The organism is Mycobacterium parascrofulaceum ATCC BAA-614, assembly GCF_000164135.1.
In the GTDB taxonomy this organism is placed as follows: Bacteria; Actinomycetota; Actinomycetes; order Mycobacteriales; family Mycobacteriaceae; genus Mycobacterium; species Mycobacterium parascrofulaceum.
The window spans coordinates 1,205,558-1,255,670 of record NZ_GG770554.1 but is presented as its reverse complement, the minus strand read 5'-3'; the positions used below and the strand labels follow the sequence as shown (position 1 = coordinate 1,255,670).

Genomic DNA, 50,113 nt, shown 5'->3' with positions numbered 1-50,113 from the left:
ACGCGATCGCCGCGACCTCGGCGCCGGCGCCGGCCCCGCCCAGGAAGGCCAGGATCGCGCGGGCGTCGTGACGGATCAGCTCTTCGTCGTGGGCGGACAGCAGCACGGGCAACCGGCCGTCGGGCAGCGGGGAGGTCAGCATCAGGCGACCTCGGGGAGGGAGACGATGACGTGCGCGTTGGTGCCGGCGATGCCGAACGCCGACGCCGCGGCGATCCGCTGCCCGCCGGCCGCGGGCCATGGGGTCAGGGTTTTCGCCAGGCGCAATCCTTGGTTTTCCCAGTCGATTTCGGGGCTCGGGTCCGCCGCGTGCAGGGTCGGCGGGATGGCGCCGTGCTCGGCGGCCACCATCACCTTGGCCAGCCCGAGCGCCCCGCTGGCGGCCAGCGCGTGCCCCACGTTCGACTTCACCGAGCCCAGCAGCGCGCCGGCGCCGGGCGCCGTGTCGCCGTAGGTCTGCCCCAGCGACCGCAGCTCGGTGCGGTCGCCGAGCCGGGTACCGGTCCCGTGGCCCTCGACCATCCCGACGTCCTCCGGCCGGATCCCGGCTTGCGTCATGGCACGACGGAACAGGCGCACCTGCGCGTCGCCGCTCGGGGCGCTCAGCCCGGCGCTGCGGCCGTCCTGGTTGACGGCCGTGGCGCGTACCTCGGCGAGCACCCGCCGGCCGGCGCGCAGCGCGGCGGATTTGCGCTGCAACACAAACATTGCGGCTCCCTCGGCCCACACCGTTCCGCTGGCCTGCGCGCTGTAGGGGCGGCAATGGCCGTCGTCGGAGAGGGCGTGCTGCTTGGAGAACTCGACGAAGAACCCCGGTGAGCCCAGCACGTTGACCCCGCCGGCCAGCGCCAGATCACAGTCGCCGTTCTGCACCGACCGGACGGCCACGTGGAACGCCGCCAGCGCCGACGCGCACGACGAGTCCACCGTCAGCGCCGGACCGGCCAACCCCAGCGTGTAGGCGACCCGCCCGGAGATCACGCTCAGCGCCGTCCCGGCGAGCAGGTGGCCGCTGTGCGGGGAGAACGTGGCCATGTGCGGCCCGTATCCGGTGGCCGAGGCCCCGACGAAACACCCGGCGTCGTGGCCGGCCAGGTCGTCGGGGTTGATCCCGCTGTTCTCCAGCGCACGCCAGGACACCCGCAGCACGACGCGTTGCTGGGGGTCCATCGCGACGGCCTCGCGCGGCGAGATGCCGAAGAACTCAGGGTCGAACATCGTTGCGCCGGAAAGGAATCCACCGCGGTCATGGATTTCCTTGAACCCGCTACGCCGCGACCCGGCGAGCAGCTCGCGGACCTGCCAGCCCCGGTCGGTCGGGAACGGACCGAGCGCCTCACGGCCGCCCACCAACAGCTCCCAATACTTCTCAGCGGTGTCGATGCCGCCGGGCGCTTCCACGGCCATCCCGACGATCGCGACCGGGTCGCCGGCACGGTCGAACCCGTCCTCAGACATCGCCGTTCACCCGCTCGGCGACGGCGTCGATGTGCTCGTCGAGGTAGAAATGGCCGCCGTCGTAGAGGAACAGCTCGAAGCCGCCCGCGGTGTGGCTTTCCCAGAGCCGCAACGCGGACTCCTCGACGCGGTGGTCGTCGCGCGCCCCGAGCACGCGGATGTCGGCGCGGATGCGGACGTCGGGGCCGCACTCGTAGCGGTTGACCGCCTGGTAGTCGGCCCGCACGGCCGCGGTCAGCAGCTCGGCGAACTCTTCGTCGGCGAGCAGTTCGGGGTCGGTGCCGCCGAGATCGGCGATGTCGGCGAGCAATCCGTCATCGGTGGTGGGGAGTTCGGGCATCGCGGCGACCGCGGACGGCGCCGGGCCGGCCGAGACCCACAGGCGGCGCACGGCGACGTCGTGAGATTCGGCGATCCTGGCGAACTCGAACGCGACGACGGCCCCCATGCTGTGGCCGAACAGCCGCAGCGGCGCCACCCGATTCCACGGCCCGGCGTCGAACAGGCCCCGGGCGAGGTCGTGCACGGTGTCGGGGGCCGGGTGGCCCAGCCGCTCCGCGCGCTGCGGGTACTGCACGATGTAGGTGTCCCCGCCCGCGGACAGCGCGGTCGCCAGCGCGCGGTAGCTTGCCGCGGCCGCCCCGGCGTGCGGGAAGACGACGGTCGCGCCGGCGCGCGGATTCCCGCCCCCGGCGGGCACCCGCTTGACCCAGGGCGCGAACTCGGTGGGCGCACTCAGCAGGCGATCGGATGTCATTGCGCCGAACCCGCTTTGCCCGCCGGCCGCGAAGCCGAGAGCACCGTGTCGGCGTCCATCTCGATGACCTCCAGGTACAGCTCGGCCACCTGGTCCAGGCGGGCGCCGCCCCCCTCCCGGTCGACGAGCAAGGCGGCGAGCGCCGCAACCGTTCGGGTGGCGAAGACGTCGGCGACGGCGACGTGGGGGGCGTCCAGCCAGGTGCGGATGCGACCCACGGCCTGGGTGGCCAGCACCGAATCCCCGCCGAGGGCGAAGAAGTCGTCGTCGCGGCCGACGGTATCCGCGCCCAGCAGGCCGCCGAGGAGCGCGGCGAGGGCGGATTCCAGCGGCGTCGCCGGGGACCGGGGAGCGGGCCGCTCGGACGCCGCAACGGCGGCGGCCAGGTCCCGGGCGACGGCGCGGCGGTCGATCTTGCCGGCGTCGGTGAACGGGATACGCCGCACCAGCGCGACGTGGCGCGGGATCATGTGCGCCGGAAGGAGTTCGGCCATCAGCTCCCGCACCCGCTCGGCGGCCAGGTCGGCGCCGGAGCTCTCCGGGCAGACCGCGGCGGCGAGCATTTCGGATCCACCCGGTCCGGGCAGGAGGGCGGCAACCGCGATCGCCACCCCCGGCAGCCGCCGCATCGCGGCCTCGACCTCGCCGAGTTCGACGCGGTAGCCGCTGATCTTGACCCGGTGATCGGCGCGGCCGACGAATTCGAGCGTGCCGTCGGGCCAATACCGGGCCAGGTCGCCGGTGCGGTACCACCTGCGTCCCGCGCGCTCGACGAAGCGGTCGGCGGTGAGATCCGGTCGGCCGCGATAGCCCCGCGCGATGCCGCGGCCGGACACCCACAGCTCGCCGGCGACCCAGTCCGGGCAGTCGTCGCCCGCGTCGTCGACGACGCGGCAGGCGTTGTTGGGCAGTGGCACGCCGTAGGGCAGCGCGGTCGAGTCCGCGGGCAGCCCCTCGGGATCGATCACCTCGAAAATGGTGTTGTGGACCGGGGTTTCGGTCGCGCCGCCCAGACCGGCGAACCGCAGGTTGGGCGCCTCGGCCCGTAGCCGGCGGGCCAGTTCGGGGCGCACCCAGTCGCCCCCGGTGGGAATCACCCGCACCGACGACAGCCGCCCGTGTCCGACTTCGATCAGCATCTCCAGCCAGCCCGGCATGAAGTGCAGCACGGTGACCCGGTGGGTGTCGATGAGCCGGGCCCAGGCGTCGGGGTCGCGGCGCTGCGCCTCGTCGACCACCACGATCGACCCGCCCGTCCGCAAGGTGACGAAGACGTCCATCACCGAGATGTCACCTTCGAGCGTGGACAGGGCCAGGCAGCGGTCCCCGGGGCCGATCTCGAAGTGCCGGGCGATGAATTCCACGGTGTTCATCGCGGCGTCGTGGGTCACCTCGACGCCCTTGGGCTCACCGGTCGAGCCGGACGTGAACAACACGTAGGCCAGCTGGGCGGGTTCGACTCTTACCGAAGGGATCTCGGTGGTGATGGCCGCGCCGCGCAGCACCTCGGCAAGGGTCAGCTCGGGCACCGGCAGATCCAGGCGCTGCCCGCCGCACACCAGGGCCAGGCGGACGCCGCCGGTCTGCAGGATGCGGTCCGCGCGGTCGCGGGGCTGGTCGACGCCGATCGGCAGGTAGACCGCGCCGATGCTCAGGATGCCCAGCAGCGCCGGCACCTGTTCGGCGGTTTTGGGGCCCATCACAGCGACCGTGTCGCCGGCGCCCACCCCGGCGCCCCGCAGAGCGGCGGCCACCGCCAGCGCCCGGTCGCGCAGCTGCGCGTAGCTGAGGTCACCGGAACCGGCGAGTACGGCGGGTGCGTCGGGCCGTAGCTCGGCCTGCCGAAAGAACCCGTCGTGCAACGCTTCCCCGCTGGGCTCGGCGGTGCGGCCGTTGACCCTGTCCCGCACCGCGCGCTGCGCCGCCGGTAGCGGCGACGGCCCGGGCGCGTCCCAGTCCTCGTCGGCCGAGGCGAGCCGGAGCAGTTCGTCGATGTGGTAGGCGAACATCGCGTCGATGACACCGGGGGCGAAAACCCCTTCGCGCACATCCCAATTCACCAGTACGCCACCGTCGAGCTCGGTGACCTGGGCGTCGAGCAGAACCTGGGGACCCTGGGAGATGATCCACGCGGGTGTGCCGAATTGCGCGGTGACCTCGTCGCCGAACAGTGGGCCGAGCCCCAGCGCACTGGTGAAGACGACCGGCGCCAGCACCTGGGTGCCGCGATGCCGGCTGAGGTCGCGCAGCACCGACAGCCCGGGATAGGCGGCGTGCGCGGCGGCGGTCCGCATCGCGTCCTGCACGGCCGCCGCCCGTTCCGCCGCGGTCGGCAAGCCGGTGAGGTCGACGTCGAGCAGCAGCGAGGAGGTGAAGTCGCCGACGAGCGAGTCGACGTCGGGGTGCAGCGGTTGCCGACCGAACAGCGGCACGTTCAGCAGGAAGCGGGAGCTGGTCGACCAGCGGGCCAGGGCGTGGGAGAACGACGCGGCCAGGGTCATCGCCGGGGTGAGCCCGCGGGCCCGGGCGCGGGAAAACAGGGCGTCGCGGGTCTCGGGGTCCAGCCAATGCCAGAGCCGGACGCTGCGCCGCGAGCCGCGGTCGCCGGTGGTGGGCAGGCTCGGTGGGTCGGGCAGCTGCGGGATGCGTTGCGCCCACCAGTTTCGGGCGGTGTCGCGGGCCGGTTGCGGACGCGCCTCGTCCGCCTCAACGGCGCGGCGGTACTGGCGGTAGCTGTAGTCCAACGCGGGCAGGTGGTGGCCGCGGTAGAGGGTGGCGAGGTCGGCCATCAGCGTGCGGTAGCTCATTGCGTCGGCGGCCTGCATGTCGAGGTCGACGTGCAGGCGGGAACGTTCGCCGGGCAGCCGGGTCAGGGCGAGCTCGAACACCGCCCCGTCGAGCTGCTGGTGGGATCTGGTCTCCCGGAGGGCCGCGAGCCGCCGGTCGACTTCGTCGGCGCCGAGGTGGCGCAGGTCCTCGACCGCGACCGGGAACGCGTCGCCGCGTGCCGCGATCCGCTGTGTGCCGTCGGGCAGGAATTCCACCCGCAGCATGGGGTGGCGCCGGGCCAGCGCCGTGGCGGCCGCGCGCAGCCGACCGGGATCGATCGGGCCGCCGTCGAATTCGACGTAGAGGTGCCCGGCGACCCCGCCGAGCTGCTGGTTGTCCTGGCGGCCGACCCACATGGCGTGCTGCATCGGGGCCAGGGGAAAGGGCTCGGCCGCCGCGTCGTCGCCCGCTCCGGCGGGCGGCCGCTCGGTGTCCTCGGCCGGGGCGTCGGCGGCGGTGACGAGGCCGGACCAGGCCTCGATCGTCGGGGTGGCGGCCAGCGTGGCGAAATCGACGGGGATGCCGCGCCGGCGCCAGCGGCCGGCCAGGGTCATCATCCGGATGGAGTCCAGGCCCTGGCCGATCAGGTTGGTGTCGGGGTGGACGTCGTCGACCTCGACGCCGAGCAGTTCGGCCACCTCTGCCCGGACGTCTTCCGAGCGCGCCGAGGCACGCACCACGAACCCTCCCTGAATTAGCACAGGCTGCCCTAAGTTGTGGGGGTTACCCTATCCTTACTCACGGATCGCCGCTACCACGCCCCCTGTCTGAGGACCTCGATGACCGCGAACACACGGCAACCCCGGGCCGGGGCCCTCGACGGGTTCGTGCCCTTCCCCGCTGATCGGGCCGCCGCCTACCGGGCGGCCGGCTACTGGGCGGGACGACCCCTGGACACCATCCTGGGCGATGCGGCGCGGCGCTGGCCGGAGCGGACGGCCGTGCTCGACGCCGCGGACGGTGCCGGCCTGAGCTACGCCGAGCTCGACGAACACGCCGACCGCGCCGCCGCGGGACTGCACCGCCTGGGCATCGCCCCGGGCGACCGGGTGCTGTTGCAGCTGCCGAACGGCCGCCGGTTCGCGGTGGCGCTGTTCGGGCTGCTGCGCGCGGGCGCCGTGCCGGTGATGTGCCTGCCGGGCCACCGGGCGGCCGAACTGGGGCACTTCGCCGCCGTCAGCCAGGCCAGCGCGCTGGTGATCGCCGATGCGGCAAGCGGTTTCGACTACCGCGCCATGGCGGACGAACTCCTCAGGGCCAACGCGGGGCTCGAGCACGTCGTCGTCGACGGGGACCCGGGCCCGTTCACGTCGTGGACGCGGCTGTGCGATCAGCCCGGCGGCCGTCCGCGGGTGCCGGCGCCGGATCCGGGATCGCCTGCCCTGCTGCTGGTTTCGGGTGGCACCACCGGCACCCCCAAACTCATCCCCCGCACCCACGACGATTACGTGTTCAACGCGACGGCCAGCGCGCAGGTGTGCGGGCTCACCGCCGACGACGTCTACCTGGTGCTGCTCTCGGCCGGGCACAATTTCCCGCTGGCCTGCCCCGGCCTGCTCGGCGCGATGACCGTCGGCGCCACCACCGTCTTCGGCACCGACCCCAGCCCCGAGGCCGCCTTCGCCGCGATCGAGCGCCACGGCGTGACGGCCACCGCCCTGGTGCCGGCGCTGGCAAAGCTGTGGGCGCAAGCCTGCGAATGGGAGCCGGTGACACCGAAGTCCCTGCGGCTGTTGCAAGTTGGCGGGGCGAAGCTGGAGCCCGACGACGCCCGTCTCATCCGGTCCGCGTTGACGCCGGGTCTGCAACAGGTGTTCGGGATGGCCGAGGGGCTGCTGAACTACACCCGCCCGGGCGATCCACCCGAGCTCGTCGACCACACCCAGGGACGGCCGCTGTGCCCGGCCGACGAATTGCGCGTCGTCGATGCCGAGGGCGCACCGGTGGCGCCGGGCGAGGAAGGTGAGCTGCTGGTGCGCGGACCGTACACCCTCAACGGCTACTACCGCGCCGAGCGCGACAACGAACGCTGCTTCGATCCCGATGGCTTCTTCCGCAGCGGTGATTTGGTCCGGCTGCGGCCCGACGGCTATCTGACCGTCACCGGGCGGGTCAAGGACGTCATCTGCCGGGCCGGTGAAACCGTCTCCGCGGCCGACCTCGAGGAGCAGCTGCTGCACCACCCGTCGATTTTCTCGGCGGCGGCGGTCGCGCTACCCGACCCCTATCTCGGCGAAAAAATCTGCGCAGCGGTGGTTTTCACCGGGCCCGCGGTGACGCTGGCGGAGCTGAACGCCCACCTCGATCGGCGGGGCGTCGCCGCCCATGCCCGGCCCGACGTGCTGGTCCCGATGGCGGCGCTGCCGACCACGCCGATCGGCAAGGTCGACAAAAAGGCGATCGCCGGCCAGCTTTCGGCCGACGCGACCGGTCACGGACGCTAGTGGACAACGCGTCCGGCGCATCGCCACAAGCTCCATCGGTGCAGAACCATTCCCCGCGGCGCACTCATGGGCTAATGTTTAGACACGTCGAATTGTAAAAACCCAGAAGGGTGCTGACCCTTTGGCTGCCGAGTCTGTCGCGGCCGCAATTCACCGCTGGTCCCGACGGACTTCGCTACCTGAGCGTGAACCAGAGATGGGACATCCTGCCCCCATAGGCGAGGACGCGATGGTAACTGAAGTCGAGCCCCGGACCGCCGATGCCGACCCGGGCAAAACCATGACCGGACGGAGGATTCGATGACCTACAACGGGATCATCCGGGTGTGGCGCGGCGACGAGCAGGGTGGCGAACTCCGTGACTTCACCGTCGCGGTGAACGAGGGTGAGGTCGTGCTGGACGTGATCCACCGGCTGCAGGCCACGCAAGTGCCCGACCTGGCGGTGCGGTGGAACTGCAAGGCGGGCAAATGCGGTTCCTGCTCGGCGGAGATCAACGGCTACCCGAAGTTGATGTGCATGACTCGCATGTCGACCTTCGCCGAAGACGAGGTTGTCACGGTCACCCCGATGCGAGCCTTCCCGGTGCTTCGCGATCTCGTGACCGACGTCTCGTTCAACTATGAAAAAGCCAGAGAAATACCGTCTTTCGCGCCACCCAAAGATCTTCGGCCCGGCGACTACCGGATGGCTCAAGCCGACGTCCAGCGCTCGCAGGAGTTCCGCAAGTGCATCGAGTGCTTCCTGTGCCAAGACGTCTGCCACGTGATCCGTGACCACGAAGACAACAAGCGAGCGTATGCCGGGCCGCGCATGTTCATTCGCCTCGCGGAACTGGAGATGCACCCCCTCGATACCGCCGACCGTCGAGACCTCGCCCAGAACCAGCAGGGCCTGGGATTGTGCAACATCACCAAGTGCTGCACCGAGGTCTGCCCGGAACACATCAAGATCACCGACAACGCCATCATCCCCATGAAGGAACGCGTCGCGGGTCGCAAGTATGACCCCGCGGTCCGGCTGGCCCGCAGGCTCTTCCGCCGGTAGCCCGCACGCGAGAGCGTTCAGCGCGCGACCGAGGCGTCGAGTTCCGGTGCGTCCGAGCCCGTCAGCCGTCGGTGCATGGCCCAGGCGATCCGGGCACCCTGGATCTTCGCGCGCTCGGCGATGGGTCCCCGGAACATCTCATCGACCGTGTCGTTCCACACGGTTAGCCAGCGGACAAAGTGACTGCTACTCAACGGGGTTCGTTGATGGACGACACGGTGCGCCTGCAAGGCGCTGCCGCGGTACAGCCCGGCACGGAACAGGGCGGTCTCCCAGAAGTCGGCCATGACCGGGATGTGCGAATCCAGGCCCCTGCTCTGCAATTCCGCGAACGGCTCGACGAGCACATCGTCGACCATCACCCGGCCGTAAAACCGGCGCAGGAGCGCCTCGACGTCCGCGCGAGTAGCGAGATCTGCGACCCCTCGGCCGGCCTCGGCGCACAAGTCAGTCACGCGCGATCACCCTGGCCAGACACAGTTCAGGTTCGACGAAGGGTTCCAGCTCGACCCGCATTCCCGGAGCCGAGCCACCCGGCTCAGCCGGGCCCGCCAGACCCTGCAACAGCCCGCGGTGCAGGGCGCACGCGACCTCCGGGTGATCACGAGCCAGATCACGAACCGGGCAGCTGTGCAGGCGAATGGACCGCCGGCGACCGCGGGATGATTTTTCGGCCGGAACCAACTCGGGGTCGAACCCCATCCGTTCGAATACCGTTGTGATCATCGCCGACCGCTCTTCAGCGGCGTCCCTCGCGACGGAGCCGCCTGAAACAGGTTGCCCCACAGCATCTTGGTGTGTGCCGGTGTCCGTGATCCGCTCGGCCCATCGCCGGCCGGCGGCTTCGGCGCGGTGGCGCCGCTTGCCGGCGGTATCGCCGAGCTCCAGCGCCAATATCTCGGCCAGGATTCGATAGTCCAGACGATCCCGTACCGCCCGGTAGCCGGTGCGGGGACGACCCACACCGGCCCGCGTGATCCGGGAACGCTCGACGAGCCCTTCCTCGCACAACGCGTCGAGATGAAAGCGCACCGTCGTCGTATGCAGCCCGAGCTCAGCGGCGAGCTCGGCAGCGTCGACCGGTTCGTCGTGCTCACGCACCAGCTCAAGAACTCGTTGGCGCTGCCGATTGCGCCCCGCGCGGTGCGGTCGTCCGGCCTGGTCCTCGTTGGGCTCGCCCACCCCATCCGTCCTCTCGTCCGGTTGCCGTCCAGCTATTTAGAGGATATTATTCATTAATAATAGCACTGAACCCCCGAGCCGTCTCCGGTAACGAACGACATTGGGGCAGCAGAGGAACCGGAGGTGCGCCATGTCGGACACCATGGTGGCGGCCAGGGTCATCGAGAACGCGGTCCGCCTGGCCTGCCGCGCCCCGTCGCTGTACAACACCCAACCGTGGCGGTGGGTGGCCGACGGCGCTCGGCTGGACCTCTTTCTCGATGCAAGCCGTGTCGTGCACGCGGATCGATCGATGCGCGAGGCGCACATCAGCTGCGGTGGGGCGCTCGAACATCTCCTGGTGGCAACGGCGGCCGCGGGCTGGAGCGCCGACGTCGAGCGATTTCCGGAGCCGGGAAACCCAGCGCACCTGGCGCGGGTGAAACTCGTCGCCGCGGCCGGCGTGACCGACCGCCAGCGTCGCCGCGCCGACGCAATCCTGAAACGCCGGACCGATCGGCTCCCGTTCCTCGCGCCGATCGACTGGGAGTCGTTCGAGCCCCTGCTGCGTGGCAGGGTCGGCACCGGCCCGGTGCGATTGGACGTGCTGCCGGAGGAGATACGTCCGCGCCTCGCCGAGGCCGCCGAATTCACCGAGTCACTGCGCCTGTACGACTCCGCATATCATCTCGAACTCGATTGGTGGACAGCTCCGTTCGAAGTATCGGAGGGTATCCCCTATAGCTCTTTGGTTTCTGCCGCCGAGTCGGATCGGGTAGGCGTCAATCGCCACTTTCCTTTCACCCGCAATCCCGACAGGCGCGCCGGGGTGACGCGGGATTCCTCGCAGATCCTGATGCTGTCCACCGAAGACGACGGTCACGCCGACGCGTTTGCCTGCGGCGAGGTGCTTTCGAGCGTCCTGCTGGAATGCACGATGGCCGGCCTGGCCACCTGCCCCGTCTCGCAACTGACCGAACTGTCGGTCAGCCGTGAACTGCTCGCGGCACTCACCGGACACACCGACCTGCCCCAGGTTCTCATCCGCGTGGGTGTCGCGCCGGCCCTTGACGCGACGCCACCCCCAACGCCGCGGCGTGCGCTCGCCGACGTGTTGCGGCCGGCGAGTTGAGCCTCGGCAATGAAGGCGCACGCCGCCGCGGGCACGATCGCCTCGCTCGGAGGTTGAAGTGTCTGGTTGACGACGGGCACCGCCACCTGTTGCGCGGCGGCATCGGGCAAGACGGTGAGACCGGCGAGGTGATGAGTTCACCGGCGGTTGGGCGGGGTAGCGAAACCCCTTGCTGTCCTGCGGATCCACGTTCGCGGGGTACGCCCGATGGGCGCCCGAGACGAAGTGTCTGCGTGAAAAGCCACGACCGTCTGGTCAATGCGGGTGGCACGGTCTAGAGTTTACACAAGTACGACTTGTAGAAACCTCGCGCGCCCTAGAAAGGGGTCAAGGAGCATGAGCATTGCCGAACGGGCCACACAGACCACATGGGTAGGCCCCCTGGCCTCTGGCGAAGGCACGCTGTCCCGGGGCAGCAGCGCGGCTCTGGATGGCCTGCCGTTGACCTGGGCCTCCCGGACCGAGCGGCCGGGCGGCAAGACCAGCCCCGAAGAGCTGGCGGCGGCGGCACACTCGTCGTGTTTTGCGATGGCACTGGCGTTGAAGTTGGGCGAAAACCACACGCCGCCACAGCGGCTCGATGTCGCGGCGACTGTCGTCCTGGACGCGGTCGACGGATCCCGACGATCACCACGTCCCGTTTGAAAGTGAGGGCGCAGGTCGCGGGCCTCGACGACGAAGGGTTCGCCACCGTGGTGGGTCAGGCCGCCGCCCTGTGTCCGGTATCGCGGTTGTTCGCCGGCGCCACGATCAGCGTCGATGCCGAACTCGACGCGAGCGAATCCGCCCGCCCCGCGGGCTGACGCGGAGGATCAAGCGATGCCCGACCTGACCTTGGCTGCCGATCTGACGAGGGAACACCGCGAGATCGACGCTGCGATAGAAACTTTCATCGAGAACCTGGATCGCGACGGTGTGCAGCACGAGCTACTCGCCGAGACATTGGCAGCGCTGCGCCGACACATCTACCTTGAAGAGGTGTTTCTGTTCCCGCCGCTTCGCGACGCCGGGATCGTGATGCCGATCTTCGTGATGATGCGCGAACATGGCCAGCTGTGGCGCACGGCGGACGAATTGATCGATCTGCTCGCGGGCGGAAACGACAGCGCCCGGCTCAAGGACATGTGCGCACGGCTGCTGGGCCAACTTCACCAACACAACTTGAAAGAGGAGCCGGTCATCTATCCCAGGGCCGACGCCGAACTGCCGGCGCAAACGAGCGCGGAACTGAGCCGGTTCATCGACACCGGCCGCGCACCCGAGGGATGGGTGTGCCAGCAAGCGGGTGGGTGAGGGTGACCGTCGCGCTCTCGGCCCATACGACGTCCCGAGTCGGAGTAAAGGAGGATTTCCATGCGCGTCGTGGTAGACCGTGATCGCTGTGAGGGCAACGCCTTCTGCGTGAACATCGCCCCGGAGGTATTCCAACTCGACGATGACGAGTACGCCGTGGTGATCACCGACCCCGTTCCCGTCGAGCAGGAGACGCTTGTCGAGCAGGCCATCGAAGCGTGTCCTCGCGCGGCGCTATCCCGCGGAAAGTAGCAGGCGGCCGACGCTGAGTCGCCATGCTGCCGCTCTGCACCGGGTTTGAGGCTGCTCGTTCGCCGTAGTCGGTCGGAGATCGCCCGGTCAGCCGAAGCCGCCAGACCGGCGGCGCACCCATTACTCTCCAGTCTCCGCTCAGCTAAACACTTTTGGCCACGGTGAGCAGGATCACGGAGTCTTCGACGGCCTGCACCCCATGCCGGCTCGACGGGATCACCAGGTGATCGCCCGGAGCGCCGTCCCAGCTGGTCTCGGGCGCGGTCAACCGGATGCGGCCACGCAACACGTGCAAGGTGGCCTCGCCGGGGCTGTCGTGGTCATGCAGCGCAGCCCCGGCGGTCAAGGCAACCATCGTTTGTCGCAGCGTGTGTTGGTGACCGCCGTACACCGTGTGTGCACTGCGGCCGCTGGCGGCACGGTGCGCGGCCGCCAACTGTTCGCGCGCGAGTGCTGTGAGCGAGATCTTCTCCATCGGGCAGGCTCCTTCCTCGTCGCAAATCATATGCCGCACGATGGCGGCTTGGCGATGGAGGCGCCGCGCGAGGTCAATGCGTTCAGCGCGTTACCACGGTCACCGCCTACTAGACACTGACGACGAGCGATAGCCCTCGGCGACCGCGAATCTTCCTGCGTTGCTTGCTAATTGCCACCAGACGGGCCACCGCCAGCTCGATTCCGCTGGCCAAGGCGTCGATATCGGCCACGGCCTCGTAGTCGGCGAGGACACCGAAGAACAGGTCCTCGGCGTAGCTCAGCATCGCCACCCCGGTTCGCAATTGCATCGCTATCGGCGGAACGGGAAACACGCTGAGCACTCGCTGGCGCATGAGTTGCAGTGGCTGACGGGGGCCGGGGACATTCGTGGCCAAGGTCGTGATGCCGCGCTGCGGCAACCGGGTCAACAACCGCACCGCCCATGCGGTCAGGGGAAATGGCATGCGATTGGCCATCGACACGGCCGCATGACCCGCCTGGCGTTGACCGTGAGATTTCGTGCGGTTCAGCCGGGAATGGACGGTCCGCAGCCGCTCTATCGGGTGCTCCGTGTCGACCGGAAGGTACGGCAGCATCACCGACACTCGGTTATCCGTCTTGTCCCACGCGTCGACAGATCGCATCGACACCGGAACCAGCGCCCGAAGTGCATCCGGCAGCGGCGCTTCGCCCCGCTCAATCAGGATGTTGCGGTAACTCTCCGTGATGGCGGCCAGCGCAACGTCATTGATGGTGACGTCGAAGGTCTGGCACACATGCGCGATGTCCGCGAGGGGCACCCGCGCGACGCCGTAGCGTCGCAACGTGGTGATCGGCCCGTTCAGCGACGTCGTAGTGGGCCGCAGCAAACCGGCGGCAATTTCTGCAGCGCCCAACACCGTGCGGGCGGCGGTCGCCGTGACGGCAGCAGATGCGTTCCACAGGCCGCCCAACGCGTTCAGTGGATTCACGCCCCATCGCCCCTGCGAGACATCCTGCGGCTCGGAGCTTTTGGTGGCGCGGATGCGGCTCACGAAGCTCTCGCCAACGCCGTCGTCGCAGAGGCCGGCGAGCATGTGGGTGGCGGCAATTCCGTCGGCCATGCAGTGGTGGATCTTGGTGAGCATTGCCCACCGGTTGTCGCTGAGGCCTTCGATGACCCAAATTTCCCACAGAGGCCGATCCCGGTCGAGGCGCCGAGAGATCACATCGGCGGCCAGCTGCAACAACTCTCGGTCACCGCCGGGCCGCGGGAGTGCGATGTGTCGGACGTGCCGGCCAAGGTCAAAGTTCGGATCGTCGACCCATTCGGGCGCACCCAGGTCGAACGGGCGCGTTCGCAGGCGCTGTCCGAACCGAGGGCACATGCTGATCCGCTGAGCAAGTGTCTCCATCAACGAACCACGGTCCGGGATCGGCCCCTCGATGACCGCAAGACCCCCGATCGCCAAACTCACGTGCCGATCGGCGTCCTCCGCCTTGAGAAATCCCGCGTCGAGGGTCGTCAATCGATCCATGGCCGCCACCTCCAAACGTTATCTGCAACTACTAGTAACACCATTTTGCCCCGCGCACGGCCGGGGCGGCAGGGCCGAAAGTCCCAAACTGAGGCGGCACCTCGTTCGCCAAATGCGCTGCAGCAACGGCACGCTCAGCGACCCGACGACGTGTCGACCCGCGTCTGCAAACTGTTCGCCACGCGCGCCCAGCCGGCCGTGCGGCCATTGCGGTCATGCGCCCACACCCTCTCCGCCGGGTTGCCGTCACCTCTATTTAGAGGATATTATTCATTTAAAATAGGGCGGGCGCAAGAGCAAGCCTCGAGCGAAGCGGGAACCGGAGGCCCTCGTGATGGACACCTCGAAGAAACAAGGGCGTCGCGAAAGTGGCGATGCTTCATGGTCAGGCATCAACGACGCGGTCGCACTCCTCGATGCGAGAACGGCCAAGGGTCACGTTGCCGTGGACGCCCGGCATTTCCCGGATGATGGGGTCATCGGTGCGGCCCTCACCCTGGCCGGTCGGGCACCTTCTATCGAGAACACCCAGCCGTGGCGGTGGCGAGTGGACCGCACGAGCCTGCACCTCTACGCCGATGCACGCATGCACCTACCGCACGCAGACCCGGATGGCAGGGACCTGACCCTGAGCTGCGGTGCGGCCCTCAACCATTGCGTCATCGCCCTGGCGGCGACGGGTTGGCTCGCCGAGGTGCATCGCCTGCCCGATCCGGCCGACCCCGGACACCTCGCCGCGATCGAGGTGTCGCCCCGCGCGCCCGATCGCACCGACATCAAGTTGGCGAAAGCAATCCCGCAGCGCCGAACCGATCGCCGGATCTACAGCGCCCGACCGGTCGCCGCGAGCGACGTCGCCTCGCTGGCCGCCGTGGCCGGTGGAATGGGACTGCGGCTGCATCAGGTCGATGAGATGAGACGGCTGCATGAGATCGTCAAGCGCGCCGCACAAACTCACGCGACCAACCGCGATTACCTTGTCGAGCTCGCCAGGTGGAGTGGGCGATACGGGTCCCGGGCCGGCGTACCGGCGCACAGCACGACCGAACACGATTGTGGCGCAACGGTTCCCGGCCGCATATTCGCGGGCCCGGCCCTGGCGCAGCCACCGGGCGCCTCACCCGCCGACGACAATGCGGTCATCCTGGTGCTCGGCAGCGACGCGGACGACCGTCTGGCTCAGCTGCGCGCCGGCGAGGCGGCCAGCGCGATACTGCTGACCGCGACGGCGATGGGACTCGCCTCCTGCCCGATCACCGAACCCCTGGAAATCCCGGAAACGCGTGCCGCCGTTCGCGACGAGATATGGGGCGCGACGGGGTACCCCCAGATGTTGCTGAGGCTGGGCTGGGCGCCGAACAGCGCGGCGGCGTTGCCGCCGACGCCGCGGCGCGCACTCGACGACGTCGTGCAGTGGTCACGCCAAACCGACCGACCTCTGTGGAACGGCTGAACAGGTAAGCGAATTGGCGCGCGACGACGGAATCCCGTCGCGCGGACGCGATGAACGGGCTCAACTGTGCCATTGACTAATGTCACCATTTGTTATTGACTACCTGGCATGGTGGACGCCGTTCCGGCCACTGGGTCGTTGCGGTCCCGCGGCACGCCGGCGGCGACTGCTCACTCCCCGCGGTCTCGCACGCCCCCGCGCGAACACAGGGGCGTTGGCCATCACGCCACATTGCCTGGGTCATAAGCATGTTGGCCGACACAGCCCAGGAGGTGCACTGAGCGATGCTGGACAGACTGCTCGGCAGAGCGAAGGTCAGCCACGACGCATCGGCCGTCGTGACCGGCGCCGGAAGCGGCATCGGCGCGGCCTTCGCCATCGAGCTCGCCCGCCGCGGCGGGGCGCTCGTCTGCAGCGACGTCGACGAGGCGGCCGCCCGCAGGATGGCCGGCTCGATCATCGAGCGCGGCGGCAAGGCCACCGCAATCCGTTGCGATGTCTCAAAGTTCGAGGAGGTCCGGGCGCTCGCCGAGCAGTCTCAGGCCTGGTTTTCCGGGCCGCCCACACTAATCATCAACAACGCCGGCGTCGGGGCCGGCGGCGCGGCCATCGGCGATGCGCCGCTGGACGACTGGGTGTGGACGCTGGGCATCAACCTGTGGGGGTCGATCCACGGCTGCCACGTGTTCACTCCGATCCTGCGGGAGGCCGGTCCGTCTCCCCGTGGCATCATCAACGTCGCGTCGGCGGCCGCGTTCGGCGCGGCCCCGGGCATGGCCGCCTACAACGTCAGCAAGGCGGGCGTGTTGTCGCTTTCGGAAACCCTCGCCGCCGAATTGGCCGGCACCGGGGTAAGCGTCACCGTGTTGTGCCCGACCTTCGTCAAGACCAACATCGTCGAGTCCGGGCGCATCAGCGAGGAATCCAGCCAGCTGGCCAACCGATTGATGCGCTGGACCGGGTTTTCGCCCGATAAAGTCGCGCGGATCTGCCTGGACGCGCACGACCGCGGCGAGCTGTACTGCATGCCGCAACTCGACGCCAAGATCGGCTGGACCGTCAAACGCCTGGCCCCGCAGGCCTATACGCGCGCAGCCGGCCTGATATCCCGAATCAACCTGCCCTGATCACCCAGCGCAAAGGAGCTCCCGATGGCCATCGACATGGAAGCCATGCTCGCAAAGATCAAGGATCGCCAGTGGGCGCTCGCCGACATCGACTGGGACGCGCCGGGCGCCGACACCATCCGGCCCGAATTCCGGCCCAAGCTCAAGGCCTTCATGGCCGACCTGTGCTGGATCGAAAACGTGGGCGCACGGGGGTTCGCCGCGCTGGCCAAGAAGGCGCCCGACCCGACGCTGGCGGAGATCTACCGCTATTTCCACGCCGAGGAGCAGCGCCACGCCAACGCCGAGATGGCCCTGATGAAGCGCTGGGGCATGCTGGACGACGGGGAACTGCCCGAGCCGAACATCAACATCCGGCTGTCCATCGAGTGGCTCGACGCGTTCGCCGACAGCATGCCGCTGTCGGTGCTGGGCACCGTCATCCCGATGCTGGAGGTGGCCCTCGACGGCGCGCTGCTGAAGTTCCTGCTCGACACCGTGGAAGACCCGGTGTGCCACCAGGTCTTCGAGAAGATCAACAACGACGAATCCCGACACATCGCCGTCGATTTCGAGGTGCTCGACCTGATCGGACACGCTCGAGCCCGCCGAATGGCCATCGAGCTGATCGGCCGCACGGCATCCCCTGGCCTCATCATCGGCATGCTCATGTACGTTCCGCTGCTCAAACGCATCTACGGCGAGATGGCCGAAATGGGCCTCGAGCCCGAGCGGCTGAACAACGCGGTCAAGCGCTTCAAGCAGCTCGGCGAGCGTGGCGAACACACCTGGCGCGTGCCCACCTACCAACTCCTCAAGCGACATGCCGCGATGGTCGTCAACCCGAGGCATCCCTACCAGATCCTGGCGAGTTCGATGGTGTGGCTCTCGGATCGCTACCCCAAACCGCTGCTGCGACCGGTACCGAGCTGGTTCAGGGAACTCACGTACAAGCCGGCGGCCTGACCGTGGCCGACAACCGCACCCATGCGGTGCTCATCGTCGGAGCCGGCTTCACCGGGCTGGGGGCGGCCATCCGATTGGCCGACTCCGGAGTCGACGACATCGTGATCCTGGAACGCGGCGACCGGGTGGGCGGAACGTGGCGCGACACCACCTATCCCGGCGCCAGCTGCGACGTCCCCTCGCTGCTCTATTCGTACTCGTTCGTCAAGAATCCCGCCTGGTCGCGCACCTACTCCCCCGCCCCGGAGATCTGCCGCCACCTCGAAGACATGGCGACCAGGTTCGACATCCGCCGCCGCATCCGGTTCGGCCACGAGGTCAGCGGCCTGACCTTCGACGAGGCCGACGGGGTATGGACCGCAACGACCAACCGCCGCAAGCGGTTCCGCGCGCGCACCGTGGTGCTGGCTTCCGGACCGCTGTCCGACGTCAGCTTCCCCGACATTCGCGGCCTGGACAGCTATCGCGGACACAAGGTCCACAGCGCCCGCTGGGACCACGGCTACGACTTCGCGGGCAAGCGGGTCGCGGTCATCGGCACCGGCGCCAGCGCGATCCAGATCGTCCCCGAACTGGTGAAGCAGGCCGGATCCGTCAAGGTGTTTCAGCGTACCCCGTGCTGGGTGTTGCCGCGCCTGGACGCCGCCACCCCGCCGGCCGTCCAAAACCTGTTCACCAAAGTGCCCGCCGCCCAACACCTTGCACGGCAGGCCCTGTTCTGGGGCCACGAGGCCAGTGCCACGGCCCTGGTGTGGGACACGCCATTGACATCGCTGGTCGCGCGGTTGGGACGGGCGCACCTGCGCGCCCGGGTCAAGGATCCGTGGCTGCGGCGCCAGCTGACGCCGGACTTCCGGCCCGGATGCAAGCGCATGCTGGTTTCCAGCGACTACTACCCCGCCCTGCAGCGCGACAACTGCAAGCTCATCGACTGGCCAATCGCCACCCTCAGCCCGGCCGGAATCCGCACCAGCGACGGCATCGAGCACCATTTCGACTGCATCGTCTTCGCCACCGGCTACGACGTGCACCTGACCGGACCGCCCTTTGCGGTCACCGGGCTCGACGGCCGGTCGCTGTCCGACGAATGGGCCGGCGGCGCACAGGCTTACAAGAGCATCAACGTGCACGGCTATCCGAACCTATTCGTCATGACCGGGCCCAACTCCGGACCGGGTCACAACTCGCTGCTGGTCTACATCGAAGGTCAACTGGAATACGCGGTGCGCGGCATCAGAGCCATCCTCGACGACGACCTGCGCTACCTCGACGTGCGCGAAGAGGCGCAGCGCCGGCACAACGCCGACCTGCAGCGCCGCCTCACCAGGACGACGTGGATGTCCGGCTGCCGCAGCTGGTACCTCACCAAGGACGGATACAACGGGTCGATGTACCCCGGTTTCGCGACGCAGTATCTTCGCCAGATGAGGGATTTCCGCTACGAGGATTACCAAGCCGTGGCGCGCGGCGCCCGGGTGTATGCCGCCTCGTCGGGCTGACACGTGGCACCCGACCGCCCGCTCAACCGTGCGTCGCGACCCGAACCGGGCACGATCGCCGGCGTGCTGCACAACGTGCGGCGCGCACCCAAACGCGTTCGGCGCCAATCGAGGGAATACCGCCAACTGATCGAGACGGCCGTCTCGCAGCTTTTCGACGCGGCGGTGCGTCACCCGCACGGCGTACCCGCATCCGGCGAGTACCGGATCGACGATTTGGCCCGGCTGGCCGGCACCACCACCCGCAACATCCGGGTCTACCGCGACCGCGGCCTGCTACCCCCGCCGTTGCGCGTCGGCCGCATCGCGCTGTTCAACGACACCCACCTGACCCGCCTGCGGCTGATCACCTCGATGCTCGACCGCGGATACAACATCGCGCACGTGCGCGAAATGCTCAGCGCCTGGGAGGAGGGCAAAAACCTGGGCGACGTGTTGGGCCTCGAGACGGCCATCGTGGGCACGTGGACGACCGAAAAACCGGAGACCATGCCGCTGGCCGACGCCCGGCGACTCGTGGACGACCCGGACGCCTTCGAGCGACTGGTGCGGCTGCAGGTCATCCGGGTCGATGGGGAGCGGACGACCGTTACCCGCCCCAAGCTGATCGAAGCCTTCAACGAAATCCGCGGCTACGGCGTCAAATTGGAGAAGCTGATCGACCTGCACGAGCAGATCGTGCCCGAAATCGACAAGATCAGCGACATGCTGGTGCGCGCCGGAGCCGAGCACGTGCTGGACCGCATCAAGCCGGGCGAGCCGCTGCCGGCGGACGCCGAGATCGCCGAGCTGATCACCATGCTGGTGCGCTTCCGCACGCAGGCCGTCGCGACGGTCACCGCCACGCTCGCATCCTCGATCGAGTCGAACATCGAATCACTCGTCAGCCGCATCCTGGCCGACTACCTCGAGTCCAGCCCATCGACCTGAACGGCGTTCGTTAGGTCAGGTCCTGACGGCGCTAGCCGGTGCACGTGTACGGGGTGCAGTCGACCGTCACCGGCGCGACGCACGCCGACATCGGGGTCAACGAAAGCGCGAGCATCAGCGCAAGGACCACTTTGGATTTGACACCGGACACCGACCACTCCATCCGTCGAGGATGGGACGAATGCTAAGCGCGACCCTCCGAAAAAACATGAGAATGGCCGATATTCGCTGGCATACACCAGCCGGCCCCCGGAGCTCAACTCCGCTCGGGCCGGCGGTGCGCGCTCAGCTGGGTCTCGACGGAATCAGTGCCCGCTCAGGGTGAGCGTCCCTTCCGTCCTCAGAACTTTGCTGGCCGTGATTCTTTCGGTCTTGCGCGCCTCTCGCTCGAGATAACGCTGCTTGGATTCCTCGAATTTGTCGGAAGCCTGTTCGAGTTCCTTGACCAGCACGGCGAGATCGTCGCGCATTCGCGCGGCGTCACCGGTGAAGTCCTCGCGTTCGAAGATGCGCCACTTCCTGAGCACCGGCATCACCACCTCGTCGAGATGGATGCGCGGGTCGTACACGCCGCCGACGGCGATGATCACCGCCTTCCGCCGGAACTCGGGCACCGTGAACCCGGGCATCTTGAAGTTGCGCAGGATTCGGTGCACCGACCTCATCGCCTGATTCGGGGCGATGTCCAGGCCCGCCGCGCTGACGTCCCGGTAGAAGATCATGTGCAGGTTCTCGTCGTGCGACACCCTGGCCATCAGCCGCTCCGCGATGGGGTCTTGGGAGGCCTTGCCGGTATTGCGATGGGAGACCCGGGTGGCCAGCTCCTGGAACGACACGTACATGACCGAGTCGAACAGGCTCTCGGCAAACATGTCCCCTTGCTGATTCTGGCCCGGGCTGAAGCCGCGGGTCATTTGCTCGAGGCGGAGTTTCTCGAGCGCCACCGGGTCGACGGCGCGGGTGACCACCAGGTAGTCGCGCAGCGCCGTGCTGTGCCTGGCCTCCTCGGCGGTCCACCTGTTGACCCACTGCCCCCACGGCCCGTCCATGGTGAAGTTCATCGCGATCTCGCGGTGATACGACGGCAGATTGTCCTCGGTCAGCAGGTTCTGCACCATCGCCACCTGCGCTACGTCGGGCAGTCGGCCCTGCCCGGGCTCCCACTCCTGGCCGTCGAGCGCGTAGAAGTTCCTGCCGTCCGACCACGGAACGTAGTCGTGCGGGTTCCACTCCTTGAACATCCACAGGTGGCGGTTGAGCAGGTCCTCCACCACAGGCTCGAGCTCCTGAAGTAGCTGCAGGTTAGTCAGGTCCTTGGACACAAAGCCCTCCAGTTATGTGTGCCGTTAAGTCACGCGCAATGTATCTGTGTCATCCGGTTACATAAAGATGACACGCGCGAAACTCGGCCAACTAGGGCCAAAGGTCCCTATGCCGCCGGTGCCGGCCGCGGAGCCGGGTGCGGCTTACTGGCGCGCAACCAGGTAGGGCGCCAGCGTGGACAGCTTCTCGCAGGTCTCCTCGAATTCCCGCTCGGGCGTGGACTCTTCGATGATGCCCGCCCCGGCCCGCAACCACGTCCTGCCGTCGCGTTGGTAGGCCGCGCGCAACGTCAACGCCGCATCCAGCCCGCCGTCGGCCGAAAACATCACGACCGCGCCCGAATACAGACCGCGGGGGCCCTCGTCGAGGCGCAGGATCGCCTCCACGCCACCCGCTTTCGGGATGCCCGAGGCGGTGACGGCCGGGAACAGCGCTTCCAGCGCGTCCATCCGGTCGTTCGACGCCCCCAGCCGACCGCTGACCGTGGAGCCGAGGTGCTGCACGCTCCCCCGCTCCCGCACCGTCATGAAATCGGTGACCACCGCACTGCCGGGTTCGGCGATCTCGCTCATCTCCTGTAGCGAACTCCGCACCGAAATCGCGTGTTCGACAATCTCTTTCGAATTCGATTCCAGCTCGTCCCGGGCCTGCCGGTCACGCGCCACACCTCGGCCCAGCGCGCGGGTGCCCGCAAGGGGCTCGGTCACCACGATGCCGTCGTCATGGACGGCCGCGACGAGTTCGGGACTGTAGCCGACGGCGCGAATCCCGCCCAGCCGCAACAAGAACGACCGCACCGGTGTGTTGTGCCGACGCCCCAGCCGATACGTGGACGGGAAGTCCAGGCGGAACGGCACTTCCAGGCAACGGGACAGGATCACCTTGTGGTAGCGGCCCGCCGCGATCTCGCCGACGGCCGCCGCCACCCGATCGCGGTAACCGGACGCGTCGGGGACGACGTCGACGCCGCGAGGCCGGCGCACCTCGCGCACGCCGTCGTCCAGCAAGCGCAGGACCGCGTCGCGGTGAACCGCGGTCGCGCCCCACAGCTGGACCGTGTCCTGGCTCACCACGATGCGAGTGCGCGGCCAAAACACCCGGGCCAGCGGGGTCCGCGGCGCCAGCCGCTGCTGCAGCCCATAGCGGTAGACACCGAACTCGAAGGCGATCCAACCGAAGAGCTGGTCGGTTTCCAGCAACAACCGGTCGACGGCCTCACCCAGGACGGGCCCGGGCCGGCCCGACCACTGTTGCCGCCGGGTGACCCCGTCCCGCACGACGCGCATTTCGTCGCTGTCCAGCTCGATCATCGCCCGCACACCGCTGGCCAGCACCCATTGACCGCCGCGCTCGTAGAGCAGATATTCCTCGCCGGCTTGTTCGGGCAGCACCGCGGCCAGCTCGGCGGCCAGGTCGGCCGCGTCGATGTGCGGGGGAAGCGGAATCGGCGACGACGTGGAACCGGCGGAACTCGTCTGGACGCTGACCTCGGTCACGGTTAGTAAATGTAGCCTAACCTATCTACGGGTGCGCAACCGCTCCCCGCCGCGCGCCGCCGGGCCGTGTCGTCCCGGCCGCACTCCGCCGGAAGTTCAAGCGCCGGCCACCCGTGGGGTGCACCACCAGCCGAACCGGCGGCACCCCGGTCGACCCAGCGTTTCCCCAGCTCGGCCGCGTGTTCGGGGCCAGCCGCGGCCGGATGCCGGGCCCCGGCTGCGCACATCGGGACACCAAACGTTTCCCAATCGTTTACTCGCTGGCCGCACAGCGAACGGCCGGGGCAACGCGATTGCTCCTAAAATCACGGTCTAACCGTGCGAACCCGCTCGCCGGCGGAAATGTTGGTTGCGCGCCCGATCGTCACCTACCGCCAACCATTCGGGAGGAACACCATGTTCGTGATCCGGCTTGCGAACGGCGAAGAGGTCCAGGGCGGCGACAGCGACGGGCTCGAAATCAATCAGGAAACGGGTGTCCTCACGGTCTCGCGCGTCGACGGTTTCGAGGAAATCACCACCCATTACTCGCCAATGGCGTGGCTGTCGGTGACCCATCGCAAGAAGGGCACCGGGGTCAGGCCCTCGCTCATTTCCTCGGCGCGCTAATTTCGCTGTCGACCCCACAGCAAATCCACAGCACTTTCACACCAAACCCACGCCCGCCGTTCCGGCGCCGCGCCCACTGAGAGCCACCGACCGCACCCTCCTGACCAGCGACTTTATCGCGCCCCGGGCCGCCCGGCTCGGCCCGACACGCCTGTACTTCCCGCTTTGCATTCGAGTGGCGATTTGAGACCCGCGGGGATAGGTTTTGCACGGTCGTCGGGATGTTCGTGGTGGCTCCGCTTGCGGACGGTGCTTTTTCCCAGATCACCGCACTCATCGAGGGAGGCATCGAATGCTGCAAGAGTTTTGGCAAAACTTCACCCACAACCTGTTCAAGCCGCTCCTGCTCTTCTTCTACTTCGGATTCCTGATTCCGATCCTGAAGGTGCGGTTCGAATTTCCCTACGTGATTTATCAGGGCTTGACCATGTACCTGCTGCTGGCCATCGGCTGGCACGGCGGCGAAGAACTCGCGAAGGTCAGCGCGGGCAGCGTCGGCGCGATCGTGGGCTTCATGGTGCTGGGCTTCGTGCTGAACTTCCTGATCGGCGGGCTCGCCTACCTGTTGCTGAATTGGCTGACCTCCCTTCGACGAATCGACCGCGCGACGGTCGCGGGGTACTACGGATCGGACTCGGCGGGAACGTTCGCCACCTGCGTCGCCGTCCTGACCGCCATCGGCATGGCGTTCAACGCCTACATGCCGGTCATGTTGGCCGTGATGGAGATTCCCGGTTGCCTGGTGGCGCTGTATTTCGTGGCGCGCCTGCGCCATCGCGGGATGGATGCGGCCGGGAATATGGCCGACGAGCCCGGCTACATCGCGCCGGTCAAGGTGTCGGTCGGGCCCGGTTCGGCGGCCAAGCCGCCGCACGGCGGCAGCCTCGAGGCCGAGACCGAGCGCGGCATAGAGCAGGAGCTCGAACTCTCCCTGGAAAAGCTCGACCACCCCGACTGGGAACCCGACGAGACCCCGCCCCACACGGCCGGCAAGAGGGTGCCGATCTTCTCGCGGGAGCTGTTCCAAGAGGTCTTCCTGAACCCGGGGCTCGTCCTGCTCATGGGCGGCATCATCATCGGCCTGGTCAGTGGGCTGCAGGGGCAGAAGGTGGTCGCCGACGACGACAAGTTCTTCGTCCTGGCGTTTCAGGGTGTGCTCTGTCTGTTCCTGCTCGAGATGGGCATGACGGCCTCACGGAAGCTGAAGGACCTGCGGACGGCCGGCCCCGGTTTCATCTTCTTCGGCCTGCTTGCGCCGAATATCTTTGCACCCCTTGGCATCCTGGTCGCCCACATCTACTCCACGATGACCCACGCCGATTTCAAGCCGGGGACCTACGTGTTGTTCGCGGTGCTGTGCGGTGCGGCGTCCTACATCGCCGTCCCCGCGGTCCAGCGGTTGGCGATCCCCGAAGCCAGCCCCACCCTGCCGTTGGCGGCGTCGTTGGGTCTGACGTTCTCCTACAACGTCACCATCGGGATCCCGCTCTACATCGAGGTCAACCGGCTGATCGCGCACTGGTTCTAGGTTCGCCAAACCCGGCCGTTGCCGAATGGCGTTGGCCGACGGGCGTGTTGACGAGCTACGGCGCCAACCGCGCGCTCGCGCGCCGGTGTCACGACCGGCCGAGCGCTACCCCAGGACGGTGCGCACCACCGCGTCGGCCAGCAGCCGTCCGCGCGGGGTGAGGACGAACCGGTCGTCGGCGGACACCAGCAACCCATCGGCGACCGCTCCCTCGGCGCGCCGCCGTTCGGCCGGGTTCAGCACGTCGTGCGGAAGCCCCTGCCGCAGCCGGGTTTTCAGCAGCACGACTTCGGTGTGCAGGGCGTCGGGGTCCAGCAGCTCGAAGCCCCCCACCGGGAGCGCGGCGCGGGCCAGCATCTCCGCATAGGCGTTGGGGTGCTTGACGTTCCACCACCGCACGGCGCCGACGTGACCGTGCGCGCCCGGGCCGGCGCCCCACCACTGGCCACCGTCCCAGTAGCCGAGATTGTGCCGGCATTCACCGCCGGGCCGCGACCAGTTGGACACTTCGTACCAGGTCAGCCCCGCCTCGGACAGCCTGGCATCGACCAGCTCGTAGCGGTGCGCGAGCACGTCGTCGTCGGGAGCCGCCAGCTCGCCCCGCCGGACCCGGCGGGCGAGCGCGGTGCCCTCCTCGACGACCAGGGCGTACGCCGAGACGTGATCGACGCCGGTTTCGACCGCCGTGTCGAGCGAGCGCAGCAGGTCGTCGTCGGACTCCCCCGGCGTGCCATAGATCAGATCGAGGCTGACGTGTTCGAACCCGGCGTCCAACGCCTCGCGGGCCGCGGCCGCCGATCGGTTCGGGGTGTGAATGCGGTCGAGCACCCCCAGCACCGTCGGCGACACCGACTGCATACCGAGCGACACCCGCGTGTAGCCCGCCGCGCGGGCGGCGTCGAAGAAGTCCGGCCAGGCCGACTCCGGGTTGGCCTCGGTGGTGATCTCGGCATCGGGCGCCAACGCGAAATGCTCCCGCACCATGTCGAGCAACGACGCCACACGCGCGCCGCCCAGCAGGGACGGCGTCCCGCCGCCGACGAATACGGTGTCCACGGTCGGACCGGCGAGCCGCTCCGCGGCCAGCTGCAGCTCGGTCCGCAACGCCGCCAGCCAGGCGTCGGGGTTCACACCACCCAGTTCGGCCGGGGTGTAGGTGTTGAAATCGCAGTAGCCGCAACGGGTTATGCAGAACGGAACGTGGATGTACACCCCGAACGGCCGCCCCGGAACGGGCCGCAGCTCGGGCAGCGCGACCGCCTCCTCGCGAAGTGTCATGCCAAATCATCCCACGGCGCGGCGCCCGCGACAGCGGCCGGCCGGGCCGGCCCGAACCGCACCGGCCGGCCGCTGTGCCCGGGCTTCGTTACCGGCGCGGCCGGCTCGACCGCGGAATTCCGCTCACCGTGAGCGGATATTTCACCTGGTGGCGTGACCCCCCGGTGGGCATGGCACAATGGGGGCGTGACCGTCGCTCAGCCCAGCCTTCGCATTGCGCTCGTGGCGCGGCGGCACATTGATCTCAAGCGTGTTTGCAGCTGTTGCTGTCTCCCTTGATGTCGTAGACCCGCCCACCTGTACGTCCAGCTGGCATCGGATCTGCGCCGCCGATACCACCGGTGAGCTGTGCTTCTATGCCTGCGATGTCGAAAAGGAGACCTCTTAATGACCACAGCCCGTCCCGCTGGGGCACCCAAGAAGGCCCGCAACGAGGGCCAGTGGGCGCTGGGAGATCGGGAACCGCTCAACCCCAACGAGGAGATGAAGCGCGCCGGCGCCCCCCTCGACGTGCGTGAACGCATCGAGAACGTGTACGCCAAAGACGGGTTCGACAGCATCGACAAGAGTGACCTGCGCGGCCGTTTCCGCTGGTGGGGCCTCTACACCCAGCGCGAACAGGGCTACGACGGCACCTTCACCGGCGACGAGAACGCCGATCTGCTGGAAGCCAAGTACTTCATGATGCGGGTGCGCTGCGACGGCGGCGCGCTGTCGGCCGCCGCGCTGCGCACGGTCGGCCAGATCTCGACCGAATTCGGACGCGACACCGCCGACATCTCCGATCGCCAGAACGTGCAGATGCACTGGATCGAGGTCGAGAACGTCCCGGAGATCTGGCGGCGGCTCGCCGACGTGGGCCTGCAGACCGCCGAGGCGTGCGGCGACTGCCCCCGCGTCATCCTCGGTTCGCCGCTGGCCGGCGAGTCCCTCGACGAGGTGCTCGACCCGACCTGGGCGATCGACGAGATCGTGCGCCGCTACATCGGCAAGCCGGACTTCGCCGACCTGCCCCGCAAGTACAAGACCGCGATCTCGGGTCTGCAGGACGTCGCGCACGAGATCAACGACATCGCCTTCGTCGGCGTCAACCACCCCGAGCACGGACCCGGCCTGGACCTGTGGGTCGGCGGCGGCCTGTCCACCAACCCGATGCTGGCCCAGCGGGTCGGCGCCTGGGTGCCGCTGGACGAGGTCCCCGAGGTCTGGGAAGCCGTGACGTCGATATTCCGCGACTACGGCTACCGGCGGCTGCGGTCCAAGGCGCGGTTGAAGTTCTTGATCAAGGACTGGGGCATCGAAAAGTTCCGGGAGGTCCTCGAAACCGAGTACCTCAAGCGGCCCCTGATCGACGGCCCGGCCCCCGAGCCGCTGCACCACCCGATCGATCACGTCGGCGTGCAGCGGCTCAAGAACGGGCTCAACGCCGTCGGGGCGGCGCCCATCGCCGGACGCGTCTCGGGCACCATCCTCTCGGCGGTGGCCGACCTGATGGAGGCGGCCGGCTCGGACCGGGTGCGGTTCACCCCGTACCAGAAGCTGGTCGTCCTCGACGTCGCCGACGACAAGCTCGACGATGTGCTCGCCGGGCTGGAGGCGCTGGGGCTGCAGACGACCCCGTCGCGGTGGCGCCGAAACCTGATGGCCTGCACGGGGATCGAATACTGCAAGCTCTCGTTCGCCGAAACCCGGGGCAAGGCGCAGGTTTTGGTGCCCGAGCTGGAACGTCGGCTCGAGGACATCAACGCGGCGCTCGACGTGCCGATCACGGTCAACATCAACGGTTGCCCCAATTCGTGCGCCCGGATACAGGTGGCCGACATCGGCTTCAAGGGTCAAATGGTCGACGACGGTCACGGGGGCTCCGTCGAGGGATTTCAGGTGCACCTGGGCGGCAGCCTCGGGCTGGACAGCGGATTCGGGCGAAAGCTGCGCCAGCACAAGGTCACCAGCGACGAGTTGGGCGACTACATCGACCGGGTGGTGCGCAACTTCCTCAAGCACCGCAGTGCGGGAGAACGGTTCGCGCAGTGGGCGATTCGCGCCGATGAGGACGATCTTCGATGAGCGGGCAAGCAACGAAACGGACCGAAGCCGAACTGCGAAACCTCGCGGCGCGTGGCGCCGCCGAGCTCGAAGGCGCCAGCGCCACCGAGGTGCTGCGGTGGACCGATGAGACCTTCGGTGGAGTCCACGGACCCCGCGGCTGGGCGACCTGCAACTACGTGCTGACCTCCAGCATGCAGGAAGCCGTGTTGATCGATCTGGCGTCCAAGGTTCGGCCGGGCGTGCCGGTCGTGTTCCTGGACACCGGCTACCACTTCGCCGAAACCATCGGAACCCGGGACGCCGTCGAGTCGGTCTACGACATCCACCTGCTCAACATCACCCCCGATCAGACGGTGGCCGAGCAGGACCAGTTGCTGGGGAAGAACCTGTTCACCCGCGATCCGGGCGAGTGCTGCCGGTTGCGCAAGGTGGTGCCGCTGCGCAGGGTCCTGAGCGGATACTCCGCCTGGGTGACCGGGTTACGCCGCAGCGAGGCGGCGACCCGCGCCAACGCCCCGGTGATCGGCTTCGACGAGGGCTTCAAGCTGGTGAAGATCAACCCGCTGGTGACATGGACCGACGAGGACATGCAAAACTACATGGACGAGCACGGTGTGCTGGTCAATCCGCTTGTCTACGACGGGTATCCGTCGATCGGCTGCGCTCCGTGCACGGCAAAGCCGGTCGCGGGCGCCGACCCGCGCAGCGGGCGCTGGCAGGGGTTGTCGAAGACCGAGTGCGGCCTGCACGCGTCGTAGTAACCGCGTTTCGTGCTGTCAGCGTCAGCGGTCCGCCCGATGGGCGCTAGTGGTTCGCGAGCCCCCGTTGGTTCGGGCCTACGATCGCCGCGGCGGAAGCACCCTCCGTGACCGACTCGACAGCCATCTTGGCGTTGTAGTCGTCTTCAAGTTTCCGGAGTCGCCTTGCCTCGTTCCACAACCAGGCCCCGCCCGCCGTCATCGCCACCAGCGAAATCAGGGCGGCGGCGACACCCGCCTGGACTTGGCGGTCGGCGAAACTGGCGAGACAGATGCCGTATGCCGCCAGGCCGACCGCCATTAAGAGCAATGCGGGCTCTTTGGCCGGACTCTTCAACGTTTGACCCACGCGCGGGCGGCTGGTCCGATAATGGTCGATGGTGTCGTGAAAAGTGCCTACCAGCATGGACGTGACGGTGCCACAAATCCGCGGCTACCCAACATTGCCGCCGCCGTAAGAACTCCTGAGAATTTGGTGCTGATGCGCCCCCGAGCCCGTGGTGTCGCCGTCCCCGCCGCCAAGGGCCCCATAGTCGCTGGGAAGGGACGGGATTCGGGTGGCCCGCACGTAGACGGTGTCGCCCTCGTTCAAGGCCAGGGCCTCGGCGTCGCCGCGGGTGATCTGGGCCGTGAACGCGCCACCGGTGGCGGCGCTGGTCAGCTCCACCCGCACCTCGAAACCGAGCACGACCACGCGATCGACGGTGGCGCGCACGACACCGACCGACTCGGCGGTGCCATCACCCCCCGCGACCGCCATGTCCGGGGTGCGGCCGACCCGAATGTCGTGCGGCCGCACCAGCGTGCCGTTCAGCGTGGAAACCGCGCCCAGGAAAGACATCACGAAAGCGTTCGCCGGGGCGTCGTAGACCTCCGTGGGCGTTCCGACCTGCTCGATGCGGCCCTGGTTGAGCACGGCGATCCGATCGGCGACGTCGAGCGCCTCGGACTGGTCGTGGGTGACCAGCACCGTGGTCACGTGCACCTCGTCGTGCAGGCGGCGCAACCACGCCCGCAGGTCCTCGCGCACCTTGGCGTCCAGCGCGCCGAACGGCTCGTCGAGCAGCAGCACCTGCGGGTCCACCGCCAACGCCCGCGCGAGTGCCATCCGCTGTCGTTGGCCGCCGGACAGCTGGTTGGGATAGCGGTGCTGAAACCCGCTCAGCCCCACCACTTCCAGCAGGTTGTCGACCTTGGCCTTGACCTCGGCCTTGGGCCGCTTGCGGATCTTCAAGCCGTAGGCCACATTGTCCCGCACGGTCAGGTGCTTGAACGCCGCATAGTGCTGGAACACGAAGCCGATCCCGCGGCGTTGCGGCGGCACCCGGGTCACGTCGAGCCCGTCGATGGTGACCGTTCCGCTGTCGGGCCGGTCGAGGCCGGCGATCGCGCGCAACAGGGTCGACTTGCCGGAACCGCTGGGTCCCAGCAGCGCCGTCAGGGAACCGGCCGGCACGACGAAGTTGACGTTGTCCAGCGCGACGAAGTCGCCGTAGCGCTTGCACGCGTCCCGCACGACGATCGCGTGTTCGGCGCGGCCCGTCCCCGAGGCGGTCATGCCCACATCTCCTTGTCGGCCCGGGCCGCTCGCGTCCGGCGGACGTCGAGCAGCACCTGGAAGATCAGCACCAGCACCGAAACCGCCATCAATAGCGTCGACAGCGCGTAGGCCCCGTACTCGGCGCCCCGGTTGTAGCGATCCGAGACGAGCAGGGTCAGCGTTTGCGACTTCCCCGGCAGGTTGGACGACACCATGATCACCGCGCCGTATTCGCCGAGCGTACGGGCGACGGTCAGCACGATGCCGTAGGTCAGGCCCCACCGGATGGACGGCAGCGTGATGCGCCAAAAGGTTTGCCACCAGCCGGAACCCAGTGTCGCCGCCGCCTCCTCCTGATCGGTGCCCAATTCGTGCAGGACCGGTTCCACCTCACGCACGACGAACGGCAGCGTGACGAAGACGCTCGCGAGCACGATGCCGGGCAGGCCGAAGATGATTTTGAAGCCAAGGTCCCTCTCGACGAAGCCGAACGCGCCGGCCGATCCCCACAGCAGGATCAGCGCGACGCCCACGATGACCGGCGACACCGCGAAGGGCAGGTCGATGATCGCCTGCAGCACGCCCTTGCCACGAAATCGGTTGCGCGCCAAGACCAATGCGGTGGGGATGCCGAACAGCACGTTCAGCGGCACCACGATGGCCACCACCAGCAGCGACAGGTCCAGCGCCGAGATCGCGGCCGGGGTGCTGACCCAGTCGAAGAACTGGTCGAACCCGGGCCGGAAGGTGCGCCACAGGATCAGCGCGACCGGGACGGCGACCAGCACGAAGACATAGGCCAGCGCGAGGTAGCGGATCAGGTAGCGCACCTGCGCCGACAACGTCACGCGGCCATCTCCCCGCGTTTGGCGGCACGCGAGCCGACAATGCGCAGCACGAGCAGCACCAGGAACGAAATCATCAGCAGCACAATCGAAATCGCCGCGGCGCCCGTGCGGTCGTCGTTCTCGATCAAGGTCCGTATCCACTGCGACGACACTTCGGTCTTTCCCGGCACCGCGCCACCGATGAGCACCACCGAGCCGAACTCGCCGATCGCGCGCGAGAACGCCAGGCCGGCACCGGACAACAGCGCCGGCGTCAACGACGGCAGCACGACCGACGTGAAGATCTTCGGCGCGGTGGCGCCCAGCGAGGCCGCGGCCTCCTCGGTCTCGCGATCGATTTCCAGCAGCACCGGCTGGACCGCCCGCACCACGAACGGCAGCGTCACGAAGGCCAACGCCACCGCCACGCCCCACGCCGTGTGTTGCAGATGCAGACCGACCGGGCTGTTGTTGCCGTAGAGGGCCAGCATCACCAGGCTGGCGACGATGGTGGGCAACGCGAACGGAAGGTCGATGACCGCGTCGACCAGCCGCTTGCCGACGAAGTCGTCGCGGACCAGCACCCAGGCGATCAGCAGGCCGAACAGCAGATTGACGACGGTCACCGCGGCCGAGATGGTCAGCGTCACCCGCAACGAGTCCAGCGCGGCGTTCGACGTGACCGCCGACCAGAACGCTTCCCAGCCGCCACCGACGGCCTCCCAGGCGATCGCGGCCAGCGGCAGCAACACGATCACGGACAGCCAGACCACGGCCACGCCGAACCGCAACGACGTGCCGGCCGACCCGCGGCCCCGCCGCCCGCCCCCGAGCGGCGCGTCACCACCGGCGTCGTCGAAGCCGGTCCCGGCCGGGCCCGACCCGCGCGTCGTCGCCGCCGTCATCCGGTGGCCCGCATGTAGATCTTGGTGATGCTGCCGGTGCTCTTGTCGAACAGCTGCGGGTCCACCGCCTCCCAGCCGCCCAGGTCGGCGACCGTCCACAGTTTCGCGGGGACGGGATACTGGGCGCGAAACTCGGTGGCGACGGCCGGATCGACCGGACGGAAACCGGCCTGCGCCCACAACTTCTGCGCCGCGGCGGTGTACTGGAAGTTCTTGAAGGCGGTCGCGGCGCCCAGGTGCGTGCTCGTGCTCACCACCGCGACCGGGTTCTCGATCTTGAAGGTCTGCCGCGGGATGACGTGTTCGACCGGTTTGCCCGCGCGCTCGGTGGCGATCGCCTCGTTCTCGTAGCTGATCAACACGTCCCCGCTGCCCTGGACGAACACGTCGGTGGCTTCCCGGCCCGACCCGGGGCGCAGTTTGACGTGCTCGCTCACCAACTTCTTGACGAAGTCGACGCCCGCCTGGCCGTCCTGGCCGCCACGGCTCTCAACGGCGTACGGTGCGAGCAGATTCCACTTGGCCGAGCCCGAACTCAACGGGCTCGGCGTGATCACCTCGACGCCGGGGCGGACGAGGTCGTCCCAGTCCCTGATGTTCTTGGGGTTGCCCTTACGCACCACCAGGGCGACCACCGACCCGAACGGGATGCCCTTGGTGGCGTCGGCATTCCATTCCTTGGCCACCTTGCCCGCCTTAACCAGCCGGGTGATGTCCGGTTCGACCGAGAAGTTCACCACGTCGGCCGGTTTGCCGTCGAGGACTCCGCGGGACTGGTCGCCGGAGGCGCCGTAGGAGGTGACCACCTGCACGCCCTTGCCCACGTCGGCGGCATTGAACGCGGGGATCACCGTGCTCCAGCCGGGTTCCGGGGCGGAGTAGGCGACCAGCGTCAGGCTGGTGTGCGCGTCGGCGGGCCCGCCCCCACCGACCACGTCGCTGGCGCCGCCGCCGCATCCCGCGAGGACGGCGACGATCAGCGCGAGCGCGACCACCGGCCGCCAGCGCAGCGCGCCGGTGCTGTCGTTGGGCATTCGGGCCTTCCAGAGCGAAACTTACGGATTTTGGTCCCGTTTGCTGCGGAAAGGCGCCTTGAACGAGGGGAGACCTCACACAACCCCACACCAGACCACACACGGGTTTGGCGGTCAGCGACAACAGTGCACGAAGACATGGCGCTCCACGACGCCGGATGTCTCATGCATGGCCGGAAGCCTAACAGGAATCGGCAGGCCCGCGAGCGAGCGAGGGGGCGGGCCGGCGGCCCGCCCGTTCAGTGCGTCAGCCACCACGCGACGATCACCAGCACCACGAGCGAGACCAGAATCAGCGTCACGTGTGAGCGAGGCATGCGCGTTACCCGGGCGCCTCACCGGCGTGGCGGGCGCGGCGCATCAGGGCGATGCTCTTGCCGAGGAGGCCGTCGAGGAGCCCCGCCGTGACGGCGGCCACCACCAGCACGACCGGCATCACCACCATGGCCTGGAGAACGAAGGCGAGCCCGGAAAGCCACAGCTCGTTGCCGTCCCACCAACTCAGGAACGCGGTCACGGGCTCACCCTATTCGGCCGTGCGGCGGAAAACCAATGTGCCAAGATCGGCGCATGCCCACCCCGCCCACCGCGCCGGCGGCGACGGCCTGCCTGATCGCCGGCGGCGGCCCGGCGGGCATGGTGCTGGGCCTGCTGCTGGCCCGCGCCGGTGTTGACGTCACGGTGATGGAAAAGCACGCGGACTTCCTGCGTGACTTTCGCGGCGACACCGTGCACGCGAGCACGCTGCGGCTGCTCGACGAACTGGGGCTGGGCCCGCGGTTCGCGCAGATCCCGCATCGCCTCATCGACACCGTCCACATGGAGATCCAGAACGAGCCGGTCGCGCTCGACCTGACCCGCCTCCCGGGCGCGCACAAGCACATCGCCCTGGTGCCGCAATGGGACTTCCTGGAACTCGTGGCCACCGCCGCCGAGGCCGAGCCGAGCTTCCGGCTGATGCGCAGCACCGAGGTGACCGGCGTGATCCGGGACGCGGACCGCGTCGTCGGCGTGACCTACCGCGACCAGACCGGCGAGGTCAAGACCATGCGCGCCGAACTGACCGTGGCCTGCGACGGTCGCTCGTCCACCGTGCGTGCGGCGCTGGGTCTGGAACCGCACAGCTTCGGCGCGCCCATGGACGTGTGGTGGTTCCGGTTGCCCCGCCACCCCGGAGATCCCCGGGGGCTGGCCGGCGTGCTGCGGTCCGGACACGCGGTCATCTCGATCGATCGGGGCGACTACTACCAGATCGCCTACATCATCCCGAAGGGAACAGACGCCCGGCTACGGTCCGAGGGCATCGAAGCGCTGCACCGGGCGCTGGTCGGCATGGCGCCCTGGCTCGGCGACCGCGTGCAGAAACTGACGTCGTTCGACGATGTGAAATTGCTTGACGTGCAATTGAATCGGCTCCGCCGCTGGTATGCCGGCGGCGTCTTGCTGATCGGCGACGCCGCGCACGCGATGTCGCCGGTCGGCGGGGTCGGCATCAACCTCGCGGTGGCCGACGCGGTGGCCGCCGCCCGCATCCTGGCCGGCGCCCTGCGCGCGGGACGGGCGCCCACGTGGCGGCTGGCCCGGGTACAAGCGCGCCGCTGGCTCCCACGGTGCTGCTCCAGGCCGCGCAACGGCTGATCCATGCCAACGTGATCGCCGCCGCGGTCGGCGGCACCGGGCGCCGGGCACCGCGGGGCGTGCGGCTGGTGGGCCGCTCCACCGCGTTGCGGCGGCTGGTCGGTTACCTCGTCGCGGTCGGCCCGCTGCCCGAGCACGCGCCGCGGTTCGCCAGGCGGCGCGGGTGAGGAAAGAGTGACGCCACGTCGGCGAAAAAATGGACGGGAGCGGGTTAACAGTCGATGATGTCGGGATGGTCCTGCACGCCGAACCGGCCGATCAGTCCGCCAATGGCGAATCCGAGGAGGCGTTGGTAACGGCTCCCGAACCGACCGTGGGCTCGCCGATCGATTGGAATTCGCCGGCCCCGCTCGGCTCCACCGGGGCGTTGCGGAACCCGTTCCCGCCGATCGCCGATTACGCCTTCCTGTCGGACTGGGAGACGACGTGCCTCATCTCCCCGGCCGGGTCCGTCGAATGGCTGTGCGTGCCGCGGCCGGACTCCCCCAGCGTGTTCGGCGCCATCCTGGACCGCAGCGCCGGCCACTTCCGGCTCGGGCCCTACGGCGTCTCGGTGCCGTCGGCCCGCCGCTACCTGCCCGGCAGCCTGATCATGGAGACCACGTGGCAAACCCACACCGGGTGGCTGATCGTGCGCGACGCGCTGGTGATGGGGCCGTGGCATGACATCGAGCGCCGGTCGCGGACGCACCGGCGCACGCCGATGGACTGGGACGCCGAGCACATCCTGCTGCGCACGGTGCGCTGCGTCAGCGGCACGGTCGAGCTGATGATGAGCTGCGAGCCCGCGTTCGACTACCACCGCGTCGGCGCCACGTGGGAGTACTCGGCCAACGCGTACGGCGAAGCGATCGCGCGCGCGACCAAGCAGCCCGACGCCCATCCGACCCTGCGGCTCACCACCAACCTGCGCATCGGGCTGGAGGGCCGCGAGGCGCGGGCCCGCACCCGGATGAAAGAGGGCGACGACGTGTTCGTCGCCCTGAGCTGGACCAAGCACCCGGCGCCGCAGACCTACGAAGAGGCCGCCGACAAGATGTGGCAGACCACCGAATGCTGGCGGCAATGGATCAACATCGGCAACTTCCCCGACCACCCGTGGCGGGCCTACCTGCAGCGCAGCGCGCTCACGCTGAAGGGGTTGACGTACTCGCCCACCGGCGCGCTGCTGGCGGCGGCCACCACGTCGCTGCCGGAAACGCCGCAGGGCGAACGCAATTGGGACTACCGCTACGCGTGGGTGCGTGACTCGACGTTCGCGTTGTGGGGGCTCTACACGCTGGGACTGGACCGCGAGGCCGACGACTTCTTCGCGTTCATCGCCGATGTCTCCGGCGCCAACAGCAACGAGCGTCATCCGCTGCAGGTGATGTACGGCGTGGGCGGCGAACGCAGCCTGGTCGAGGAGGAGCTGCATCACCTGTCCGGCTACGACCACGCCCGGCCGGTGCGCATCGGCAACGGCGCCTACGACCAGGTCCAGCACGACATCTGGGGCTCCATCCTCGACTCGTTCTACCTGCACTGCAAATCCCGCGAGCAGATCCCGGAGAGCCTGTGGCCGGTGCTCAAGAAGCAGGTCGAAGAGGCCATCAAGCACTGGCGCGAGCCCGACCGGGGCATCTGGGAGGTCCGCGGCGAACCGCAGCACTTCACCTCGTCGAAGGTGATGTGCTGGGTGGCGCTCGACCGGGGCGCGAAGCTGGCCGAGCGGCAGGGCGAGAAGAGCTACGCCCAGCAGTGGCGGGCGATCGCCGAGGAGATCAAGGACGACATCCTGCAACACGGCGTGGATTCGCGCGGGGTCTTCACCCAGCGCTATGGCAGCGACGCGCTGGACGCCTCACTGCTGCTGGTGGTGCTGACCCGGTTCCTGCCGCCGGACGACCCGCGGGTGCGCAACACCGTGCTGGCCATCGCCGAGGAACTCACCTCCGAAGGCCTGGTGCTGCGCTACCGCGTGGAGGAGACCGACGACGGGTTGTCCGGCGAGGAAGGCACGTTCACCATCTGCTCGTTCTGGCTGGTGTCGGCGCTGGTGGAAATCGGCGAGGTGGGCCGCGCCAAGCGGTTGTGCGAGCGGCTGCTGTCCTACGCCAGCCCGCTGCACCTCTACGCCGAGGAGATCGAGCCGCGCACCGGCCGGCACTTGGGCAACTTCCCACAGGCGTTCACCCACCTGGCGCTGATCAACGCGGTGGTGCACGTGATCCGCGCCGAGGAGGAGGCCGACGGCACGGGGATGTTCCAGCCCGCCAACGCGCCGATGTAGGGCGCCAGGACCGCGGTCGACGCGCGCCTAGCTCAGCGCCGTCACCTTGTCCCGCATGACCTGCGCGATGTCGAGCGCGCTGGTGTTGACGTCGCCCGCCCCTTCCCGCGACGCGCTAAGGGTGTCGAGGAAGTCGACCTCGACCTCGATGAGGCAGTTGTCGCGCACCCCGATCGCCCGCGCGGCGGGGATGGCCGGCGCGAACATGGCGGGCGCATTCCATTGCATCGAAATCGTCGCCGCCACAACGGAACCGGCGCTTTGTACGTGGCTCACTTTCACCTGCAGCGGTAGCGCCCCGCCCGCGACGGGCACCGTTTTCCCGTCGCATCCCTGCCACTGCCGGGAGAACGTCGCGAACAACGCGTTGGCGTCGGCAGCCGTGGGCAAACTGATCGCGGCCTCCTTCACCCCGGTCACCGCCGCGGGCGACGACCCGACTGGCCGCCAGGTCTCGAGCGCAACGTCCTGCACGTCGGCGGATCGGTAGGCGGCGCCCTGCATGATCACCGCCACGCCGAGGCACTTCTGGAACCAATCGGAATCACCGAGCGGCAGCGGGGGCCGGCCGGACACCGGGGGGTAACGCGGGTCGAGTTCCATGGGTTGCCTGACGATGCGGGATAGCGCGCTCTTGCCCACCAGCACGCGATTCAGGGTTTGCCCATGGACGGATCGCGGCGCGAGGTCCGGCGCCGGTCGCGCGGCGCCACCGACCGTGACGGAACAGCCCGTGGCCAGCAGCAAGATCAGCGGTATCGCCACCCACCATCGGCCCCGCCGCCGGCGCACGCCGGACGACGCCGAGACTGACGCGTCTCGCCACGGTCCAACACCGCTACTGCTTCCCATGCGCTTTCCGGCTCGCCTTCCGCTTAACCTGAATTTTAGGTTCGACGACGCGGCGAACGCCCCAAGCACACGGTAGGCACAGCTCAACCGCAGAAACGTCCCAGGTTGACCGCAGGTGCCCCGTCAGCTCAGCGCGCTGACTTTGTCCATCATCGCGTGCGCGAGGTCGATGGCGCTGCGGTGTACGTCGCCGGATCCCTCGTCCGACGGGCTCGCCGCATTGAAGAACGCCACCTCGACTTCCACGAGGCAGTTTCCCCGGACGCCGATGGCCCGGGCTTCGGGCCGGGGTCCGCTGGAGGGCAGTCCGGGTAATTGCGTGTCGATCGAAATCGTGGCCGCGACGACGGAATCCGTGACGCGCACGTCGGAAATCGTGTCCAAGAAGACGATCGCGGGGCGGTCGGTGATGATGCTCGGGCGGCCGATGATCACGGTGGTGCCGTCGCAGTCGCGCCATTGCCGGGCGAAGTCCCTAAACAGCGCGGCGGCCCCGGCCGTGCTGGACAGGGCGACCACCCCCTCGGCCACGTTGATCACCTTCGCGGGCCCATGCGTGTTCCACCACGTCTCCCGCGCCGCGTTCTTGACGTCGCCGGATTGATAGGCGGTCTTGACCATCATCGAGGTGACGCCCGCGCAGTTGGCGGGTGTCACCGCGCCGAAGGCGGGCGGCAGCACCTCCGGACCGCCGAACCGTGCCGGAAGTTCGGTCTTGGTGCCGAAGGACTGCCCGAGCAGCTTCGCCAGCTCACCGTCGTCGAGGAGCACCTTCTTGACGGCCTGCCCCGTGACCGGACGGGGTTTGAGACCGGGCGCGGGCCGCGCGGTGCCGTCGACGGTGCAGCCTGCCGCCAGGGCCACGGCGGCCAGGCAGGCGAGGACGGTTCGGCCGGTTGTCATCAACTGCTGCTCGATACCTTCCGCAACATGACGTCGACGAGGTCGATCGCCCTGGTTCCGGCCCGCACACGCGGGCCGTCGGCGACTTTGACCTCGGCGATCACGTCGCCCTGAACGCCGACGGCCCGCTCGTCCGGGGCCGGCGACGTGTGATGGTTGTCCCAGGCGATGACGGTCGCCGACAGGACCGGCCCGTCGACGCGGGTGTCGGTCGGCTTCGAGTACAACTCGGTGTTGGACGAATCGTGGGTGTACATGGTGATCGTGGTGCCCTCGCAGCGCTGCCATTGCTTGACGAACGACGCGAAGAGCCGTTGCGCGTCGGCCGCCGACGCCAGCCTGATCGCCGTCGCCGTCGCGCTGGACACCGTCACGCCAGAGTCGTAATTCCAGTAATCCTGGGTGGCGACCGCACGCACGTGGCCGGGTTCGTAGACGATGCGCATCGCCGGTGCGACGACCCCGAGGCAGTCGATCGGCGCGGCGCCGCCGCTGTCGCGAATCCCGTTGGGCAGCACATCGATACCGCCCACCACCGCCGGGCTGTGCGGCGGCAGCCGGTTCCCGACGGCCGCGCTGACCTCCGTGTCGTCGGGCAGCACTTGCTCGAGCGGCAGCACGGATCCGCCGAGCCGGCCCGCGCGCGTGGGTGTTCCGGCGACCGTCGTGACGCAGCCGGTGCCGAGCATGCTGATTCCGACCACGGCAACGGCTCGCATCAGCAGCACGGCTACTTCTTGCCCTTGTCCCCGGCGGCGTCGGTGGACAGCGCCGCCACGAAGGCCTCCTGCGGCACGTCCACCCGCCCGATCGTCTTCATCCGCTTCTTGCCCTCCTTCTGCTTTTCCAGCAGTTTGCGCTTGCGGGTGATGTCCCCGCCGTAGCACTTGGAGAGCACGTCCTTGCGGATGGCCCGGATGTTCTCGCGCGCAATGATTTTCGATCCGATGGCGGCCTGCACCGGCACCTCGAACTGCTGGCGCGGAATCAGCTCCTTGAGCTTGGTGGTCATCTTGTTGCCGTAGGCGGACGCCCCGTCTTTGTGGACGATCGCGCTGAACGCGTCGACCGCCTCGCCCTGCAGCAGGATGTCGACCTTGACCAGTTGGGCCTCCTGCTCGCCGGCCTCCTCGTAGTCGAGGCTGGCGTAGCCGCGGGTGCGTGACTTCAGGGAATCGAAGAAGTCGAAGATGATCTCGCCGAGCGGCATCGTGTAGCGCAGTTCCACCCGCTCGGGTGACAGATAGTCCATGCCGCCCAGCTCGCCGCGGCGGGACTGGCACAGCTCCATGATGGTTCCGATGTATTCGCTGGGCGCGATGATGGTGGTCTTGACGACGGGCTCGTAGACCGTGCGCACCTTGCCCTCGGGCCAGTCGGACGGGTTGGTCACGATGATCTCGGTGTCGTCCTCTTTGATGACGCGGTAGACGACGTTGGGTGACGTCGAGATCAGGTCCAGGTCGAACTCGCGTTCCAGGCGTTCGCGGGTGATCTCCATGTGCAGCAGGCCCAGGAACCCGCACCGGAACCCGAAGCCCAGCGCCACCGAGGTCTCCGGCTCGTAGGTCAGGGCCGCGTCGTTGAGCTGCAGCTTGTCCAGCGCGTCCCGCAGGTCCGGGTAGTCGGAGCCGTCCACCGGATACAGACCGGAGTAGACCATCGGCTTGGGCTCGCGGTACCCCGTCAGCGCCTCGGTGGCGCCGCGCCGGGCCGTCGTCACCGTGTCACCGACCTTGGACTGGCGGACGTCCTTCACCCCGGTGATCAGGTAGCCCACCTCGCCCACCCCCAGGCCCTCGCTGGCCTTGGGTTCCGGGGAGACGATGCCCACCTCGAGCAGTTCGTGGGTGGCGCCGGTGGACATCATCAGGATGCGTTCGCGCGGGACGATCTTGCCGTCCATCACCCGGACATAGGTGACGACCCCGCGGTAGATGTCGTAGACGGAGTCGAAGATCATCGCGCGGGTGGGCGCGTCGGCGTCACCCTGCGGATGCGGCACCAGCCGGACCACCTCGTCGAGCAGGTGGGCCACGCCCTCGCCGGTCTTGCCGGACACCCGCAGCACGTCGTCCGGCTCGCAGCCGATGATGTGGGCGAGCTCGCCCGCGTAGCGGTCCGGGTCGGCCGCGGGCAGGTCGATCTTGTTGAGCACCGGGATGATCGTCAGGTCGCGATCAAGGGCCAGGTACAGGTTGGCCAGGGTCTGCGCCTCGATGCCCTGCGCCGCGTCGACCAACAGCACCGCGCCCTCGCACGCCTCCAGCGCCCGCGACACCTCGTAGGTGAAGTCGACGTGACCGGGCGTGTCGATCAGGTGCAGAACGAATTCTTCGTCGCCGACCTTCCAGGGCAGGCGCACGTTTTGCGCCTTGATGGTGATCCCGCGCTCGCGCTCGATGTCCATCCGATCCAGGTACTGGGCGCGCATCATCCGCTCATCGACGACACCGGTGAGCTGAAGCATCCGGTCCGCCAGCGTGGACTTGCCGTGATCGATGTGGGCGATGATGCAGAAGTTCCTGATCTGCGCCGGCGCGGTGAAGGTCTTGTCGGCGAAACTGCTGATGGGAATCTCCTGGTCTGGCGGCACGTGCGGCATGTCCAGGGTATCCAGGCGGGGCGGCCGAGACCTACTTGGACACAATCGCACCCACGCGGGGCGCGTCTATGCTGCGAATATGGCGTCGTCCCGCAAATCCCAGTGGAAGACGTTCCAGCGGTTTGCCGAGAACCTGGTGTTCGACCGGGCCCCGCGGCTGGCCCGGCACGTGCAGAACTCGCAGACCGTGCTGCGGGAACTGCAGCAGGCGGTGAAGATCACCGCGAACGTGATCGCCGCCGCCGCGCCGCAACCGCCCGCGGTCACCGCGGGCCGGCCGGTGACCAGCGCGAGTTTTCCCACCGCGCAGCGGGCCCGCAAGCTGGTCTACGCCCCGGACCTCGACGGCCGGGCCGATCCGGGCGAGATCGTCTGGACATGGGTGGTTTATGAGGACGACCCGACCCGCGGCAAGGACCGCCCCGTGCTGGTGGTCGGTCGTGACCGCCGGGTGCTGCTGGGGTTGATGGTGTCCAGCCAGGAGCGCCACGCCGAGGACCGCGACTGGATCGGGATCGGCTCCGGCGCTTGGGATTATGAGGGCAGGCCGAGCTGGGTGCGGCTGGACCGGGTGCTCGACGTGCCCGAAGAGAGCATTCGCCGCGAGGGCGCGATTCTGGATCGGGAGATCTTCGACCTGGTGGCCGAGCGGTTGCGCGCGGACTACTCCTGGAGCTGACCCGCCGAGCGGTTAACCACCGCGAAGCGGCGACGGGATCTGTGCGCCGAATGCACGCTCGGCGAAACGGCGGGTCAGCCCTGCGTGATGTAGGACTGCAGCTGCTGCTGCTCGGCCTCGAGCTCTTCCATACGGGTCTTCACCACGTCCCCGATGCTGACGATGCCGATCAGCTTCTTGCCGTCGAGCACCGGCACGTGGCGCACCCGGTTCTTGGTCATCAGCACGCTCAGCGAGTCGACCGTGTCGGCCTTCGTGCAGGTGGCGACCGTGGTGGTCATGATCTTCGAGATCGGGCGGGACAGCACGCTGGCGCCGTGCGTGTGCAGTTGGCGCACCACGTCGCGTTCGGAGACGATGCCGACGACGCCCTCGTCGCCGACCACCACCATGGCCCCGATGTTCTGTTCGGCGAGGCCGGCGAGCAGCTCTTTGACCGTCGCCTCGGGATTGATGGTCACCACCGCCGCGCCCTTGTTCCGCAAGACATCCGCAATCCGCATCAAGGCCTCCAGCCGGTTGTGATCCGCTTCACACCAGGCTACGGCTAACTCGCGCGGCGGAAAAGCCGCGACGGGCACCGGTAGCCGATCCGTGTCCATACCCTGACGTCACCGTTCGAAACCGGTGCGCGCCGCCCGGCGCGCCGGATCGGCCGATTGGGCCCCGGGGAGGGCGCCGGCTTGCAAGATAGGGGCCATGATCGAGATCACGCTGCTGGGGACCGGGAGCCCGATCCCCGACCCGAACCGCGCCGGACCGTCGACTCTGGTGCGCGCCGGGGGACAGGTCTTCCTGGTGGACTGCGGCCGTGGCGTGCTGCAGCGCGCGGCGGCCGTGGGCGTGGGCGCCGCCGGATTGACGGCGCTGCTGATCACGCACCTGCACAGCGACCACATCGGAGACCTGGGCGACCTCCTCATCACGCGCTGGATCAGCACCTTCGCTCCGGACCCCGCGCCGCTGCCGATCATCGGGCCGCCCGGGATCGCCGAGACGGTCGAGGCGACGCTGCAGGCGTTCCGCCACGACATCGAGTACCGGATCGCCCACCACGCCGACCTGAACGCCCCGCCGGCGGTCGAGGTCCACGAGTGCACCGAAGGTGCGGTGTGGGACCGCGACGGCGTGTCGATCCGGGTGGCGCCGACGGATCACCGACCGGTGACGCCGACCGTCGGGTTCCGTATCGACCACGGGACGGCGTCGGTGGTGCTCGCCGGCGACACGGTGCCCTGCCCCGGCCTCGACCGGCTGGCCGCCGGCGCCGGTGCGCTGGTGCACACCGTGATCCGCAAGGACATCGTCGGCAATATCCCGCAACAACGGCTCCAAGACATCTGCGACTACCACTCGTCGGTCGAAGAGGCCGCCGCAACCGCCGCCCGGGCCGGGGTGGGCACCCTCGTCATGACCCACTACGTGCCGGCGCCGGTGGCGGGCCAGGAAGAACAGTGGCGGGCCCTGGCGGCGTCGCAGTTCGGCGGCCGGATCGAACTCGGCGACGACCTGCATCGCGTCGAGATCGACGCGCCCTAGGGATCATTCCCGAACGCCGGTGCGGCGCAGCGCCGTCCATCCCGTGAACGCGAGGTCAGTACGGCTAGGCCAGCCGGGTGACCTCCACCACGACGTCGAGATCGGTCGCGCCCTGACCGGAGTAGATGCCCTTCAGGGGTGGGACGTCGGTGTAGTCGCGGCCGGCGCCCACGCTGACGTACTGCTCGGAGATCTCGGTTTCGAGGGTGGGGTCATAGCTCCACCAGCCGCCCGTCCACGCCTGAATCCAGGCGTGGCTGCGCCCGTCCACGGTGTCCCCGACGGCGGCGTTGTGCTTGGGGTGCAGGTAACCCGACACGTAATGCGCGGGAATTCCCATGGCCCGCAACACCATCAGCGACAGGTGCACGAAGTCCTGGCAGACACCCTTGCCCGCGTTCAGCGCGTCCAGCCCCGACGAGTGCACGCTGGTGGTTCCCGGGAGATAGTCCAGCTCCTCGCGCACCCAGCGGGCGGCGGCGGCGACCGCCTCGGCCGGCCGCTGCGCCTTGGCGATCTTCTTCGCCACGGAGGCAACCTTTTTGCTCGCCGGGGTGTGCCGGGTGGGGCGAAGCAGTTCGTCGAATCGATCGATCACCGCCTCCGACCGCAGGTCGCCCCAGCCGACGTCGGTCACCGGCGGTTCCGGCCGCTCGGTTTCGACCACCGAGGACGACGTCACCGTGAGGTCGGTGTGCGGCGCGTGCAGGTCGAACGCCGTGACCGCGGTGCCCCAGTAGTCGACGTAGCGATAGGACCGGGTCGCCGGAATCGTCTCGACACGGTTGAGGATGACGTTCTGCCTGCTGTTCGACCGGGGGGTCAGCCGCGCTTCGTTATAGGAGGCGGTCACCGCCGACTGGTAGGCATACCCGGTGGTGTGCACCACCCGCAGCCGCCACATCAGTTCTCCCCCTGCCTGGCGACCAACCGGGCGATATCACCGGCGTCCGACCACGCCACCCACGGTGTGACGTGAAAGTACTGCACCGACAACGCTTCTCCGACTTCGCGGCAAGTGCGCTGCAAGCCCGCCAGTCGGACCTCCAAGGACTCCAGCAGCACGCCGGGTTGCACGAACTCCAGTTCGCTGCGGGCCTGCCCCAGCAACCGCTGCGCCTCGCCGGTGGCCCCGATCCGGCTCTGCCGGTTGTGCAGCAGTTCGTCGAGGTTGTGCTCGGCCAGCCGCAGCGAATAGAACACCGAACGCGGGAACAGCCGGTCGAGCAGCATGAACTCGACCACCCGGCCGGCATCCAGCACGCCGCGATAGGTGCGCAGATAGGTGTCGTGGGCGCCCGCCGAACGCAGCAGCGTCACCCACGCCGGCGAAGACGCGCTGTCCCCCACCCGCGAGAGCAACAGCCGCACCGTCATGTCGACCCGCTCGATCGCGCGGCCCAGCACCATGAAGCGGTACCCGTCGTCGCGGGACAGCGTGGAGTCGGCCAAGCCCGCGAACATCGCCGCCCGGCCCTCGATGTAGGACAGGAATTCATGGGGCCCAAGGCGTTTGGCGGCGCGTTCGCGTTCGCCCAGGGCGTGGTAGGTGGTGTTGAGGCACTCCCAGATCTCGCTCGACGTCACCTCCCGCGCGGACTTGGCGTTCTCCCGCGCCGCCGTGATCGCGTCGACGATCGACGAACCGCCCGACGCGTTGGTGCTGAAGGCCACCAGATCGGTCAACGACCACACGTCCAGGTCGTGTGTCGGGGGGTCGATGCCGAGCACCCGCAGCAGCAGCCGGGACGCCTGGTCCGGGTCGACGCTGGAATCCTCGAGCAGCTGGTGCAGGACCACATCGAGGATGCGGGCGGTGTCGTCGGCGCGCTCGACATAGCGACCGATCCAGAACAGCGCCTCGGCGTTACGGGCCAGCATCAGCGCTTCGCCCGCCGCTGTTGTTGCAGGAGCTGCTGCTCCTGCGGTGATTCCCGAGTCTGCGACTGCGTCTGCGTTCGCCGTGGCGCGCCGTCCGACGCCGGGTCGGGCATCGACTCCGGCAGCGAGCGCACGACTTCGGCGGCGCCGAGCTCGTGCTCGTCGGCCGAGGTTCGCGACGACGCCAACACCCAGGTGTCCTTGGAGCCACCGCCCTGGCTGGAGTTGACCACCCGGGAGCCCTCGACCAGGGCCACCCGGGTCAGCCCGCCGGGCAGCACCCACACGTCGTCGCCGTCGTTGACCGCGAAGGGCCGCAGGTCGACGTACCGGGGCGCCAGCGTGTTCCCGATCTGCGTGGGCACGGTGGACAGTTCCATCATCGGCTGGGCGATCCAGCTGCGCGGATCGTCGCGGACCTTCTTGGCGACCGTGGCCAACTCCTTGTCGGACGCTTCCGGCCCGAACACGATCCCGTACCCGCCGGAGCCCTCGACCGGCTTGAGGACCAACTCGTCGATGCGGTCCAGCACCTCTTCGCGTTCGTCGTCCAGCCAGCACCGGTACGTCTCGACGTTGGCCAGCAGCGGCTTCTCCCCCAGGTAGTACTCGATCATGGTCGGCACGTAGGTGTAGACCAGCTTGTCGTCGCCCACACCGTTGCCGATGGCGCTGGAGATGACGACGTTCCCGGCGCGGGCGGCGTTGACCAGGCCGGCCACGCCCAGCACCGAGTCCGCACGGAACTGCAGCGGGTCCAGGAAGGCGTCGTCGATGCGCCGGTAGATGACGTCGACCTGCACCTCCCCGTCGGTGGTGCGCATGTAGACCTGGTTGTCCCGGCAGAACAGGTCGCGCCCCTCGACCAGCTCGACCCCCATCTGGCGCGCCAGCAGCGAGTGCTCGAAGTACGCCGAGTTGTACACCCCGGGGGTCAGCACCACCACCGTCGGATCGGCCTCGTTGGTGGCCGCCGAGTTGCGCAGGGCGCGCAGCAGGTGCGACGCGTAGTCGTCGACCGCGCGCACCCGGTGGGTGGCGAACAGGTTCGGGAAGACCCGCGCCATGGTCCGCCGGTTCTCCATGACATAAGAGACGCCCGACGGCGAACGCAGGTTGTCCTCGAGAACCCGGAAGTTGCCCTTCTCGTCGCGGATCAGGTCGATGCCGGCCACGTGGATGCGGACGCCGTTGGGCGGGACGATGCCCATCGCCTGTCGGTGGAAATGCTCGCAGGAGGTGACCAGGCGGCGCGGGATGATGTCGTCGCTCAGGATCTCCTGATCGCCGTAGATGTCGTCGAGATACATCTCCAGGGCCTTGACGCGCTGGATGATGCCGCGCTCCAGCCGGCTCCACTCGGCGGCCGAGATCACCCGGGGAACCAGGTCCAGCGGGAACGGCCGCTCCTGCCCCGACAGCGAGAACGTGATGCCCTGGTCGATGAACGCGCGGCCCAGCGCCTCGGCGCGGGCCTTGAGCTCGGAGGCGTCCGACGGCGCGAGCTCGGCGTAGATGCCCTTGTAGGGTCCCCGAACGGCGCCCTGGGCATCGAACATCTCGTCAAAAGCCGCCGAATAAAGGTCCGGGGACGCGTTGTACCCGCCGAAGATGCGCTCGGCGCGCGCGGCGCGTAACCCTCGTCCCCTGTCCTCGAGCTGGCTGGGAAGACTCACTTTTCAGATGCTGCCTCAAATTGGCGTTATGGCAGGCCACGGGTTCCCGTTTTGGGAGAAAACGTAACCGACTGATAACCTGGGCAGTCGCTGTGGTGATATCCGGCGCCCAAACCAACGTCGAAGCGGAGAAGGAAACTAAGCGTGGCCAACATCAAGTCGCAGCAGAAGCGCAATCGCACCAACGAGCGCGCCCGACTGCGCAACAAGTCGGTGAAGTCTTCGCTGCGCACCGCCGTCCGCGCGTTCCGCGAGGCGACCCACGCCGGCGACAAAGAGAAGGCCACGGAGCTGCTCGCCGCGACCAACCGCAAGCTGGACAAGGCGGCCAGCAAGGGCGTGATCCACAAGAACCAGGCGGCCAACAAGAAGTCGGCCCTGGCCCGCGCGCTCAACAAGCTCTGAGGCCCGCCCGCTCACCGATTCCGGTGGGCGGCCAGCTCGGCCACCTTCCTGACGGCAGATTCCAGCGCGTAGTCGGCGTCCGCGACCGCGCCCTTGACGTTGGCGTTGAGCGCGGCCACCACCTTCATCGCGGCCGCCACGCTGTCGCGCGACCAGTACCGCGCCTGCTTCTGCGCCTTCTGCACCCGCCAGGGCGGCATCCCCAACTGCGACGCCAACCGATAGGGATCGCCTGAGAGCGGGCCGACCCGGCCGATCGTGTGCACCGCCTCGGCGAGCGCGTCGGCCAGCACCACGAGCGGCTCGCCGCGCATCATCGCCCACCGCAGCGCCTCGGCCGCTCCCGCCACGTCACCGGCCACCGCCTTGTCCGCGATGTCGAACCCCTTCACCTCGGCTTTGCCGCTGTGGTAGCGCCGGACCGCGGCGGCATCCACCACCCCGCCGGTGTCGGCAACCAGCTGCGAACAGGCGGCCGCCAGCTCCCGCACGTCGGAGCCGACCGCGTCCAGCATGGCCGTCACGGTGTCCTCGTCGACCTTGACCCGCAGCGCCCGGAACTCCTTGCGCACGAAGTCGACCCGCTCGCTGACCTTGGTGATCCGGGCGCACGGATGCACGACGGCGCCCAGTGACTGCAGCTCGGTCGCCAGGGACTTGGCCCGCCCGCCACCCGAATGCACCACCACCAGCATCGTGCCCAGCGGCACGTCGGCCGCGGCCGCCGCGATCACCGCGGCGGCCTCCTTGCCCGCTTCGCCGGCGGCCTCCAGCACGACGATGCGCTCGTCGCCGAACAGCGACGGGCTCAGCAGCTCGGCGAGTTCGTAGGTGCTGACGTCACCGGCCCGCATCCTGCTGACCGGGACGTCGGGCTCGTTGTGGGAACCGGCCCGCTGGCGCGCCGACCGCAAAACGTCGGCCACCGCCCGCTCGACCAGCAGCTCCTCGTCTCCCAGGACCAGGTGCAACGGCGAAACCTCGCTCACCCCACGATGGTGTCACGGCGCACCGACTACGCCGCCGCGGGATCCAGCAGCGTCGACAGCCCCCACGCCAGCGCGCAGAGGACCGCCGTCAGCAGGCCCAGGCCGGCCGCGGCGCCAAGCCGGCGGCGGCGACGCAGGTGCGCGGCCACCACGACGATCAGCGCGGTCAGCCCCGCGACCAAGAGCACCCCGGGCGCCCCGGAGGGAACGGGCACCGTCGCGGCGGGCACCCTCGCCGACCATCGCGCCACCCGCAGCACCCACCACAGCTCCGGACCGGTGAACCGGATCAACAGCTGCGACCCGGCCGGCCACGCCAGGCTCGACACGGCCGCCGCGCTCCCCAGCACGGTGATCGGCGCGATCACCGGTGCCGCGGCGAGGTTGGCGGCCACCGCCACCAGGCTGACGCGCCCCGAGATGCCGGCCACCAGCGGTGCGGTCACCGCGTGCGCGGCGGTGGCGATCGCCAGCGCGTCGGCCAGCGGCTTGGGCCAGCCCCGCCTCACCAGCCGGCGCGACCACGCCGGCGCGATGAGGACCAACGCGGCCGTCGCGACCGCCGACAACGCGAAGCCCACGTCGACGGCCAACTGCGGGGCGACCGCGAGCAGGACCAGCACGGTGGCGCAGAGCGCCGGGATGGCCTGCCGCCGCCGCGACGAGAGCATCCCCGCCAGCCCGATAGCGCCCATGACGGCCGCACGCAACACGCTCGCCGTCGGCTGCACGACGACGACGAACGCGCCCAGCGTCAGCCCGGCGAGGGCGGCGGCCGCCCGGGGGCCGATCCACCGCGCCGAGAACAGCACGGCGGCACAGACGATGGTCACGTTGGCGCCCGACACCGCCATCAGGTGGGTCATGCCCGCCGCGCGAAAGTCGCGGTCGGTCTCGACCGTGACCGCCGAGGTGTCGCCCAAGACCAGGGCGGGCAGCATCGCCGCCTGCTCGGTGGGCAGCGTGCCGCGCACCGCGGCGGCGAACCGGCCGCGCACCGCGTGGG

Annotated in this window: 46 protein-coding genes and 2 pseudogenes; 21 read left to right on the top strand and 27 right to left on the bottom strand. The window is 68.7% G+C overall.

Features of this window, described 5'->3' with window-relative positions; genetic code table 11:
- Positions 1-141 precede the first annotated feature (141 nt).
- The 3 genes from HMPREF0591_RS15760 to HMPREF0591_RS15750 are packed head-to-tail and all read right to left on the bottom strand — an operon-like array spanning position 142 to position 5,724.
- Positions 142-1,458: a beta-ketoacyl [acyl carrier protein] synthase domain-containing protein gene (locus HMPREF0591_RS15760; protein ID WP_007169593.1), complete on the bottom strand. Its 1,317-nt coding sequence runs from the start codon at positions 1,456-1,458 to the stop codon at positions 142-144.
- Entirely contained in the window at positions 1,451-2,215 is a 765-nt protein-coding gene (locus tag HMPREF0591_RS33930; RefSeq protein WP_007169592.1) for a thioesterase II family protein, read from the bottom strand. The genes HMPREF0591_RS15760 and HMPREF0591_RS33930 overlap by 8 nt, the downstream gene beginning before the upstream one ends.
- A complete protein-coding gene (locus HMPREF0591_RS15750; protein ID WP_040622606.1) occupies positions 2,212-5,724 on the bottom strand; it encodes a non-ribosomal peptide synthetase in 3,513 nt (1,170 codons plus the stop codon). Before HMPREF0591_RS15750 ends, HMPREF0591_RS33930 begins: the two co-directional genes overlap by 4 nt.
- A 99-nt stretch (positions 5,725-5,823) precedes the next feature.
- Here HMPREF0591_RS15750 and HMPREF0591_RS15745 point away from each other — a divergent pair, with 99 nt between their 5' ends.
- A complete protein-coding gene (locus tag HMPREF0591_RS15745) occupies positions 5,824-7,488 on the top strand; it encodes a (2,3-dihydroxybenzoyl)adenylate synthase (RefSeq protein WP_007169590.1) in 1,665 nt (554 codons plus the stop codon).
- A gap of 300 nt (positions 7,489-7,788) precedes the next feature.
- Positions 7,789-8,535 (top strand): succinate dehydrogenase/fumarate reductase iron-sulfur subunit, encoded by a 747-nt coding sequence (locus HMPREF0591_RS15740; RefSeq protein ID WP_007169589.1) that lies wholly within the window; start codon positions 7,789-7,791, stop codon positions 8,533-8,535.
- A gap of 17 nt (positions 8,536-8,552) precedes the next feature.
- Here HMPREF0591_RS15740 and HMPREF0591_RS15735 read toward each other — a convergent pair whose 3' ends face one another.
- The gene (locus HMPREF0591_RS15735) at positions 8,553-8,990 is read right to left on the bottom strand and encodes a group III truncated hemoglobin (protein ID WP_007169588.1); all 438 of its coding nucleotides are present in this window, start codon (positions 8,988-8,990) and stop codon (positions 8,553-8,555) included.
- Positions 8,983-9,717 (bottom strand): helix-turn-helix transcriptional regulator, encoded by a 735-nt coding sequence (locus HMPREF0591_RS15730; RefSeq protein ID WP_040622605.1) that lies wholly within the window; start codon positions 9,715-9,717, stop codon positions 8,983-8,985. The genes HMPREF0591_RS15735 and HMPREF0591_RS15730 overlap by 8 nt, the downstream gene beginning before the upstream one ends.
- Positions 9,718-9,847: 130 nt before the next feature.
- Here HMPREF0591_RS15730 and HMPREF0591_RS15725 point away from each other — a divergent pair, with 130 nt between their 5' ends.
- From HMPREF0591_RS15725 to HMPREF0591_RS15710, 4 genes and pseudogenes are all read left to right on the top strand, one after another.
- Positions 9,848-10,828: an Acg family FMN-binding oxidoreductase gene (locus HMPREF0591_RS15725; RefSeq protein WP_007169585.1), complete on the top strand. Its 981-nt coding sequence runs from the start codon at positions 9,848-9,850 to the stop codon at positions 10,826-10,828.
- 336 nt (positions 10,829-11,164) lie between these two features.
- Positions 11,165-11,631 (top strand): annotated as a pseudogene (locus HMPREF0591_RS15720) (OsmC family peroxiredoxin).
- Positions 11,632-11,647: 16 nt separating this feature from the next.
- Complete coding sequence (locus HMPREF0591_RS15715) at positions 11,648-12,121, top strand: hemerythrin domain-containing protein (RefSeq protein WP_007169582.1); 474 nt, start codon at positions 11,648-11,650, stop codon at positions 12,119-12,121.
- A 60-nt stretch (positions 12,122-12,181) separates the two neighbouring features.
- Positions 12,182-12,373 (top strand): ferredoxin, encoded by a 192-nt coding sequence (locus tag HMPREF0591_RS15710; protein ID WP_007169581.1) that lies wholly within the window; start codon positions 12,182-12,184, stop codon positions 12,371-12,373.
- A 142-nt stretch (positions 12,374-12,515) separates the two neighbouring features.
- Here the strand turns inward: HMPREF0591_RS15710 and HMPREF0591_RS15705 are convergent, their stop codons facing one another.
- Both HMPREF0591_RS15705 and HMPREF0591_RS15700 read right to left on the bottom strand, forming a co-directional pair.
- Complete coding sequence (locus HMPREF0591_RS15705) at positions 12,516-12,848, bottom strand: cupin domain-containing protein (RefSeq protein ID WP_040622925.1); 333 nt, start codon at positions 12,846-12,848, stop codon at positions 12,516-12,518.
- Positions 12,849-12,957: 109 nt separating this feature from the next.
- Positions 12,958-14,367, bottom strand: coding sequence for a WS/DGAT/MGAT family O-acyltransferase (locus HMPREF0591_RS15700; RefSeq protein ID WP_040622923.1), 1,410 nt, complete (start codon positions 14,365-14,367; stop codon positions 12,958-12,960).
- Between the two features lie 334 nt (positions 14,368-14,701).
- On the opposite strand from HMPREF0591_RS15700, the gene HMPREF0591_RS15695 reads away from it, so the two are divergent.
- The 5 genes from HMPREF0591_RS15695 (at position 14,702) to HMPREF0591_RS15675 (ending at position 20,321) form a co-directional block, all read left to right on the top strand.
- Positions 14,702-15,820, top strand: a complete 1,119-nt coding sequence (locus tag HMPREF0591_RS15695) for an Acg family FMN-binding oxidoreductase (protein ID WP_007169578.1) — start codon at positions 14,702-14,704, stop codon at positions 15,818-15,820.
- A 284-nt stretch (positions 15,821-16,104) separates the two neighbouring features.
- Complete coding sequence (locus HMPREF0591_RS15690; protein WP_007169577.1) at positions 16,105-16,947, top strand: SDR family NAD(P)-dependent oxidoreductase; 843 nt, start codon at positions 16,105-16,107, stop codon at positions 16,945-16,947.
- A gap of 24 nt (positions 16,948-16,971) precedes the next feature.
- Positions 16,972-17,892: a ferritin family protein gene (locus HMPREF0591_RS15685; protein WP_007169576.1), complete on the top strand. Its 921-nt coding sequence runs from the start codon at positions 16,972-16,974 to the stop codon at positions 17,890-17,892.
- A gap of 2 nt (positions 17,893-17,894) precedes the next feature.
- Complete coding sequence (locus tag HMPREF0591_RS15680) at positions 17,895-19,391, top strand: flavin-containing monooxygenase (protein ID WP_007169575.1); 1,497 nt, start codon at positions 17,895-17,897, stop codon at positions 19,389-19,391.
- Positions 19,392-19,394: 3 nt separating this feature from the next.
- Positions 19,395-20,321 (top strand): MerR family transcriptional regulator, encoded by a 927-nt coding sequence (locus tag HMPREF0591_RS15675; protein ID WP_007169574.1) that lies wholly within the window; start codon positions 19,395-19,397, stop codon positions 20,319-20,321.
- A gap of 31 nt (positions 20,322-20,352) precedes the next feature.
- Here the strand turns inward: HMPREF0591_RS15675 and HMPREF0591_RS34420 are convergent, their stop codons facing one another.
- From HMPREF0591_RS34420 to HMPREF0591_RS15665, 3 genes are all read right to left on the bottom strand, one after another.
- Positions 20,353-20,484: a hypothetical protein gene (locus HMPREF0591_RS34420; RefSeq protein WP_279626971.1), complete on the bottom strand. Its 132-nt coding sequence runs from the start codon at positions 20,482-20,484 to the stop codon at positions 20,353-20,355.
- Between the two features lie 142 nt (positions 20,485-20,626).
- Complete coding sequence (locus tag HMPREF0591_RS15670; RefSeq protein WP_007169572.1) at positions 20,627-21,643, bottom strand: acyl-ACP desaturase; 1,017 nt, start codon at positions 21,641-21,643, stop codon at positions 20,627-20,629.
- A gap of 144 nt (positions 21,644-21,787) precedes the next feature.
- A complete protein-coding gene (locus tag HMPREF0591_RS15665) occupies positions 21,788-23,140 on the bottom strand; it encodes a salicylate synthase (protein WP_007169571.1) in 1,353 nt (450 codons plus the stop codon).
- A 396-nt stretch (positions 23,141-23,536) separates the two neighbouring features.
- Between HMPREF0591_RS15665 and HMPREF0591_RS15660 the strand changes: the two genes are divergently transcribed.
- Positions 23,537-23,749, top strand: a complete 213-nt coding sequence (locus tag HMPREF0591_RS15660) for a hypothetical protein (protein ID WP_040622919.1) — start codon at positions 23,537-23,539, stop codon at positions 23,747-23,749.
- Between the two features lie 292 nt (positions 23,750-24,041).
- Positions 24,042-25,277 (top strand): sodium-dependent bicarbonate transport family permease, encoded by a 1,236-nt coding sequence (locus HMPREF0591_RS15655; protein WP_007169569.1) that lies wholly within the window; start codon positions 24,042-24,044, stop codon positions 25,275-25,277.
- Between the two features lie 105 nt (positions 25,278-25,382).
- Here HMPREF0591_RS15655 and hemW read toward each other — a convergent pair whose 3' ends face one another.
- Positions 25,383-26,555 carry a radical SAM family heme chaperone HemW gene (gene hemW / locus HMPREF0591_RS15650; RefSeq protein ID WP_007169568.1) on the bottom strand — a complete coding sequence of 391 codons (1,173 nt, stop codon included), beginning with the start codon at positions 26,553-26,555 and terminating at the stop codon, positions 25,383-25,385.
- A 153-nt stretch (positions 26,556-26,708) separates the two neighbouring features.
- Here hemW and HMPREF0591_RS34685 point away from each other — a divergent pair, with 153 nt between their 5' ends.
- The 3 genes from HMPREF0591_RS34685 to HMPREF0591_RS15640 all read left to right on the top strand — a co-directional run bounded on the left by HMPREF0591_RS34685 (position 26,709) and on the right by HMPREF0591_RS15640 (position 29,362).
- Positions 26,709-26,834 (top strand): Ms4527A family Cys-rich leader peptide, encoded by a 126-nt coding sequence (locus tag HMPREF0591_RS34685; protein WP_425270186.1) that lies wholly within the window; start codon positions 26,709-26,711, stop codon positions 26,832-26,834.
- A gap of 108 nt (positions 26,835-26,942) precedes the next feature.
- Positions 26,943-28,622: a nitrite/sulfite reductase gene (locus tag HMPREF0591_RS15645; protein ID WP_007169566.1), complete on the top strand. Its 1,680-nt coding sequence runs from the start codon at positions 26,943-26,945 to the stop codon at positions 28,620-28,622.
- Positions 28,619-29,362, top strand: coding sequence for a phosphoadenylyl-sulfate reductase (locus tag HMPREF0591_RS15640; RefSeq protein WP_007169565.1), 744 nt, complete (start codon positions 28,619-28,621; stop codon positions 29,360-29,362). Before HMPREF0591_RS15645 ends, HMPREF0591_RS15640 begins: the two co-directional genes overlap by 4 nt.
- Before the next feature lie 46 nt (positions 29,363-29,408).
- On the opposite strand, the gene HMPREF0591_RS30345 is transcribed toward HMPREF0591_RS15640, so the two are convergent.
- The 6 genes from HMPREF0591_RS30345 to HMPREF0591_RS15610 form a co-directional block, all read right to left on the bottom strand.
- Entirely contained in the window at positions 29,409-29,768 is a 360-nt protein-coding gene (locus HMPREF0591_RS30345) for a hypothetical protein (RefSeq protein WP_007169564.1), read from the bottom strand.
- A 27-nt stretch (positions 29,769-29,795) separates the two neighbouring features.
- On the bottom strand, positions 29,796-30,920 hold the full coding sequence (locus HMPREF0591_RS15630) for a sulfate/molybdate ABC transporter ATP-binding protein (protein WP_007169563.1): 1,125 nt from the start codon (positions 30,918-30,920) through the stop codon (positions 29,796-29,798).
- A complete protein-coding gene (cysW, locus tag HMPREF0591_RS15625; protein ID WP_007169562.1) occupies positions 30,917-31,750 on the bottom strand; it encodes a sulfate ABC transporter permease subunit CysW in 834 nt (277 codons plus the stop codon). Before cysW ends, HMPREF0591_RS15630 begins: the two co-directional genes overlap by 4 nt.
- Positions 31,747-32,634 carry a sulfate ABC transporter permease subunit CysT gene (gene cysT, locus HMPREF0591_RS15620; protein WP_007169561.1) on the bottom strand — a complete coding sequence of 296 codons (888 nt, stop codon included), beginning with the start codon at positions 32,632-32,634 and terminating at the stop codon, positions 31,747-31,749. The genes cysW and cysT overlap by 4 nt, the downstream gene beginning before the upstream one ends.
- Positions 32,631-33,668: a sulfate ABC transporter substrate-binding protein gene (locus tag HMPREF0591_RS15615; RefSeq protein WP_007169560.1), complete on the bottom strand. Its 1,038-nt coding sequence runs from the start codon at positions 33,666-33,668 to the stop codon at positions 32,631-32,633. Before HMPREF0591_RS15615 ends, cysT begins: the two co-directional genes overlap by 4 nt.
- A gap of 322 nt (positions 33,669-33,990) precedes the next feature.
- A complete protein-coding gene (locus HMPREF0591_RS15610; RefSeq protein ID WP_007169559.1) occupies positions 33,991-34,185 on the bottom strand; it encodes a hypothetical protein in 195 nt (64 codons plus the stop codon).
- A gap of 53 nt (positions 34,186-34,238) precedes the next feature.
- On the opposite strand from HMPREF0591_RS15610, the pseudogene HMPREF0591_RS15605 reads away from it, so the two are divergent.
- Positions 34,239-35,473, top strand: a pseudogene (locus HMPREF0591_RS15605) (FAD-dependent oxidoreductase).
- A 65-nt stretch (positions 35,474-35,538) separates the two neighbouring features.
- Positions 35,539-37,578 carry a glycoside hydrolase family 15 protein gene (locus tag HMPREF0591_RS15600; RefSeq protein WP_040622601.1) on the top strand — a complete coding sequence of 680 codons (2,040 nt, stop codon included), beginning with the start codon at positions 35,539-35,541 and terminating at the stop codon, positions 37,576-37,578.
- A gap of 27 nt (positions 37,579-37,605) precedes the next feature.
- On the opposite strand, the gene HMPREF0591_RS15595 is transcribed toward HMPREF0591_RS15600, so the two are convergent.
- From HMPREF0591_RS15595 to lepA, 4 genes are all read right to left on the bottom strand, one after another.
- Positions 37,606-38,430: a sensor domain-containing protein gene (locus HMPREF0591_RS15595; protein WP_139093617.1), complete on the bottom strand. Its 825-nt coding sequence runs from the start codon at positions 38,428-38,430 to the stop codon at positions 37,606-37,608.
- Positions 38,431-38,553: 123 nt separating this feature from the next.
- Positions 38,554-39,333 carry a sensor domain-containing protein gene (locus tag HMPREF0591_RS15590; RefSeq protein ID WP_007169554.1) on the bottom strand — a complete coding sequence of 260 codons (780 nt, stop codon included), beginning with the start codon at positions 39,331-39,333 and terminating at the stop codon, positions 38,554-38,556.
- The gene (locus HMPREF0591_RS15585) at positions 39,333-40,052 is read right to left on the bottom strand and encodes a sensor domain-containing protein (RefSeq protein WP_007169553.1); all 720 of its coding nucleotides are present in this window, start codon (positions 40,050-40,052) and stop codon (positions 39,333-39,335) included. The genes HMPREF0591_RS15590 and HMPREF0591_RS15585 overlap by 1 nt, the downstream gene beginning before the upstream one ends.
- 11 nt (positions 40,053-40,063) lie before the next feature.
- The gene (gene lepA, locus HMPREF0591_RS15580) at positions 40,064-41,938 is read right to left on the bottom strand and encodes a translation elongation factor 4 (RefSeq protein WP_007169552.1); all 1,875 of its coding nucleotides are present in this window, start codon (positions 41,936-41,938) and stop codon (positions 40,064-40,066) included.
- 79 nt (positions 41,939-42,017) lie between these two features.
- On the opposite strand from lepA, the gene HMPREF0591_RS15575 reads away from it, so the two are divergent.
- Positions 42,018-42,617 carry a type II toxin-antitoxin system PemK/MazF family toxin gene (locus HMPREF0591_RS15575; RefSeq protein WP_007169551.1) on the top strand — a complete coding sequence of 200 codons (600 nt, stop codon included), beginning with the start codon at positions 42,018-42,020 and terminating at the stop codon, positions 42,615-42,617.
- A gap of 74 nt (positions 42,618-42,691) precedes the next feature.
- On the opposite strand, the gene HMPREF0591_RS15570 is transcribed toward HMPREF0591_RS15575, so the two are convergent.
- Complete coding sequence (locus HMPREF0591_RS15570) at positions 42,692-43,120, bottom strand: CBS domain-containing protein (RefSeq protein WP_040622910.1); 429 nt, start codon at positions 43,118-43,120, stop codon at positions 42,692-42,694.
- A 196-nt stretch (positions 43,121-43,316) separates the two neighbouring features.
- Here HMPREF0591_RS15570 and HMPREF0591_RS15565 point away from each other — a divergent pair, with 196 nt between their 5' ends.
- Positions 43,317-44,156 (top strand): ribonuclease Z, encoded by an 840-nt coding sequence (locus tag HMPREF0591_RS15565; protein ID WP_007169549.1) that lies wholly within the window; start codon positions 43,317-43,319, stop codon positions 44,154-44,156.
- 64 nt (positions 44,157-44,220) lie between these two features.
- On the opposite strand, the gene HMPREF0591_RS15560 is transcribed toward HMPREF0591_RS15565, so the two are convergent.
- Genes HMPREF0591_RS15560 through HMPREF0591_RS15550 form a run of 3 tightly spaced genes read right to left on the bottom strand, consistent with a single transcriptional unit; the run spans position 44,221 to position 47,713 of the window.
- Complete coding sequence (locus tag HMPREF0591_RS15560; RefSeq protein WP_007169548.1) at positions 44,221-45,060, bottom strand: transglutaminase family protein; 840 nt, start codon at positions 45,058-45,060, stop codon at positions 44,221-44,223.
- The gene (locus tag HMPREF0591_RS15555) at positions 45,060-46,037 is read right to left on the bottom strand and encodes an alpha-E domain-containing protein (protein ID WP_007169547.1); all 978 of its coding nucleotides are present in this window, start codon (positions 46,035-46,037) and stop codon (positions 45,060-45,062) included. Before HMPREF0591_RS15555 ends, HMPREF0591_RS15560 begins: the two co-directional genes overlap by 1 nt.
- Entirely contained in the window at positions 46,037-47,713 is a 1,677-nt protein-coding gene (locus HMPREF0591_RS15550; protein WP_007169546.1) for a circularly permuted type 2 ATP-grasp protein, read from the bottom strand. Before HMPREF0591_RS15550 ends, HMPREF0591_RS15555 begins: the two co-directional genes overlap by 1 nt.
- Before the next feature lie 144 nt (positions 47,714-47,857).
- Here HMPREF0591_RS15550 and rpsT point away from each other — a divergent pair, with 144 nt between their 5' ends.
- Positions 47,858-48,118, top strand: coding sequence for a 30S ribosomal protein S20 (gene rpsT, locus HMPREF0591_RS15545; RefSeq protein WP_007169545.1), 261 nt, complete (start codon positions 47,858-47,860; stop codon positions 48,116-48,118).
- 11 nt (positions 48,119-48,129) lie between these two features.
- On the opposite strand, the gene holA is transcribed toward rpsT, so the two are convergent.
- Together holA and HMPREF0591_RS15535 are read right to left on the bottom strand one after the other, a co-directional pair.
- Positions 48,130-49,107 (bottom strand): DNA polymerase III subunit delta, encoded by a 978-nt coding sequence (gene holA, locus HMPREF0591_RS15540; RefSeq protein WP_007169544.1) that lies wholly within the window; start codon positions 49,105-49,107, stop codon positions 48,130-48,132.
- 26 nt (positions 49,108-49,133) lie between these two features.
- Positions 49,134-50,113: ComEC/Rec2 family competence protein (locus HMPREF0591_RS15535; RefSeq protein WP_007169543.1), on the bottom strand; the 980-nt coding region annotated here is incomplete at its 5' end.

Excerpts from the sequence above, each read along its gene's own strand:
- HMPREF0591_RS15645 (WP_007169566.1), top strand. The coding sequence starts at position 26,943 with ATGACCACAGCCCGTCCCGCTGGGGCACCCAAGAAGGCCCGCAACGAG.
- HMPREF0591_RS15570 (WP_040622910.1), bottom strand. The coding sequence starts at position 43,120 with ATGCGGATTGCGGATGTCTTGCGGAACAAGGGCGCGGCGGTGGTGACC.
- HMPREF0591_RS15745 (WP_007169590.1), top strand. The coding sequence starts at position 5,824 with ATGACCGCGAACACACGGCAACCCCGGGCCGGGGCCCTCGACGGGTTC.
- HMPREF0591_RS15595 (WP_139093617.1), bottom strand. The coding sequence starts at position 38,430 with ATGGGAAGCAGTAGCGGTGTTGGACCGTGGCGAGACGCGTCAGTCTCG.
- HMPREF0591_RS15600 (WP_040622601.1), top strand. The coding sequence starts at position 35,539 with ATGGTCCTGCACGCCGAACCGGCCGATCAGTCCGCCAATGGCGAATCC.
- cysT (WP_007169561.1), bottom strand. The coding sequence starts at position 32,634 with ATGACGGCGGCGACGACGCGCGGGTCGGGCCCGGCCGGGACCGGCTTC.
- HMPREF0591_RS15655 (WP_007169569.1), top strand. The coding sequence starts at position 24,042 with ATGCTGCAAGAGTTTTGGCAAAACTTCACCCACAACCTGTTCAAGCCG.
- HMPREF0591_RS15715 (WP_007169582.1), top strand. The coding sequence starts at position 11,648 with ATGCCCGACCTGACCTTGGCTGCCGATCTGACGAGGGAACACCGCGAG.
- HMPREF0591_RS15555 (WP_007169547.1), bottom strand. The coding sequence starts at position 46,037 with ATGCTGGCCCGTAACGCCGAGGCGCTGTTCTGGATCGGTCGCTATGTC.
- HMPREF0591_RS15630 (WP_007169563.1), bottom strand. The coding sequence starts at position 30,920 with ATGACCGCCTCGGGGACGGGCCGCGCCGAACACGCGATCGTCGTGCGG.
- HMPREF0591_RS33930 (WP_007169592.1), bottom strand. The coding sequence starts at position 2,215 with ATGACATCCGATCGCCTGCTGAGTGCGCCCACCGAGTTCGCGCCCTGG.
- HMPREF0591_RS15760 (WP_007169593.1), bottom strand. The coding sequence starts at position 1,458 with ATGTCTGAGGACGGGTTCGACCGTGCCGGCGACCCGGTCGCGATCGTC.
- HMPREF0591_RS15685 (WP_007169576.1), top strand. The coding sequence starts at position 16,972 with ATGGCCATCGACATGGAAGCCATGCTCGCAAAGATCAAGGATCGCCAG.
- HMPREF0591_RS30345 (WP_007169564.1), bottom strand. The coding sequence starts at position 29,768 with ATGCTGGTAGGCACTTTTCACGACACCATCGACCATTATCGGACCAGC.
- HMPREF0591_RS15585 (WP_007169553.1), bottom strand. The coding sequence starts at position 40,052 with ATGCGAGCCGTTGCCGTGGTCGGAATCAGCATGCTCGGCACCGGCTGC.
- HMPREF0591_RS15740 (WP_007169589.1), top strand. The coding sequence starts at position 7,789 with ATGACCTACAACGGGATCATCCGGGTGTGGCGCGGCGACGAGCAGGGT.
- HMPREF0591_RS15560 (WP_007169548.1), bottom strand. The coding sequence starts at position 45,060 with ATGTGGCGGCTGCGGGTGGTGCACACCACCGGGTATGCCTACCAGTCG.
- HMPREF0591_RS15615 (WP_007169560.1), bottom strand. The coding sequence starts at position 33,668 with ATGCCCAACGACAGCACCGGCGCGCTGCGCTGGCGGCCGGTGGTCGCG.
- HMPREF0591_RS15725 (WP_007169585.1), top strand. The coding sequence starts at position 9,848 with ATGTCGGACACCATGGTGGCGGCCAGGGTCATCGAGAACGCGGTCCGC.
- HMPREF0591_RS15590 (WP_007169554.1), bottom strand. The coding sequence starts at position 39,333 with ATGACAACCGGCCGAACCGTCCTCGCCTGCCTGGCCGCCGTGGCCCTG.
- HMPREF0591_RS15690 (WP_007169577.1), top strand. The coding sequence starts at position 16,105 with ATGCTGGACAGACTGCTCGGCAGAGCGAAGGTCAGCCACGACGCATCG.
- HMPREF0591_RS15705 (WP_040622925.1), bottom strand. The coding sequence starts at position 12,848 with ATGGAGAAGATCTCGCTCACAGCACTCGCGCGCGAACAGTTGGCGGCC.
- HMPREF0591_RS15700 (WP_040622923.1), bottom strand. The coding sequence starts at position 14,367 with ATGGATCGATTGACGACCCTCGACGCGGGATTTCTCAAGGCGGAGGAC.
- lepA (WP_007169552.1), bottom strand. The coding sequence starts at position 41,938 with ATGCCGCACGTGCCGCCAGACCAGGAGATTCCCATCAGCAGTTTCGCC.
- HMPREF0591_RS15565 (WP_007169549.1), top strand. The coding sequence starts at position 43,317 with ATGATCGAGATCACGCTGCTGGGGACCGGGAGCCCGATCCCCGACCCG.
- HMPREF0591_RS15710 (WP_007169581.1), top strand. The coding sequence starts at position 12,182 with ATGCGCGTCGTGGTAGACCGTGATCGCTGTGAGGGCAACGCCTTCTGC.
- HMPREF0591_RS15695 (WP_007169578.1), top strand. The coding sequence starts at position 14,702 with ATGGACACCTCGAAGAAACAAGGGCGTCGCGAAAGTGGCGATGCTTCA.
- HMPREF0591_RS34420 (WP_279626971.1), bottom strand. The coding sequence starts at position 20,484 with ATGGAGTGGTCGGTGTCCGGTGTCAAATCCAAAGTGGTCCTTGCGCTG.
- HMPREF0591_RS15660 (WP_040622919.1), top strand. The coding sequence starts at position 23,537 with ATGTTCGTGATCCGGCTTGCGAACGGCGAAGAGGTCCAGGGCGGCGAC.
- HMPREF0591_RS15575 (WP_007169551.1), top strand. The coding sequence starts at position 42,018 with ATGGCGTCGTCCCGCAAATCCCAGTGGAAGACGTTCCAGCGGTTTGCC.
- HMPREF0591_RS15640 (WP_007169565.1), top strand. The coding sequence starts at position 28,619 with ATGAGCGGGCAAGCAACGAAACGGACCGAAGCCGAACTGCGAAACCTC.
- hemW (WP_007169568.1), bottom strand. The coding sequence starts at position 26,555 with ATGACACTTCGCGAGGAGGCGGTCGCGCTGCCCGAGCTGCGGCCCGTT.